This window comes from Bacillus sp. ISO11 (genome assembly GCF_003458115.1).
GTDB lineage: Bacteria > Bacillota > Bacilli > Bacillales > Bacillaceae_G > Bacillus_A > Bacillus_A cereus.
Window position 1 is genome coordinate 1 of sequence record NZ_QXCO01000032.1, and the last position, 56,216, is coordinate 56,216.

Here is a 56,216-nt window from a genome sequence, read left to right on the forward strand (position 1 = left end):
CCTTCATAGTTTGGTGATGATGGCAGAGAGGTCACACCCGTTCCCATACCGAACACGGAAGTTAAGCTCTCTAGCGCCGATGGTAGTTGGGACCTTGTCCCTGTGAGAGTAGGACGTCGCCAAGCAACTTTAAGACGAGTCAGAATGACTCGTCTTTTTTGTGTTTTCTTTTATAATCCATAGTAATTAAAAAAATGTGCTTAAATAATTACTATTTTGATTAAATGCAGGGGAATGTGGCTAGGATAGTGAATAAGCAAAAGAGTTGCAAATTTTATTAATACGTATATAATTAAAGTCAAAGATAGTCAAAGTCAATAAAGGTGGCGGATAAATGAGAAATATATCTGATATCATTGAGCAATATCTAAAGCAAGTTATTGACTTAAGTAATAATAATGTGATTGAAATCAAAAGAAATGAGATTGCGGATCGATTCGAGTGCGTACCATCTCAAATCAATTATGTAATCAATACCCGTTTTACATTAGAAAGAGGATTTGTAGTAGAAAGTAAACGTGGTGGAGGAGGTTACATTCGCATTATAAAAGTCAAACTGCATGATGATATAGACATTATTGATCAAATGCTTCATATGATTGATCATAGCGTTGCACAAGGGAATGCAGAGAGTATGATTATACGTTTATTAGAAGAGGGAATCATAACAGGCCGTGAAGCAAAACTAATGTTAAGTGTACTAGATCGTTCTGTATTATCAATGGATATTCCTTCTCGAGATGAACTTAGGGCTCGAATATTATGCGCAATGTTAAGAACACTGAAATATAAATAAATACAGCTTTTGTAAAAGAATGATAATTAAGATAGGGCAGTTAAATATTGTAGAAGTTTTCAAAAAGAGCATGTACTTTTATCTAAATGGATTAAGGAAAGAGGACAATCTAGTAATGTATGAAAAGTATCATGAGGTAGATCGTTCCTGTTGTAAAGGTGGGGATATTGATGACTTGTCAAAACTGTAATATAAGACCAGCAACTTTACATTATACAAAAGTAATCAACGAGAAGAAGGCGGAAGTTCATCTTTGTGAGCAATGTGCAGAGCAAAGTGGCTATACGTCTTTCTTTCAATCATCACAGTCTAACTTTTCATTTCATGATGTATTTGCTGGTTTATTACACGGTGAATCAACAATGTTTGGAGAAGGAAAAAACGGGTTTTCAAATACAAATACAATAAGATGTCCAGGTTGTAAGATGACATACGAACATTTTACAAAGGTGGGACGCCTTGGTTGTGCTTCTTGTTACGATACATTTAAAGGACACTTAAACCCATTGTTAAAACGACTTCATGGTGGACATACAGAACATTGTGGAAAAATTCCGGAACGAATGGAAGGAAATATCCACTTAAAGAAAGAATTAGATGAACTAAAACTTATTCTGAAACAATATGTACAGAATGAGGAGTTTGAGAAAGCTGCTGAGGTAAGAGATGAAATTCGAGGGCTTGAAACTCAGCTTAGTGAGCATAGAGAGGGGGAGTAGTTCTATGTCACTGGACAAAATTATGAATGAAGCGATTAGTCCATGGATGAAGGGGGATGGCCCTGATTCTGATATTGTTTTAAGTAGTCGAATTCGTTTGGCTCGTAATTTTAAGCAATATCAATTTTCTACTATGCAAAACGAAGAGGAAGCTCAAAAGGTTCAAGAATTATTTAAAAAGAAATTTATAAATAAAGCGGTAGAGCCCTTTGGGAAGTTTGGACTATTAAAAATGAATGAATTAACGCCTCTTCAAAGGAGAGTTTTAGTCGAAAAGCATTTAATTAGTCCAAATCTAGCAGGGACTGAATATGGAGCATGTCTGTTATCAGAAAGCGAACACATTAGTGTGATGCTTAATGAGGAAGACCACATTAGGATTCAGTGCCTATTTCCAGGACTACAGTTATCAAAGGCGCTTCAAAGCGCCAATCAAATAGATAATTGGATTGAGAAAGAGGTTGAATATGCTTTTGATGAATCACTTGGATATATTACGAGTTGTCCTACTAACGTTGGTACAGGATTAAGAGCTTCTGTAATGATTCATTTACCAGGGCTGGTTTTAACAAAAAGAATTAGCCGTATTATACAAGTAATTCAAAAATTAGGTTTAGTAGTAAGAGGAATATACGGTGAAGGTAGCGAAGCGTTAGGTAATATATTTCAAGTATCAAATCAAATGACGCTAGGGAAATCCGAAGAAGATATTATTGCAGATTTAAAGAGTGTCATGCAGCAAATTATACAACAAGAAAAATTGGCCAGAGAATTAATTGTACAAAATTCGAGTATTGAGCTTGAAGATAAGGTTTATCGTTCTTACGGTATACTAGCAAATAGTCGTTTAATTCAATCTGCAGAAGCGGCAACTTGCTTATCGGATGTACGACTTGGTATTGATCTAGGATATATAAAAGGTATATCGAGAAATATTTTGACTGAGCTAATGGTTCTTACGCAACCTGGTATTTTACAACAATACGCAGGAGGACCTTTAGGACCAGAAGAAAGAGATTATCGAAGAGCAACCTTAATCCGTGAGCGATTACGTATTGAAAAAAACTAAGCGCAAGTAGGAGGCGATTTCTATGATGTTTGGAAGATTTACAGAAAGAGCACAGAAAGTATTAGCTTTATCTCAAGAGGAAGCAATTCGCATTGGGCATAATAACATTGGAACAGAACATATTTTACTTGGGCTTGTACGCGAAGGTGAAGGAATTGCAGCAAAAGCGTTAATTGCTCTTGGATTGAGCCCGGAGAAAGTGCAAAAAGAGGTAGAAGCGTTAATTGGACGTGGAACAGAAGCTTCTCAAACTGTACATTATACACCTCGTGCTAAAAAAGTTATTGAATTGTCTATGGATGAAGCGCGTAAGCTAGGACATTCTTACGTTGGAACAGAACATATTTTACTTGGCTTAATCCGTGAAGGTGAAGGTGTAGCGGCACGTGTTTTAAATAATTTAGGCGTAAGCCTCAACAAAGCAAGACAACAAGTGTTACAACTTCTTGGAAGTAACGAAGCAAGTTCAGGTCACCAAGGTGGTTCATCGACAAATGCAAATACACCGACACTAGACAGTTTAGCGCGCGACTTAACAGTTGTTGCACGTGAGAATCGTTTGGATCCTGTTATTGGACGTAGTAAAGAAATTCAACGTGTAATTGAAGTGTTAAGCCGTAGAACAAAAAACAATCCAGTGTTAATTGGAGAGCCTGGTGTAGGTAAAACAGCAATTGCTGAAGGGTTAGCACAGCAAATCGTAAATAATGAAGTTCCTGAAACGTTAAGAGATAAGCGTGTTATGACACTAGATATGGGAACAGTGGTAGCTGGGACGAAATATCGTGGTGAGTTTGAAGATCGTTTAAAGAAAGTAATGGATGAAATACGTCAAGCAGGGAATATTATTCTATTTATTGATGAACTTCATACATTAATCGGTGCAGGTGGAGCAGAAGGTGCAATCGATGCATCAAATATTTTAAAACCATCTTTAGCACGCGGAGAATTACAATGTATTGGTGCGACAACTTTAGATGAGTATCGTAAATATATTGAAAAGGATGCAGCTTTAGAGAGACGTTTCCAGCCAATTCATGTTGATGAGCCGAGTCTAGAAGAATCAACTCAAATCTTGAAAGGTTTACGCGATCGTTATGAGGCCCATCACCGTGTGTCTATTACAGATGATGCAATTGATGCAGCTGTGAAACTTTCAGATCGTTATATTACAGATCGTTTCTTACCAGATAAAGCAATTGATTTAATTGATGAAGCTGCTTCAAAGGTTCGCTTACGTTCTTATACAACACCACCAAACTTAAAAGAGCTTGAAGTGAAGCTTGAGGAAATTCGAAAAGAAAAAGATGCGGCTGTACAAAGTCAAGAGTTTGAAAAGGCTGCTTCCTTACGTGATATGGAACAACGCTTACGTGAGAAATTGGAAGATACAAAGCGTCAGTGGAAAGAACAACAAGGAAAAGAAAATTCAGAGGTTACGGTAGAAGATATTGCAAATGTCGTTTCTACATGGACACGTATCCCTGTTTCTAAACTTGCACAAACAGAGACTGATAAATTATTAAACTTAGAATCCATTCTTCATGATCGTGTCATCGGCCAGGATGAAGCGGTAGTGGCTGTAGCGAAAGCTGTTCGTCGTGCAAGAGCAGGACTGAAAGATCCGAAACGTCCAATTGGTTCATTTATTTTCTTAGGACCAACAGGTGTAGGTAAAACAGAATTAGCAAGAGCGTTGGCAGAATCTATGTTCGGTGATGAGGATGCAATGATTCGCATTGATATGTCTGAGTATATGGAGAAACATTCAACTTCTCGCTTAGTTGGTTCTCCTCCAGGATATGTTGGGTATGAAGAAGGCGGACAATTAACAGAGAAGGTTCGTCGTAAGCCGTATTCAGTTGTCCTATTAGATGAAGTAGAGAAGGCGCATCCTGATGTATTTAATATTTTACTACAGGTATTGGAAGATGGTCGTTTAACTGATTCTAAAGGACGTACAGTTGACTTCCGTAATACGATTGTTATTATGACGTCTAACGTTGGTGCTGAGGCGTTAAAACGTAACAAACATCTTGGATTTAACGTACAAGATGAAAGCCGTGATTATTCGGATATGAAAGGTAAAGTAATGGATGAGCTGAAAAAGGCATTTCGTCCAGAATTCTTAAACCGTATTGATGAAATTATCGTATTCCATATGCTTGAGAAAAAACATATTCAAGAAATTGTGACTCTTATGGTAAATCAGTTAGTGAATCGCTTAAAAGAACAAGAAATTGAATTGCAATTAACAGAAGGGGCGATTGCAGCTATTGCTGATAAAGGGTTTGATCGTGAATATGGTGCTCGTCCACTACGTAGAGCAATTCAGAAGCATGTAGAAGATAGACTATCGGAAGAACTTTTAAAAGGTGCTATTGAGAAAGGACAAAAAGTTATCTTTGATGTAGAAGGGGAAACATTTGTCATTCATAGTGCTGAAAAGGTAAAATAAGTATAGACAAACTAAGAGGGCTACGAGATAGCCCTCTTTCTTGTACGAGAAGGTCAAATGTTTATAGATGAAAGCGAAGTGAAATATAAAAAGATATGGCTAAAAAGAAAACAAAATTCACATGTCAAGAGTGTGGTTATCAATCACCAAAATATATGGGTAAATGTCCAGGGTGTGGTCAATGGAATTCGCTTGTTGAAGAGATGGAACCCGTTGTATCATCCAGACGCCTAAATTATGCAAATGCAATTCAAACAGAAGTAACAAAACCAAGACGTCTTACAGAAGTAGAAACAAAGTCTGAGGCACGTATTGAAACAAAATTTCAGGAGTTTAACCGTGTACTAGGTGGCGGAATTGTAGATGGATCTTTAGTACTTATTGGTGGGGACCCTGGGATTGGAAAATCAACGTTATTATTACAGATTTCCTCGCAATTAGCAGATGCTTCATATGATGTATTGTATATATCAGGTGAGGAGTCAGCAAAGCAGATTAAACTTCGTGCAGATCGTTTACATGTAAATGGTAGTAATCTATTTGTTGTATCAGAGACAGATTTACAGCGTATTGCAGCACATATTGAAGAGATGAATCCTGCTTTTGTTGTTATTGATTCTATTCAAACGATACATTTACCTGAAGTGACATCAGCTCCTGGTAGTGTGGCGCAAGTACGTGAATGTACAGCAGAATTAATGAAACTTGCAAAAACAAAGGGAATCCCAATTTTCATCGTAGGACATGTGACAAAAGAAGGTGCAATTGCGGGGCCGCGTATGTTAGAACATATGGTCGATGCAGTTCTTTACTTTGAAGGAGATCGACACCATACATATCGTATTTTACGAGCTGTAAAGAATCGTTTTGGTTCTACGAATGAAATGGGTATCTTTGAAATGAAAGAACTTGGCCTTGCGGAAGTCTTAAATCCTTCTGAAATTTTCCTTGAGGAAAGACCAGTTGGAGTTGCAGGTTCAACAGTAGTTGCCTCAATGGAAGGAACAAGACCAGTTTTAGTAGAAATACAGGCATTAATTTCCCCTACTAGTTTTGGAAATCCTCGAAGAATGGCGACAGGAATTGATCATAATCGTGTCTCGCTTATTATGGCGGTACTAGAGAAAAGAACAGGTTTACTATTACAAAATCAAGATGCGTATTTAAAAGTAGCTGGTGGTTTGAAATTAGATGAACCGGCAATTGATTTAGCTGTTGCCTTAAGTATAGCTTCAAGTTTTAGAGATAAATCTACGGCACCAACTGATGCGGTAATAGGAGAAGTTGGATTAACTGGAGAAATAAGAAGAGTATCAAGAATCGAACAACGTGTACAAGAAGCAGCTAAATTAGGATTTCAACGTGCTATCATTCCTAGAAAAAATTTAGGGGGGTGGACAATTCCAGAGGGGATTGAGGTTGTAGGTGTTTCTAATTTAGGAGAAGCGCTTCGTTTGACATTAGGAGGCTAGGCTATGGAAGAAAATAAGCAACGTGTCAAAAGTATAATTAATATTTTACAGCTCGTGGCCCCGGGAACACCACTGCGCGAAGGGATAGATAATGTACTTCGTGCACAAACAGGGGGACTAATTGTTCTTGGGTATAATGAGCAGATTAAAAGCATTGTTGATGGTGGTTTTCATATTAATTGCGCATTCTCTCCTGCTAGTTTATATGAATTAGCAAAAATGGATGGAGCACTTATTTTAAATGAAACTGGAAGTAAAATTTTAATTGCAAACGCACAGTTAGTTCCGGATTCATCTATTGATTCTATTGAAACAGGTATGCGTCACCGAACAGCAGAGCGTGTAGCAAAGCAGACGGGCAGCCTTGTTGTGGCCATTTCACAAAGACGTAATGTAATTACGCTATATCAAGGGAACTTACGTTATACACTAAAAGATATAGGTGTCATTTTAACGAAGGCAAATCAAGCAATTCAAACGCTAGAAAAATATAAGGCTGTATGGAATGACGGCATTACGAATTTGGGTATTCTAGAATTTGAAGAGGTCGTTACAATGTCCGAGGTGGTTCACGTTTTACATAGTGTTGAAATGGTGCTGCGTATAAAAAATGAAATATTGAGCTATATTCATGAGCTAGGAACAGAAGGTAGGTTAATTCGTTTACAGCTTACAGAATTACTAGCTGATTTAGAGGCAGAGGCAGCATTGTTAATTAAAGATTATCACCAGGAGAAAACACAAGACCATCATCAAATCTTGAAAAAGTTACAAGATCTTGCAAATACACAACTTTTAGAGGATAGTGATTTAGTTAAATTACTTGGGTATCCAGGACAAACAAGTTTAGAAGAAAGTGTGACACCTAGAGGGTACCGAATCACAAGCAAGATTTCTCGTGTTCCGCCACTTATTATCGAGAATTTAATTAATCGATTTAAAACATTGCAAGGTGTTTGCCGAGCAACTATTAATGAATTGGATGATGTGGAAGGAATTGGAGAAGTGAGAGCGAAGAAAATACGAGAAGGTCTAAAAAGAATTCAAGAGCATCTCTATATGAGTAGACACAATTAAGAATATTACATTGATTCTATAATATAACGACACTAGAACATTTTTGGTATATGATATGATATATTGGTAAATAAAACTATTTACAAAAAAACACGTCCGCTTTTGCATTCGGCGTTTTGATTAGCGAAACAATGGTTAATAATGAGTAGGAGGTGGTTGGATGTTAAAACGGATTGTACAGCTCTTCTTTTTAGTGATCGGGGGAGCGTTAGGGATTTACTTAATCCCTAAAATTATTAATGTATTAGATATCGGTGCGGTTCCTTTGTTGGAAGGATCGTATGTTCGTGCAATTATTGGTGCAATTATTTTATTTTTAACAACATTTTGGCTTGTAGATTATATTGTTCAACTTATTAAGCATATTGAAGAGGCTCTTGTAAAGGCGCCTGTAGCAGATGTTTTATTTGGTACATTAGGATTAATCTCTGGTCTTATTGTTGCATATTTAATTTTGATACCAATTCGTGAATTTACAATTCCAGTTATTAGTACGGTGTTGCAAGTGTTCTTCACCCTTTTACTTGGATATTTAGGATTCCAAGTAGGATTTAAAAAGAGGAATGAATTGCTAGGATTATTTACATTACCCCAACGCGGAGGTAAAAAGAAAAACAATAGTGAGAATGAAGAGGTAGAGGTCGAAGCGGAAAAATCTACGACTCATTGGAAAATTCTCGATACGAGTGTAATTATTGATGGACGTATTGCAGATATTTGCCAAACAAAGTTTTTAGAAGGAACAATCGTCATTCCACAATTCGTATTAGAAGAGCTTCAGCATATTGCCGATTCTTCAGATGCTTTAAAGCGTAATCGTGGCCGCAGAGGGCTAGACATTTTAAATCGTATTCAAAAGGAGATGCCAATTCCGGTAGAAATTTATGAAGGCGATTTCGATGATATCCAAGAAGTAGATAGCAAGCTTGTAAAGTTGGCAAAAATCACTGGTGGAACTGTAGTAACAAACGATTTCAATTTAAACAAAGTTTCTGAATTACAAGGGGTTACGGTGTTAAACATTAATGATTTAGCTAATGCGATTAAACCAGTCGTACTCCCTGGTGAAGAATTAAGTGTTTATGTTGTGAAAGATGGTAAAGAACAGAATCAAGGTGTTGCATACTTAGATGATGGTACGATGATTGTAGTAGAAGATGGTAGAGAGTATGTGGGTTCACAACTTGACGTACTTGTTACTAGCGTATTACAAACATCGGCTGGTCGTATGATTTTCGCAAAACGTAAATTGCTAGAAAAAGCATTATAAGTAGAGGATTATTAATATGTATACATTAATTATTCCGGCAGCGGGCCAAGGGAAACGAATGGGTGCTGGTAAAAATAAGTTATTTTTACTTATAGATGAAGTACCAATTATTGTGCACACATTGCGTGCTTTTGAAAAAGATAAAGCGTGCAAAAGTATTATTATGGCAATTAACGAAGAAGAACGCCCGTATTTTGAAGAGTTGATGCAGAAGTACCAGATTGAAAAGCAGGTACAATTTATTCAGGGTGGAGCCGAAAGACAAGATAGCGTATATAACGCACTTCAGTATGCGAGTGGTGTCGAATATGTTCTTGTTCATGACGGGGCGCGCCCGTTCGTAACGAATAAAGTGATTCGCGATGTATTAACTGCAGCAGAAAAATATGGAGCTTCCATTTGTGCAGTGCCAGTAAAAGATACTGTTAAGAAAGTAGAGCAGGGTGTTGTTGTAGAAACGGTAGAGCGGTCTCAACTTAACGCTGTACAAACACCACAAGGATTCTCTGTTTCTCTTTTGCTAGAAGCTCATAGAAGCGCAAAGCAAAGTTGTTTTCTTGGCACAGATGATGCAAGTCTCGTAGAACGCGTTGGGAAGCAAGTTGGTGTAGTGGAGGGGAGTTACTATAATATTAAAGTGACGACTCCGGAAGATCTACTAATTGCTGAAAGTTTCCTTCGTGTTCAGAAGAAATAACGTTGATGATGTGTTAATAAAGAAAAGCTCGGCAACAGCCGGGCTTTTCTTTATAAGGATAGCGATATAATATAGAGTCATAAAGCTCAGTAGTTTAGCTTAAGGAGGAAGTAAGGATGTTTCGAATTGGACAAGGTTTTGATGTACATGAATTTGCGGAAGGGCGTCCGTTGATTATCGGTGGAATTACAATTCCACACGAGAAAGGATTAATTGGTCATTCAGATGCAGATGTATTGTTACATACGATTGCTGATGCATGTTTAGGTGCGATTGCAGCAGGAGATATCGGAAAGCATTTTCCTGATACAGACCCAGCTTTTAAAGATGCAGATTCAGCTGTATTGTTACAAAAAGTTTGGGAATTTGTGCGTGAACAAGGTTACGAGTTAGGAAATTTAGATTGTACAATTATTGCTCAAAAACCAAAAATGGCACCACATATTGAGAGCATGCGTAAGCGCATTAGTGAACTGTTAGAAACGTCTATCAATAACATTAATGTAAAGGCAACAACAACAGAAAAATTAGGATTTACAGGTAGAGAAGAAGGGATTGCTTCTCAAGCGGTTGTTTTATTACAGAAAAAATAATGGTTTTTAATTCGTAAGATGGATAATCACATTTTTTTGGTGTACAATTATAGAATGTGTTGACATTAAGAATGGAAGGTGTACCAATTATGGAAAAGCAAGTGAGAGTGCGCTACGCGCCAAGTCCAACAGGACACTTACATATCGGAAATGCGCGTACGGCATTATTTAATTATTTATTTGCTCGTCATTTAGATGGCAAATTTATTATTCGTATTGAAGATACTGATGTAAAACGTAACGTGGCTGGTGGAGAAGAAAGCCAATTAAAATACTTGAAATGGCTCGGTATGGACTGGGATGAAGGTGTTGATGTTGGTGGTGAATTTGGACCATATCGCCAAACAGAGCGTTTAGATATTTATAAAAAATTATATGAAGATTTATTAGAGCGTGGTCTAGCTTATAAATGTTATATGACAGAAGAAGAGCTAGAAGCAGAGCGTGAAGGACAAATCGCTCGCGGTGAAACACCTCGTTACGCAGGTAACCACCGTGAATTAACTGAAGAACAAGTGAAAGAATTTGAAGCTGAGGGACGTATTCCAAGTATTCGTTTCCGTGTACCAGCTGATCGTGACTACACATTCAAAGATATTGTAAAAGATGAAGTTGCGTTCCATTCAAATGATTTCGGTGATTTTGTTATTGTGAAAAAAGATGGAATTCCAACTTATAACTTTGCAGTAGCAGTAGATGATCATCTAATGGAAATTACACATGTACTTCGTGGTGATGATCATATTTCAAATACACCGAAACAAATGATGATTTATGAAGCTTTCGGCTGGGATATTCCACAATTCGGTCATATGACTCTAATTGTTAATGAAAGTCGTAAAAAGTTAAGTAAGCGTGATGAATCTATTATTCAATTTATTGAGCAATATAAAGAGCTTGGGTATCTTCCAGAAGCAATCTTTAACTTTATTGCACTACTAGGTTGGTCTCCGGTAGGAGAAGAAGAAATCTTCTCTAAAGATGAGTTTATCAAAATGTTCGATGCAGCTCGTTTATCAAAATCACCTGCATTATTTGATTCTCAAAAACTAAAATGGATGAACAACCAGTATATGAAAAAGCAAGATTTAGATACGGTTGTAGAGTTAAGCTTACCGCATTTAGTGAAAGCTGGACGTGTGGGAGAAACTTTAAGCGAACAAGACCAAGCTTGGATTCGTGATGTAATTGCTTTATACCATGAACAAATGAGTTTTGGAGCTGAAATTGTAGAGCTTTCTGAAATGTTCTTTAAAGATCATGTTGATTATGAAGAAGAAGGACAAGAAGTATTAAATGGTGAACAAGTACCTGAAGTACTTCGTGCATTTGCTGGTCAAATAGAAGCTCTAGAAGCAATGGAGCCAGCAGCAATTAAGGCAGCGATTAAAGCAGTTCAAAAGGAAACAGGACATAAAGGTAAAAATTTATTTATGCCAATCCGTGTTGCAACTACAGGACAAACGCATGGTCCAGAGCTTCCGAATGCTATTGCACTTCTTGGAAAAGAAAAAGTTTTAAATCGTCTTCAAAAAGTAATTGGTTAACATTTTCTAGGTTTAGAAATATAATAAGTATACCTAAAACCTAATAAGGAAAAGCGACGAGAAGGAGAAGTAGAAAATCAGGCTTTTTACAGAGAGAACCACCTTTAGGCTGGGAGTGGTTTATAAGCGGATTTTTGAAATGCCCCTTCGAGTCTTCTGCTGAACAGCGAATTGCTTCGTGGGATGTCTTAGGCCGCAAAGTAAGCAGGAGCGGTGTACACCGTTATCATGGATGAGTTTGAGGCTTTTTTAAGCCTAAACAGAGTGGAACCGCGCTTAAAAGGCGTCTCTGTCAATATGACAGAGACGCCTTTTTTTTATACCGTGTAAATAGGTATGAATATAGAATTTATCTCCTTATATAAAGAATTAGGGGAGAAGTGATGAGTTAGGGGAGTTAGTTCGTTCGACAAAAAAGCAGCCCATAAAGGGGAGGGAACACCGATGTTTAAGAGGCTTCGGGAAGATATTGAAGTCGTTTTTGAACAGGATCCAGCGGCAAGAGGTTATTTCGAAGTCATTTTAACTTACTCTGGATTACATGCAGTTTGGGCCCATCGAATTGCACATGCTTTTTATAAAAGAAATTTTTTCTTTCTTGCACGTTTTGTTTCACAAGTGAGCCGCTTTTTTACTGGCATTGAGATCCATCCAGGAGCAACTATTGGTCGACGCTTTTTTATAGATCATGGAATGGGAGTTGTAATTGGAGAAACTTGTGAAATTGGTGATAATGTAACGATTTATCAAGGGGTTACATTAGGTGGTACAGGAAAAGAAAAAGGGAAGAGGCACCCAACAATTCAGGATAATGTATTAATTGCGACGGGTGCTAAAGTTCTTGGGTCTATTACTGTGGGAGAGAATTCTAAAATCGGAGCAGGGTCTGTCGTATTAAAAGAAGTTCCTGCACATTCTACAGTTGTAGGTATACCTGGCCGTGTCGTTATTCAAAATGGAGTAAAGATTGGTCAAGAATTAAATCACTCTGACCTTCCAGATCCGATTTTTGATAAATTAAAGGCTATGGAAGTAGAACTTGATAAATTGAAGAAACAATTGGAATTAAAGGTAGAAAGGAAGGATAAAAATGACTATTCACATTTATAATACGTTAACACGTCAAAAAGAAGAGTTTGTTCCATTAGAAGAAAATAAGGTAAAGATGTATGTATGCGGACCTACAGTTTATAACTACATTCATATTGGGAATGCAAGACCTCCTATGGTATTCGATACAGTGCGTCGTTATTTAGAATACAAAGGATACGATGTGCAATATGTATCTAACTTTACGGACGTAGATGATAAATTAATTAAAGCGGCAAATGAATTAGGTGAAGATGTACCAACGATTGCTGATCGTTTTGTTGAAGCGTACTTTGAAGATGTAACAGCACTAGGTTGCAAACACGCAACAGTTCATCCTCGTGTAACAGAAAATATGGATATCATTATTGAATTTATTCAAGAACTTGTGAATAAAGGGTATGCATATGAATCAGAGGGTGATGTGTACTTTAAGACGAAGGAATTCGAAGGTTACGGTAAATTATCACATCAACCAATCGCAGATTTACGTCACGGTGCTCGTATTGAGGTAGGGGAAAAGAAACAAGACCCTCTTGATTTTGCTTTATGGAAAGCTGCGAAAGAAGGAGAAATCTTCTGGGAAAGCCCTTGGGGGCAAGGACGTCCAGGATGGCATATTGAATGCTCAGCAATGGCGCGTAAGTACTTAGGGGATACAATTGACATTCATGCTGGTGGGCAAGACTTGGCGTTCCCGCATCATGAAAATGAAATTGCGCAGTCAGAGGCATTGACTGGAAAAACGTTTGCACGTTACTGGATGCATAATGGATATATTAATATTAACAATGAGAAGATGTCTAAATCGCTGGGTAACTTTATTTTAGTTCACGATATTATTAAGCAATACGACCCGCAGTTAATTAGATTCTTTATGTTATCAGTACACTATCGTCACCCGATTAACTTTAGTGAAGAGTTATTACAAAGTACGAATAATGGACTGGAAAGAATTAAAACAGCTTATGGAAACTTAAAGCATCGTATGGAGAGTAGTACGGATTTAACGGACCATAATGAGAAATGGTTAGCTGAAATAGAGAAATTCCAGACTGCATTTGAAGAGGCAATGAATGATGACTTTAACACTGCAAATGCAATTACCGAATTATACAACGTAGCAAATCATGCAAATCAATATTTACTTGAAGAACATACATCTAAAGTTGTGATTGAAGCATACGTAAAACAACTGGAAACGTTATTTGATATTTTAGGATTAGAATTATCAAAAGAAGAATTACTGGATGAAGAAATTGAAGAGCTTATCCAAAAGCGCATTGAAGCTCGTAAAAATCGCGATTTCGCATTGTCTGATCAAATTCGTGACGATTTAAAAGAACGTAATATTATTTTAGAAGATACCGCTCAAGGTACAAGATGGAAAAGAGGATAAGGATGATTGATGCAAAGCAATTAAACAGCTTGGCGTTAGCGTATATGGGTGATGCGGTATATGAACAATATATCCGCTATCACCTCCTTCAAAAAGGAAAAGTTCGCCCTAATCAATTACATCGCTTAGGGACGAGCTTTGTTTCAGCAAAAGCACAGGCGAAAGTTGTTTATCATTTATTAGAGACGGCATTTTTGACAGAGGAAGAAGAGGCGGTATTAAGAAGAGGGCGTAATGCAAATTCAGGTACAGTTCCGAAAAATACGGATGTACAAACATATCGACATAGTACAGCCTTTGAAGCACTAATTGGTTATCATCATTTATTAAATAATCGTGAAAGATTAGACGAAATTGTATATAAGGCAATTGCAGTTTTAGAAGAAAAGGAAGGGGGCACATCATCATGACTAGTGAATATATTATCGGACGTAACCCTGTAATTGAAGCGTTAAGATCAGGGAGAGATATTAATAAAATTTGGATCGCAGAAGGTGCTGCCAAAGGACAAGTACAAATTGTACTAGCGTTAGCGAAAGAAAATAAGATTATTTTACAACATGCACCAAAGAAAAAGTTAGATCAATTAGTTGAGGGTAATCATCAAGGTGTAATTGCTCAAGTAGCTGCATATCAGTATGCAGAGTTAGAAGATTTATTCAAAGTGGCAGAAAAACGTAATGAAGATCCGTTCTTCTTGATTTTAGATGAGATTGAAGATCCGCATAACCTAGGTTCTATTATGCGTACTGCTGATGCAACAGGAGCTCATGGAATTATTATTCCGAAGAGAAGAGCTGTGGGACTTACCGCATCAGTTGCGAAAGCATCAACAGGAGCGATTGAATACATTCCTGTTGCGCGCGTAACAAACTTATCTCGTACAATTGATGAATTAAAAGAGCGTGGACTTTGGATTGCTGGTACAGATGCCAAAGGGAAAACGGATTACCGTAATTTAGATGGTACAATGCCGATTGGATTAGTAATTGGTAGTGAAGGAAAAGGTATGAGTCGTATTATTGGTGAAAAGTGTGATTTCTTAATCACTCTACCGATGGTTGGTAAAGTTACATCCTTAAATGCTTCAGTAGCCGCAAGTTTGTTAATGTATGAGGTATATCGTAAACGTCACGAAATTGGTAAATAAAAAATGAACGATATTTTAATCGTTGACGGCTACAACATTATCGGAGCTTGGGGAGATTTGAAGAAACTGCGGGATGTAGATTTACAATCATCAAGAGATGCGCTTATTGATAAGATGGCGGATTATCAAGGTTATACAGGCACAAAAGTGATGATAGTCTTTGATGCCTATACAGTCCATGGTATTGAAAAAAAGATGAAACAATCTCGTGTAGAAGTAATATTCACACGAAAGAATCAAACTGCAGACGAAAAGATAGAGCAACTTGCGATAGAGCTTAGAAATATAAATACACAAATATATGTTGCGACTTCTGATTATACAGAACAATGGGTTATATTTGCGCAAGGTGCCCTTCGAAAATCTGCGCGTGAATTAGAGTTGGAAGTACAAGCAATGGAACAACAAGTAAGAAGGCGTACAAAAGACGCGAAAGAACAGCAGCCCGCCATGCGAAAGATATTTAGTAAGGATATTACAGAAAAATTAGAAAAATTAAGAAGAGGAGAGCGTTGAAGCATTGACGCTCTTTATCTTTTTACTGTATAATATTGCTAAATAAATAGCGGTCGGAGGGATCAAGGTGGAAGCAGGCTTCGTAAGTATAGGCGACGTTACATTTCGTGATTTAGAGGATGAGGCAATCGTTGAGTTAGTTCGAAAAGGTAATACTGACGCTCTAGAATATTTAATTCACAAGTATAAGAACTTTGTTCGTGCGAAATCAAGATCTTACTTTTTAGTGGGTGCCGATCGAGAAGACATTGTTCAAGAAGGTATGATAGGGTTGTTTAAAGCAATTCGTGATTATAAAGAGGACAAGCTGTCTTCATTCAAAGCATTTGCTGAACTATGTATCACTCGACAAATTATTACCGCTATTAAAACGGCAACAAGACAAAAACATATTCCTTTAAATTCGTATGTGTCTTTAGATAAGCCGATTTACGATGAGGAATCTGATCGAACGTTATTGGATGTTATTTCTGAAGCGAAGGTGACTGATCCTGAAGAGATGATCATTAGCCAGGAAGAATATACAGACATAGAATCAAAAATATCTGAATTATTAAGCGATTTAGAAAGAAAAGTGCTTTCTTTATATTTAGATGGTCGTTCTTATCAAGAGATTTCAGAACAGTTAAACAGGCATGTGAAATCTATTGATAACGCTTTACAAAGAGTAAAGAGGAAATTGGAACGATATATGGAAATGAGAGAAAGTACAACTTTAAATTCATAAGAAGTAACAAGTGCTGCAGGTGTAAAATAAATCACCTGTTTTCTTTTGTAGAGAGTACAAAATGCATGTCATTGACATTGTCTTTTATTGTATGATACATTTTTAGGGACATAATGTTACAAGGTTGGTGTAACTAATGAGGAAAAAAGTTGTACTCTCATGTGAAGAGTGTAAAAATCGAAACTACTCTACTATGAAAGATACGAGCTCAATAGAGCGACTTGAAATAAAAAAGTTTTGTAAAACATGCAATCAGCATACAGTTCACAAGGAAACAAAATAAATAATTGAAATAATACACTGGAGGTCCCGCAGATGCGTTTAACGAACTTTTTCGGCGATGTAGGTCGCGAAATGAAAAAAGTAAGTTGGCCTAAAAAAGATGAATTACTCCGCTCAACAGCGACTGTTGTTGCTACAGTTGTGTTCTTTGCGATTTTCTTCGCAGTAGTTGATATGGGCATTTCTTCTTTAATTCGGTTAATTCTTGGTTAATTCTTGAATAAGAAGCACTTATCCATGATATAATGTTATTTATAAGAACTGTGTAAAAGCCCGGTGAACGGGTTTTTTCATTTGCGCAAAAAAATGTACGTCAGGGAGGGAAGGACGCTCGTCCTAAATGAATGGAAAAAAGTTGGTATGTTGTCCATACTTATTCTGGATATGAAAATAAAGTAAAAGCAAACCTAGAGAAACGTGTAGAATCAATGGGTATGCAAGATAAAATTTTCCGTGTTGTTGTCCCGGAAGAAGTAGAAGTAGAAATGAAAAACGGAAAAGAAAAATTAATGAAAAGAAAAGTGTTCCCAGGTTATGTATTAGTAGAATTAATCATGACTGATGACTCTTGGTATGTTGTACGTAACACGCCGGGTGTAACTGGGTTCGTTGGTTCTTCTGGTTCTGGATCTAAACCATCACCTCTATTAGAAGAGGAAGTTGTTACCATTATGAAACATATGGGAATGGACAACGAAGTGGTTGATTTCGACTTTGAACTTCATGAGACAGTACGTGTAAATGAGGGGCCATTCGCAGATTATACAGGTGCTATTGAAGAAATTGATGTGGAGAAGAAAAAGGTTAGCGTGCTTGTGGATATGTTTGGTCGCGAGACTCCAGTTGAACTTGACTTCCATCAAATTGAAAAATTATAAAATGAAACTTGAAATGAATTGTAAAAAGTGATAATATCTTTTAAGTCAGTACGTCTTCGTTATCGGAGACGTTTTTTGAAAGATTTTATCCTTACAGATAAAATATGACGTGGGAGGGCAAATCACTGTCCAATTGACCACATCACGGACTTAAGGAGGTGTGTCTCGTGGCTAAAAAGGTAATTAAAATGGTAAAGCTTCAAATTCCTGCAGGTAAAGCTAACCCAGCTCCACCAGTTGGTCCAGCATTAGGACAAGCAGGTGTTAACATCATGGGCTTCTGTAAAGAGTTTAACGCTCGTACAGCAGATCAAGCTGGTCTTATCATCCCTGTTGAAATTACGGTATTTGAGGACCGTTCATTCACTTTCATTACTAAAACTCCTCCTGCTGCTGTTCTTCTTAAGAAAGTAGCTGGTATTGAGTCTGGTTCTGGTGAACCAAACCGTAATAAAGTGGCAACTGTTAAGCGTGATAAAGTACGCGAAATCGCTGAAACTAAAATGCCTGACCTAAACGCTGCTAGCGTAGAAGCTGCAATGCGTATGGTTGAAGGTACTGCACGCAGTATGGGCATCGTTATCGAAGACTAATTCGATTTGTTTTTAAAAAAGGTTGCGGGTCTGGAATTCCAATTCGCAACCTTTATTATCGTAAATGATTATCGTTTTTAAATAAATGGATGGCGCTCATCCTCAGGTTATACCTGAAAACAGGCGTAAACGTGGGAGGTTATTCCGCTAAAACCACATTCGAGGAGGAAATAAAAATGGCTAAAAGAGGTAAAAAGTACGTAGAAGCTGCAAAGCTTGTTGATCGTGCAGCTGCTTACTCTGCAACAGAAGCAGTAGAATTAGTAAAGAAAACAAACACAGCTAAATTTGATGCAACTGTAGAAGCTGCATTCCGTTTAGGTGTTGACCCTAAGAAAGCTGACCAACAAATCCGTGGTGCAGTTGTTCTTCCACACGGTACTGGTAAAGTACAACGTGTATTAGTATTTGCTAAAGGTGAAAAAGCTAAAGAAGCTGAAGCTGCTGGAGCTGACTTCGTAGGCGATACTGATTACATCGGTAAAATCCAACAAGGTTGGTTCGATTTCGATGTAGTAGTAGCAACTCCTGACATGATGGGTGAAGTTGGTAAACTTGGTCGCGTATTAGGACCTAAAGGTTTAATGCCAAACCCTAAAACTGGAACAGTTACTTTCGATGTAACTAAAGCTGTTAACGAAATCAAAGCTGGTAAAGTTGAATACCGCGTTGATAAAGCTGGTAACATCCACGTTCCAATCGGTAAAGTATCTTTCGAAGATGCTAAATTAGTAGAAAACTTCAAAACAATTGCTGACACTTTACAAAAAGTTAAGCCAGCTGCTGCAAAAGGTACTTACATGAAGAACGTAACAGTTGCTTCTACAATGGGACCTGGCGTACGTGTAGACGTTTCTACATTAGCGTAAATTTTGGAAGTTGACTTCATAAAGAAGTTTTAATATAATCATTTATGTTGTGAATTTAATTAGTGTACCGTAGACAGTAGGTGTCAATAGACTTAATTTCCTACCTAGGTGTTAATATACGAAGCGGAATCTTTTTTCTGTGACTATATGCCTCCATGTCTACAAGTTGGGCATGGAGGTTTTTAGTGCACTTTCGGTACATCTTCTATATAATCTACAGGAGGTGTAATAACATGAGCAAAGTAATCGAAACTAAACAACAAGTTGTAACTGAAATCGCGGACAAACTTCGCGCTAGTAAATCTACAATCGTTGTTGACTACCGTGGTTTAACAGTTTCTGAAGCAACAGAATTACGTAAGCAATTACGTGAAGCTGGCGTTGAGTTCAAAGTTTACAAAAACTCTCTAACTCGTCGTGCTGCAGAATCTGCTGAAATGGCTGAGTTAAATGAATTCTTAACAGGACCAAACGCAATCGCGTTCAGTAACGAGGATGTAGTTGCTCCTGCGAAAGTATTAAACGACTTCGCTAAAGATCATGAAGCTTTAGAAATTAAAGCGGGCGTAATCGAAGGTAAACTTGTAACACTTGATGAGGTTAAAGCAATCGCTACTCTTCCATCACGTGAAGGCTTACTTTCTATGCTTCTTAGCGTTCTTCAAGCTCCAATCCGTAACCTTGCACTTGCTACTAAAGCAGTTGCAGACCAAAAGGAAGAGCAAGGCGCTTAATTTTTTAAAAGATAATTACGTATTATCGATAAAACAATACAAACCTATTTAAGGGAGGATATTTACAATGACTAAAGAACAAATCATTGAAGCAGTTAAATCTATGACTGTATTAGAACTTAACGACTTAGTAAAAGCTATCGAGGAAGAATTCGGCGTAACTGCTGCTGCTCCTGTAGCTGTTGCTGGTGGCGCTGGAGAAGCTGCTGCTGAGAAAACTGAATTTGATGTGGAACTAACTAGCGCTGGTGCACAAAAAATCAAAGTTATCAAAGTTGTTCGTGAAATCACTGGTCTTGGCTTAAAAGAAGCTAAAGAATTAGTTGACAACACTCCAAAAGTAATCAAAGAAGCTGCTGCTAAAGAAGAAGCTGAAGAAATCAAAGCTAAACTTGAAGAAGTTGGCGCTGCTGTAGAAGTTAAGTAATTAACTTTTGATGCTTTAAAAAAAGCTCGCTCTCATGCGAGCTTTTTTTTTAACTGTAAAGAAAAGAGGTGGCCATATGGCAGACCATTATTTTTCTAACGACCCTTCTAGTAAAAGTGATCGTAAGCGATGGGAGTTTGCCCTTCGTGGATCTCGATTCACTTTCTTATCTGACCATGGGGTGTTCTCGAAAAACGAAGTGGACTTTGGTTCCCGTCTTTTAATTGAAGCGTTTCAAATGCCAGATATTAAAGGTGATATATTAGACGTAGGTTGCGGATACGGTCCTATTGGTTTGTCGTTAGCGAAAGAGTTTCAAGGTCGTGAAGTTCACATGGTGGATGTGAACGAGAGGGCACTTGGGCTTGCGAAAGAAAACGCCGCTAATAACAAAATCGAGAATATACGTATTTTTCAAAGTAGCGTCTATGAAAATGTAGATGGTAAGTATGCTGCTATTCTATCTAACCCTCCAATTCGTGCGGGTAAAGATATCGTACATGAGATTTTAGAAAAAGCTGTGGAGTATTTAGTTCCAGATGGAGAGCTTTGGATTGTTATTCAAAAGAAACAAGGTGCACCGTCTGCGCTAAAAAAACTAGAAGAAGTATTTTTTGAAGTTGAGGTTGTAGAAAAGAAAAAAGGATATTATATCATAAAATCAAAAAAACGTTGACGGTTATTTTTGGCTATGTTAACATTATACAATGCCAATATATGATTTTCTGCGTTGAGAAAGATGTATATTTTTGTTTCTCTTGGAAAAGATAGTAAAATCAGCAGATTATGAAACAGAATGATGGTTTTCTTATAGAAGCCATTTTTCTTTTTTGAGCAGGTAGAAAGACTCAACGTATTTATCTTTAAGAGAAAGAGACTACGCTAATAGCAGTAGTTGTATTTATTTGTGATTTTGCACAAATTTTTTTGTGCATTTATAATACTCATGATTTGAGGGGTGAAGCAGTTGACAGGTCAACTAGTTCAATACGGACGCCACCGCCAACGAAGAAGTTATGCCCGTATTAGTGAAGTATTAGAGTTACCAAATCTTATCGAAATTCAAACCTCTTCTTATCAGTGGTTTCTTGATGAGGGTTTGCGAGAAATGTTCCAAGACATTTCTCCGATTGAAGACTTTACGGGAAATCTATCGCTTGAATTTATCGACTACAGCTTAGGTGAACCTAAATACTCTGTAGACGAATGCAAAGAGCGTGATGTGACGTATGCAGCACCACTTCGTGTAAAAGTGCGTCTAATCAACAAGGAAACTGGTGAAGTAAAAGAACAAGATGTGTTCATGGGAGATTTCCCACTCATGACAGAGACTGGAACATTCGTAATTAACGGTGCAGAACGTGTTATCGTTTCCCAGTTAGTTCGCTCTCCAAGCGTATACTATAGTGGCAAAGTGGATAAAAACGGAAAACGTGGTTTTACTGCTACTGTAATTCCAAACCGCGGAGCTTGGTTAGAGTATGAGACAGATGCTAAGGATGTTGTATATGTGCGTATTGACCGTACGCGTAAACTTCCTGTAACTGTTTTGTTACGCGCATTAGGGTTTGGCTCTGATCAAGAAATCACCGAGCTTTTAGGTGATAACGAATACTTAAGCAACACATTAGAAAAAGACAACACAGATAGCACAGAAAAAGCATTGCTTGAAATTTATGAGCGTCTACGTCCTGGTGAACCACCAACAGTAGAAAATGCTAAGAGCTTACTTGTGTCTCGTTTCTTCGATCCAAAGCGCTATGATTTAGCAAATGTAGGTCGCTATAAGATCAACAAGAAGTTACACATTAAAAACAGATTGTTTAATCAACGTTTAGCTGAAACATTAGTGGATCCAGAAACTGGTGAAATTTTAGCGGCAGAAGGAACAATCTTAGATCGTCGTACACTTGATCGCATTTTACCTTACTTAGAGAAAAACATTGGATTCAAAACAGCGAAACCAATGGGTGGAGTGGTAGAAGGCGATGTTGAGCTGCAATCTATTAAGATTTATGCTCCTGAGTCGGAAGGCGAACGCGTAATTAATGTAATTGGTAATGCAAACATTACTCGTGATGTGAAACACATCACACCAGGTGATATCCTTGCTTCTATCAGTTACTTCTTCAACCTACTATACAAAGTAGGGGATACAGATGATATTGACCATTTAGGAAACCGTCGTCTGCGTTCTGTTGGAGAACTATTACAAAATCAATTCCGTATCGGTCTTTCTCGTATGGAACGTGTTGTTCGTGAGAGAATGTCGATCCAAGATACAAATGCGATTACACCACAGGCACTAATTAATATTCGTCCTGTTATTGCATCTATTAAAGAGTTCTTCGGAAGTTCTCAGTTATCTCAGTTTATGGACCAAACAAACCCATTAGCAGAGTTAACTCACAAACGAAGACTATCTGCATTAGGACCTGGTGGTTTAACGCGTGAGCGCGCAGGCTTTGAAGTGCGTGACGTTCATTACTCTCACTACGGTCGTATGTGTCCGATTGAAACACCAGAGGGACCAAACATCGGTTTGATTAACTCATTATCTTCGTTCGCGAAAGTAAATGAGTTTGGTTTCATTGAAACACCATACCGTCGTGTTGACCCAGAAACTGGTCTTGTAACAGGGCATGTTGATTACTTAACAGCAGATGAAGAAGATAATTATGTTGTAGCCCAAGCGAATATGAAATTATCTGACGAAGGTGAATTCCTAAGTGAAGATATCGTAGCTCGTTTCCGTGGTGAAAACATTGTCACAAATAGAGAACGCATCGACTACATGGATGTATCTCCAAAACAAGTAGTGTCGGCAGCGACAGCTTGTATTCCGTTCTTAGAAAACGATGACTCTAACCGCGCACTTATGGGAGCGAACATGCAACGTCAGGCGGTTCCGTTAATGAATCCGGAATCTCCGATTGTAGGTACAGGTATGGAGTACGTATCAGCAAAAGACTCAGGTGCTGCAGTAATCTGTAAACATCCTGGTGTTGTTGAGCGCGTAGAAGCACGTGAAGTTTGGGTACGTCGCTATGTAGAAGTTGACGGTCAAACAGTAAAAGGCGACTTAGATCGCTACAAAATGCAAAAATTCATTCGTTCTAACCAAGGAACTTGTTACAACCAACGTCCAATCGTAAGTGTTGGAAATGAAGTTGTAAAAGGTGAAATCCTTGCGGATGGTCCTTCTATGGAATTAGGTGAACTAGCACTTGGACGTAACGTGCTTGTTGGCTTCATGACTTGGGACGGTTATAACTACGAGGATGCGATCATCATGAGTGAGCGCCTTGTAAAAGATGATGTGTACACTTCTATTCATATTGAAGAATATGAATCAGAAGCTCGTGATACGAAGCTTGGACCAGAAGAAATTACACGTGACATTCCAAACGTTGGGGAAGACGCATTACGTAACCTTGACGAGCGCGGTATCATTCGCGTTGGTGCTGAAGTAAAAGATGGAGATTTACTTGTTGGTAAAGTAACACCTAAAGGTGTAACAGAATTAACAGCTGAAGAACGTCTATTACATGCTATCTTTGGAGAAAAAGCGCGTGAAGTACGTGATACATCACTACGTGTACCACACGGTGGTGGCGGTATTATCTTAGACGTAAAAGTATTCAACCGTGAAGATGGCGATGAATTGCCACCAGGCGTGAATCAACTTGTACGTGCATATATCGTTCAAAAACGTAAAATTTCTGAAGGTGACAAGATGGCCGGACGTCACGGTAACAAAGGTGTTATTTCTCGTATTTTACCAGAAGAAGATATGCCTTACTTACCAGACGGTACGCCAATCGATATCATGTTAAACCCATTAGGGGTACCATCTCGTATGAATATCGGTCAGGTATTAGAGCTTCATCTTGGTATGGCAGCAAGATACCTTGGCATTCACATTGCAACACCAGTATTCGATGGTGCTCGTGAGGAAGATGTTTGGGGCACAATTGAAGAAGCTGGTATGGCAAATGACGCGAAAACAATCCTGTATGACGGACGTACTGGTGAACCATTCGATAACCGCGTATCTGTTGGTGTCATGTATATGATCAAACTTGCGCACATGGTTGACGATAAACTTCATGCCCGTTCTACTGGACCATACTCACTTGTAACGCAGCAACCTCTTGGAGGTAAAGCTCAGTTCGGTGGACAGCGTTTTGGTGAGATGGAGGTTTGGGCACTTGAAGCTTACGGTGCTGCTTATACTCTTCAAGAAATCTTAACAGTGAAGTCTGATGATGTTGTTGGACGTGTTAAGACTTATGAAGCAATTGTTAAAGGCGAAAATGTTCCAGAACCAGGCGTTCCTGAATCATTCAAAGTATTGATTAAAGAGCTGCAAAGTTTAGGTATGGACGTTAAAATGATGTCTAGCGACGATACAGAAATTGAAATGCGTGATACAGAAGATGACGATGATCATCAATCAGCAGATAAATTGAATGTCGAAGTTGAGACAACTAAGGAATAATTGGGATAACCTGTAGACTAAAAGGGAGGTAGGCCCCTTGATAGATGTAAATAACTTTGAATATATGAAGATTGGACTTGCTTCACCTGACAAGATTCGTTCTTGGTCATACGGTGAAGTTAAGAAACCAGAAACTATTAACTATCGTACGTTAAAGCCTGAAAAAGATGGCTTGTTCTGTGAGCGTATTTTCGGACCACAAAAGGACTGGGAATGTCATTGCGGAAAATACAAACGTGTACGTTATAAAGGTGTAGTTTGTGATCGATGTGGCGTTGAAGTAACGCGTGCAAAAGTACGTCGTGAACGTATGGGTCATATCGAATTAGCTGCTCCTGTATCTCATATTTGGTATTTCAAAGGTATCCCGAGCCGCATGGGACTTGTCTTAGACATGTCCCCTCGCGCGCTTGAAGAAGTAATTTATTTCGCTTCTTATGTTGTAACAGAAAGTGGAGATACACCACTTGATAAGAAGCAATTACTTTCTGAAAAAGAATACCGTGCATATCGTGATCGATATGGTAGCACATTCCAAGCTGCTATGGGTGCAGAAGCAATTAAAAAGCTACTACAAGACATCGATTTAGATAAAGAAGTAGACTTCTTAAAAGAAGAATTAAAAACAGCACAAGGACAACGCCGTACTCGTGCTATTAAACGTCTAGAAGTATTAGAAGCATTCCGTAACTCTGGAAATGAACCGTCTTGGATGATCTTAGATGTTCTACCAGTAATTCCACCAGAACTACGCCCAATGGTACAGTTAGACGGTGGACGTTTTGCTACTTCTGACTTAAACGACTTATACCGTCGTGTAATTAACCGTAACAATCGTTTAAAACGTCTATTGGACTTAGGTGCACCAAGCATCATCGTCCAAAACGAAAAACGTATGTTACAAGAAGCTGTAGACGCATTAATCGATAATGGTCGTCGTGGCCGTCCAGTTACTGGACCAGGTAACCGTCCATTAAAATCACTATCTCACATGCTTAAAGGTAAACAAGGACGTTTCCGTCAAAACTTATTAGGTAAACGTGTTGACTACTCTGGTCGTTCTGTAATCGTTGTAGGACCGAACTTAAAGATGTATCAATGTGGATTACCAAAAGAAATGGCGCTTGAACTGTTCAAACCTTTCGTAATGAAAGAGTTAGTTGAAAAAGGATTAGCACATAACATTAAGAGTGCGAAACGTAAAATCGAGCGTGTACAACCTGAAGTTTGGGACGTTTTAGAGTCTGTGATTAAAGAACATCCAGTACTTCTAAACCGCGCACCAACACTTCACCGTCTTGGTATCCAGGCGTTTGAACCTACATTAGTAGAAGGTCGCGCAATCCGTCTTCACCCACTTGTATGTACTGCATACAACGCGGACTTTGACGGTGACCAAATGGCCGTTCACGTACCTTTATCATCAGAAGCTCAAGCTGAAGCTCGTCTTCTTATGTTAGCGGCACAAAACATCTTGAACCCGAAAGACGGTAAACCAGTTGTTACTCCATCTCAGGATATGGTATTAGGTAACTATTACTTAACACTTGAGCGTGAAGGTGCAATCGGTGAAGGTATGGTCTTCAAAGATGCAAACGAAGCATTGCTTGCATATCAAAATGGATATGTTCATCTTCATACACGTGTTGCAGTAGCTGCAAGTGCAGTAAACAACGCAACATTTACTGAAGAGCAAAAGAGTATGCTTCTATTAACAACAGTTGGTAAATTAATATTTAACGAAATCTTACCAGAGTCGTTCCCTTATATTAATGAACCAACAAATTCAAACCTTGAAAAAGAAACACCAGCGAAATATTTCGTTGAAAAAGGTGCGAACATTAAAGAAATTATTGCTAGTCGCGAAGAAGTGGCGCCATTTAGCAAGAAAATCCTTGGTAACATCATTGCGGAAGTATTCAAACGTTTCCAAATTACAGAAACGTCTCGCATGCTTGACCGTATGAAAAACTTAGGATTCAAGTACTCTACAAAAGCTGGTATTACAGTTGGGGTATCTGACATTCTTGTATTAGGCGAAAAAGATGAAATTCTCCACGAAGCACAAGCAAAAGTAGATAATGTAATTAAACAATTCCGTCGCGGTTTAATCACGGAAGAAGAACGTTACGATCGCGTTATCTCTATTTGGAGTAATGCAAAAGATGTTATCCAAGGAAAACTGATGAAATCCTTGAATAAACGCAACCCAATCTTCATGATGAGTGACTCAGGTGCCCGTGGTAACGCATCTAACTTTACTCAGCTTGCTGGTATGCGTGGTCTTATGGCCAATCCATCTGGTCGTATCATCGAACTTCCAATCAAATCGAGTTTCCGTGAAGGTTTAACAGTACTTGAGTACTTCATCTCTACGCACGGTGCGCGTAAAGGTCTTGCTGATACAGCACTTAAAACTGCCGATTCTGGTTACTTAACACGTCGTCTTGTTGACGTTGCACAAGATGTAATCGTTCGTGAAGATGATTGTGGAACAGATCGCGGTTTATTAATCGGTGCGATTAAAGAGGGTAATGAAGTTATCGAGTCATTATATGATCGTCTTGTTGGACGTTTTGCAAGAAAAACTGTAAAACATCCTGAAACAGGTGAAGTATTAGTTGCTGAAAATCAATTAATTACTGAAGATATCGCTCATATCGTTGAAAATTCGGGTGTTGAAACTGTAAACATTCGTTCAGCGTTTACGTGTAACACTCGCCACGGTGTATGTAAGAAGTGTTACGGTCGTAACTTAGCAACTGGAACAGACGTAGAAGTAGGAGAAGCGGTAGGTATTATCGCAGCTCAATCTATCGGTGAGCCAGGTACACAGTTAACGATGCGTACATTCCATACAGGTGGGGTTGCCGGAGATGATATCACTCAAGGTTTACCTCGTATCCAAGAGATCTTCGAAGCTCGTAATCCGAAAGGTCAGGCAGTTATCAGTGAAATCGACGGTGTTATCGCAGCGATCAACGACGTTAAAGATCGCCAAGAAGTAGTTGTACAGGGTGAAGTTGAAGCTCGTACGTATGCTATTCCTTACGGTGCTCGTCTGAAAGTAACTCCAGGACAGCCAATTAGCCACGGTAAAGAGTTAACAGAAGGTTCTATTGATCCGAAAGAATTACTAAAAGTAACGGACATTACGGCGGTTCAAGAATACTTATTACGTGAAGTTCAAAAAGTATACCGTATGCAAGGGGTAGAAATTGGTGACAAACACGTAGAAGTAATGGTACGTCAAATGTTACGTAAAGTTCGTGTAAGTGATGCAGGTGAAACAGATGTATTACCAGGAACATTACTAGATATCCATCAGTTCACTGATGCGAATGCTAAGGTCTTACTGCAAGGTAAGCAACCAGCAACAGCTAGACCTGTTCTACTTGGTATTACAAAAGCTTCACTTGAAACAGATTCATTCTTATCTGCAGCATCGTTCCAAGAAACAACTCGTGTCTTAACTGATGCAGCAATTAAGGGTAAACGCGATGAACTTCTAGGATTAAAAGAAAATGTTATTATCGGTAAACTTGTTCCTGCTGGAACAGGTATGAATCGTTATCGCAAAGTGGATCTTGTAAAAACAACACAAGATGATATGAATGTAGAAAACGATGAGGTTTATGTGGAACAGTAAAATTTTCCGGCATAAATTTTGTATAAAAACAATTAATCTTAGTTGACATTGTATGAGTCAAAATGTTACTATAATCAAGGTTGCTCCTGAACGATGCTTTGGAGGATATTTATATGTCTTATCAAAAAGTATCAACTGCTGAAAATGTAGTCGTTGGTCATAAACGCACATTGAAGGCAATCAAAAATGGTACAGTTAAAGAAGTTGTCATCGCAGAGGATGCTGACATGCGGTTAACCCATGCTATCATTCGTGTTGCAATGCAATATAACGTGCCCATAACAAAAGTTGAATCAGTTCGTAAGCTTGGTAAAGCTTCGGGGATTCAAGTGGGAGCTTCAGCAATAGGAATAATAAGTTAAAACTGTTTTTGTGAGGAGAGAGCATTTGCTCTTCCTTGCAAAAACTTTGTTTTCAACTAATAATGAACCACCTGGATATGTGGTCATACAAACATGCGAAGGGAGGATAATCAAATGCCTACTATTAACCAATTAGTGAGAAATGGTCGTACTGATAAAGTATGGAAATCTAAATCACCTGCGTTAAACAAAGGTTTTAACTCTTTAAAGAAAAAATCAACTGATATCTCTGCACCTCAAAAACGTGGTGTATGTACTCGTGTTGGTACAATGACTCCAAAGAAACCTAACTCAGCGTTACGTAAATACGCTCGTGTACGTTTAACAAACGGTATCGAGGTTACAGCTTACATCCCAGGTATCGGTCATAACCTACAAGAGCATAGCGTAGTATTAATTCGCGGTGGTCGTGTAAAGGATTTACCGGGGGTACGTTACCACATCGTTCGTGGTGCGCTTGACACAGCTGGTGTTGACAAACGTATGCAAGGACGTTCTAAATATGGTACTAAGAGACCAAAACCTGCTAAAAAATAATAACTTTAAAATGAAAGGAGGAACTCAATATGCCTCGTAAAGGACCTGTTGCGAAACGTGACGTGTTACCAGATCCAATGTACAATTCGAAGCTAGTAACACGCCTTATCAACAAAATGATGGTTGACGGTAAAAAAGGTAAATCTCAAACAATTCTTTATAATGCGTTCGATATCGTAAACGAACGTACTGGTAAAGAGCCAATGGAAGTATTCGAGCAAGCTCTTAAGAACATCATGCCTGTTCTTGAAGTACGCGCTCGTCGTGTTGGTGGTGCTAACTACCAAGTTCCAGTTGAGGTTCGTCCAGAACGCCGTACAACTTTAGGTCTTCGTTGGTTAGTAAACTACGCTCGTCTTCGTGGTGAAAAAACTATGGAAGAGCGTCTTGCTAACGAAATCTTAGATGCAGCTAACAACGCTGGTGCATCTGTTAAGAAACGTGAAGACACTCATAAAATGGCAGAAGCTAACAAAGCATTTGCTCATTACCGTTGGTAGGATTCAACGTAAAATAAATGTAAGCATAAACCGCTTTATTTGTCGCTTATGGAAGTGTGGAGAGGGAGAATGCCTCTCCCTTTCATCGGGCGCTCGTTTTACATAATGAGAGTACTGGACATACTGACATGTGTAACAATATAAAGTGGCTTTTTTGCTACTTAAAATAAAAAAATCCAATCCATATATGGAAGGAGCAAGACACCAAATGGCAAGAGAGTTCTCTTTAGAAAACACTCGTAATATTGGTATCATGGCTCACATCGATGCTGGTAAAACAACAGCAACTGAGCGTATTCTGTACTACACAGGACGTATTCATAAAATCGGTGAAACTCACGAAGGTGCATCTCAGATGGACTGGATGGAGCAAGAGCAAGAGCGTGGTATCACAATTACTTCTGCTGCAACTACAGCACAATGGAAAGGTCATCGTGTAAACATCATTGATACTCCAGGACACGTAGATTTCACAGTAGAAGTAGAACGTTCTTTACGCGTACTTGATGGTGCTGTAGCAGTACTTGATGCGCAATCTGGTGTAGAACCACAAACAGAAACTGTTTGGCGTCAGGCTACTACTTACGGCGTACCTCGTATCGTATTCGTTAACAAAATGGATAAGATCGGTGCAGATTTCTTATACTCTGTAGGAACAATCCACGATCGTTTACAAGCAAACGCACATCCAATTCAGTTACCAATCGGTGCTGAAGATGAGTTCAATGGTATCATTGACCTTGTTGAAGAGTGTGCTTACATGTACGGTAACGATTTAGGAACAGACATTCAACGTGTTGAAATTCCTGAAGAGCACAAAGAATTAGCTGAAGAATACCGTGGAAAACTTATTGAAGCGGTAGCTGAGCTTGATGAAGAAATGATGATGAAGTACCTAGAAGGTGAAGAAATCACTGTAGAAGAGCTTAAAGCTGGTATCCGTAAGGCTACAACTTCTGTAGAATTCTTCCCAGTAATCTGTGGTTCTGCATTCAAAAACAAAGGTGTTCAAATTCTGTTAGACGCAGTTATCGACTACCTTCCATCTCCACTAGATGTACCTGCTATTAAAGGTACTCTACCGGATACAGATGAAGAAGTAGAACGTAAGTCTAGCGATGAAGAACCATTCGCAGCTTTAGCATTCAAAATCATGACTGACCCTTATGTTGGTAAGTTAACGTTCTTCCGTGTGTACTCTGGTGTGTTAAACTCTGGATCATACGTGAAAAACTCAACTAAAGGTAAGCGTGAGCGTGTAGGTCGTATCCTACAAATGCACGCTAACAGCCGTGAAGAGATTTCAACAGTTTACGCTGGTGATATCGCTGCTGCTGTAGGTTTAAAAGATACTACTACTGGTGATACTCTTTGTGACGAGAAGAGCCTTGTTATCCTTGAGTCTATGGAATTCCCAGAGCCAGTTATCTCTGTAGCTATCGAACCAAAATCTAAAGCTGACCAAGATAAAATGGGTACAGCATTATCTAAGCTTTCTGAAGAAGATCCAACATTCCGTGCTCACACTGACCAAGAAACTGGCCAAACTATCATCGCTGGTATGGGTGAACTTCACCTTGATATCATCGTTGACCGTATGCGTCGTGAATTCAAAGTGGAAGCAAACGTTGGTGCTCCTCAGGTAGCATACCGTGAGACTTTCCGCGCTGCTGCGAAAGTTGAAGGTAAGTTCGCTCGTCAATCTGGTGGTCGTGGACAATTCGGTCACGTTTGGATTGAGTTTGAACCTAACGAAGAAGGTAAAGGATTCGAATTCGAAAACAAGATCGTCGGTGGTGTAGTTCCTCGTGAATACATCCCAGCTGTTGGAGCAGGTCTTGAAGATGCACTTAAAAATGGTGTACTAGCTGGTTATCCACTAGTTGACATTAAAGCTGCATTAGTTGACGGATCTTACCATGATGTCGATTCATCTGAGATGGCGTTCAAAATCGCTGCATCTATGGCACTTAAAGCTGCGGTTTCTAAATGTAGCCCAGTAATTCTTGAGCCAATGATGAAAGTTGAAGTTGTAATTCCTGAAGAGTACATGGGTGACATTATGGGTGACGTAACATCTCGTCGTGGACGTGTAGAAGGTATGGAAGCTCGCGGTAACGCACAAGTTGTTCGCGCTATGGTTCCACTTTCTGAAATGTTCGGTTATGCAACGTCATTACGTTCTAACACTCAAGGACGCGGAACATTCTCTATGGTGTTTGACCACTATGAAGAAGTACCAAAGTCTGTTTCTGAAGAAATTATCAAAAAAAATAAAGGTGAATAATTGATTTTTATCGATTGTTCAAGTATAACTACTTATGTAAGCTTAGAAAGTGGGACGTAAGTTTCACTTTCTAGTCTAAATATAAAATAACCTATATAAACTAAGGAGGAATTTAGAATGGCTAAAGCTAAATTCGAACGTTCTAAACCCCATGTTAACATCGGTACAATCGGCCACGTTGACCATGGTAAAACTACATTAACTGCTGCGATCACTACAGTTCTTGCAAAAGCTGGTGGTGCTGAAGCACGCGGATACGATCAAATCGATGCTGCTCCAGAAGAAAGAGAGCGCGGTATCACAATCTCAACTGCACACGTTGAGTACGAAACTGAAACTCGTCACTATGCACACGTTGACTGCCCAGGTCACGCTGACTATGTTAAAAACATGATCACTGGTGCTGCTCAAATGGACGGCGGTATCTTAGTAGTATCTGCTGCTGATGGCCCAATGCCTCAAACACGTGAGCACATCCTTCTTTCTCGTCAAGTAGGTGTTCCTTACATCGTTGTATTCTTAAACAAATGCGACATGGTAGATGACGAAGAATTATTAGAATTAGTAGAAATGGAAGTTCGCGACCTATTATCTGAATACGGATTCCCAGGCGACGACATTCCTGTAATCAAAGGTTCTGCTCTTAAAGCTCTTCAAGGAGAAGCTGATTGGGAAGCAAAAATCATTGAATTAATGGCTGAAGTTGATGCTTACATCCCAACTCCAGAACGTGAAACTGACAAACCATTCTTAATGCCTGTAGAGGACGTATTCTCTATCACAGGTCGTGGTACAGTTGCTACTGGTCGTGTTGAGCGCGGTATCGTTAAAGTTGGTGACGTAGTAGAAATCATCGGTCTTGCTGAAGAAAATGCTTCTACAACTGTAACTGGTGTAGAGATGTTCCGTAAACTTCTTGACCAAGCTCAAGCTGGAGACAACATCGGTGCTTTACTTCGTGGGGTTGCTCGTGAAGACATCCAACGTGGACAAGTACTTGCAAAAAGCGGTTCTGTAAAAGCTCACGCTAAATTCAAAGCTGAAGTTTTCGTATTATCTAAAGAAGAAGGTGGACGTCACACTCCATTCTTCGCTAACTACCGTCCTCAGTTCTACTTCCGTACAACTGACGTAACTGGTATCATCCAATTACCAGAAGGTACTGAAATGGTAATGCCTGGTGACAACATCGAAATGACTATCGAACTTATCGCTCCAATCGCTATCGAAGAGGGAACTAAATTCTCTATTCGTGAAGGTGGACGTACAGTAGGTTACGGTGTAGTTGCTACTATCGTTGAGTAATCTTAACTGATATAAAAAAACCTAAGGGATTTTCCCTTAGGTTTTTTGTTTGCGTTTATATAAGGGAGAAGAGAGTGTTTTTTGTTTTGACGAGTTTCTTCTATAGTAATATAAAAACAACAAAAGATAATCCAGAAACTGTAAAATGAATTCTGTTAGATGAAAACTTGAAATTCTTTAAAGTGCCATGTATAATAGCAAAAGTAGAGAAAAGCAGATGTAAACAAAAAGATGCTTGCATCTAGACGAATAACATTGTATAATAGACAATGTTGGTCTTTGACTGCGATGAAGTGGAAGGTTGCTGACACACCCGGCCGCTTTGCCATGGCATGGTGTGGGGAAATTTCCATGGAGAAGGTCTATTTTAGAAATAGGCGAACGAAGGAGGGAAAATAATGGCAAAAGAAAAAATTCGTATCCGTTTAAAAGCTTACGATCACCGTATTCTTGATCAGTCAGCTGAGAAAATTGTAGAAACAGCTAAGCGTTCTGGGGCAACAGTTTCTGGTCCGATCCCATTACCAACTGAAAAAACTGTTTACACAATTCTTCGTGCTGTTCATAAGTACAAAGATTCTCGTGAGCAATTCGAAATGCGCACGCACAAACGTCTAATCGACATCGTGAGTCCTACTCCACAAACAGTAGATTCATTAATGCGTTTAGACTTACCATCTGGTGTAGATATCGAAATCAAACTATAATTTATATAACTTAAAAATGTAGGAGGTGTAACTCATGACCAAAGGAATCTTAGGAAGAAAGATCGGTATGACTCAAGTATTTGCTGAGAACGGTGAGTTAATCCCAGTAACAGTTATCGCTGCTAATCCAAACGTTGTTCTTCAAAAGAAAACAACTGAAACTGATGGCTACAATGCAATCCAGTTAGGATTTGAAGATAAACGTGAAAAGTTAACTAACAAACCTGAACAAGGCCACACTGCTAAAGCATCTACAACTCCTAAGCGCTTCATTCGCGAAATCCGCGATGCAGACGTGGACGGATTAGAGGTTGGTCAAGAGGTAAAAGTTGACGTATTCGCTACAGGTGAAATCGTTGATGTAACAGGAATTTCTAAAGGTAAAGGTTTCCAAGGTGTTATCAAACGCCACGGACAATCTCGCGGACCTATGTCTCATGGTTCTCGCTATCACCGTCGTCCAGGTTCAATGGGCCCAGTTGCTCCGAACCGTGTATTCAAAGGCAAAAAACTTGCTGGACGTATGGGTGGAGACCAAGTTACTATCCAAAACTTAGAAATCGTTCAAGTTGACACTGAGCGCAACTTATTACTAGTAAAAGGTAACGTTCCAGGTGCTAAGAAATCTCTTGTAGTTGTTCAAGGCGCTGTGAAGGTTAGCAAATAATTCACAATAGGAAGGAGGAATTCCAATGCCAAAAGTTACTGTATATAACCAAACTGGTTCACAGGTTGGTGAAATCGAATTAGCTGAAGCTATTTTCGGTATCGAACCAAATGAAGCTGTACTTTTCGAAGCTGTAATGATGCAACGTGCATCTTTACGTCAAGGTACACACAAAGTAAAAACTCGCTCTGAAGTTCGCGGTGGTGGTCGTAAACCATGGCGTCAAAAAGGAACTGGACGTGCTCGTCAAGGGTCTATCCGCTCTCCTCAATGGCGTGGTGGTGGTACGGTATTCGGACCTACACCAAGAAGCTATGCGTACAAACTTCCTAAGAAAGTTCGTCGTTTAGCAATCAAATCTGCATTAGCTACTAAAGTAGTTGAGAACAACATTGTAGTTCTTGAAGACCTAGTGTTAAATGCACCAAAAACAAAAGATATGCTAGCAGTACTTAAAGGATTAACTGTTGAGAAGAAAGCTCTTATCGTAACTGCTGATGCAAACGAATCTGTAGAGTTATCTGCTCGCAATATCCCTGGAGTAACAGTAATCACTGCTGATGGCGTAAACGTTTTAGACGTGCTTCATCATGATAAGCTAATCATGACAAAAGCGGCAGTGGAAAAAGTAGAGGAGGTGCTTGCATAATGAGAGATCCTCGTGATATCATTAAGCGCCCAGTTATCACTGAACGTTCTATGGAAATGATGGCTGAAAAAAAATACACGTTCGATGTGGACGTTAAATCTAATAAAACAGAAGTTAAAGATGCTCTTGAAGCGATCTTTGGTGTTAAAGTAGAAAAAGTGAACATCATGAACTACAAGCCGAAAGCAAAACGCGTTGGTCGTCACGCTGGTTTTACTAGCCGTCGTCGTAAAGCAATCGTTAAGCTAACTGCTGACAGCAAAGAAATCGAAATCTTCCAAGGCGTTTAATTCTTACTAAAGAAGGAGGGAAATTGAGATGGGAATCAAAAAGTATAATCCAACTACTAACGGTCGTCGTAATATGACTACGAATGATTTCGCTGAAATCACGACTGATAGACCCGAAAAGTCATTACTTGCTCCTTTAAGCAAGAAGGCTGGTCGTAATAACCAAGGTAAAATCACTGTACGTCATCAAGGTGGCGGACATAAGCGTCAATACCGTATCATCGACTTTAAGCGTAACAAAGATGGAATTCCAGGACGCGTTGCTACGATCGAATACGATCCAAACCGCTCTGCGAATATCGCATTAATTAACTACGTTGACGGTGAAAAACGTTACATTCTTGCTCCTAAATCTTTAGAAGTAGGTATGGAAGTTATGTCTGGCCCAGAAGCTGACATTAAAATCGGTAACGCATTACCATTAATCAACATTCCAGTAGGTACTGTTGTTCATAACATCGAGCTTAAGCCTGGTCGTGGCGGACAATTAGTTCGTTCTGCTGGTACATCTGCTCAAGTACTTGGTAAAGAAGGTAAATACGTACTTGTACGTTTAACTTCTGGTGAAGTACGTCTTGTATTATCTGCTTGTCGCGCTTCAATCGGTCAAGTAGGTAACGAACAACACGAACTTATCAAAATCGGTAAAGCAGGTCGCTCTCGCTGGTTAGGTAAACGCCCAACAGTTCGTGGTTCTGTAATGAACCCGGTTGATCACCCACACGGTGGTGGTGAAGGACGTTCTCCAATCGGACGTAAGTCTCCAATGTCTCCATGGGGTAAACCAACTCTTGGATTCAAGACTCGTAAGAAAAACAAAGCGTCTGACAAATTCATCGTTCGTCGTCGTAAAAAATAATGGGATTGTAGTACGGTTCATTTCTAGAACCGTACGCCAATCACGAAGGGAGGCACCAAAATGGCTCGTAGCTTAAAAAAAGGACCATTTGTCGATGATCACTTAATGAGCAAAATGGAAAAATTAGTTGCATCTGAGCAAAAACAAGTTGTTAAAACTTGGTCTCGCCGTTCAACAATCTTCCCTCAGTTCATCGGACACACAATCGCTGTATATGATGGTCGTAAACACGTACCTGTGTACATCACTGAGGATATGGTTGGCCATAAGTTAGGTGAATTCGCACCAACTCGTACGTACAAAGGTCACCTTGCTGACGATAAGAAAACTAGAAGATAATGAGAGGAGGCACTTCAATGCAAGCTAAAGCAGTAGCGAGAACAGTTCGTATTGCTCCTCGTAAAGTTCGTTTAGTAGTAGACTTAATCCGAGGTAAGCAAGTGGGTGAAGCGATTGCTATCCTTAACCACACACCAAAAACTGCTTCTCCAGTTGTAGAAAAAGTTTTAAAATCTGCAATCGCAAATGCAGAGCACAATTATGAGATGGACATTAACAACCTAGTTGTTGAAAAAGTTTTCGTTGACGAAGGTCCAACGTTAAAACGTTTCCGTCCACGTGCAATGGGTCGTGCAAGCCAAATTAACAAACGCACAAGCCACATCACAGTTGTGGTATCAGAAAAGAAGGAGGGATAATCGATGGGTCAAAAGGTTAATCCAATTGGTCTTCGTGTCGGCGTTATCCGTGACTGGGAATCTCGTTGGTTCGCTGAGAAAGATTACGCTACATTATTACATGAAGACATCAAAATCCGTGAGTACATTAATGTACGCTTAAAAGATTCTGCTGTTGCTAAAGTAGAAATCGAACGTGCAGCAAATCGTGTAAATGTTACAATTCACACTGCAAAACCTGGTATGGTAATTGGTAAAGGTGGTACTGAAGTTGAAGCACTTCGTAAAGCTCTTAACCAATTAACAGGCAAGCGTGTACACATCAACATTTTAGAAGTTAAGAGAGCTGATCTTAACGCTAAATTAGTAGGCGAAAACATCGCTCGTCAATTAGAAAACCGTGTATCATTCCGTCGTGCACAAAAGCAAGTTATTCAACGTGCTATGCGTGCAGGTGCTAAAGGTATTAAAACACAGGTTTCTGGTCGTCTTGGCGGAGCTGATATCGCTCGTGCAGAATCTTACAGTGAAGGAACTGTTCCACTTCATACACTTCGCGCTGATATTGACTATGCAGCAGTTGAAGCTGATACAACATACGGTAAATTAGGCGTAAAAGTATGGATCTACCGTGGAGAAGTCCTTCCTACAAAAAAGAAAGCTTCTGAGGAAGGAGGAAAATAATATGTTAATGCCAAAACGCGTAAAATATCGTAGAGAGCATCGTGGTAAAATGCGTGGTCGTGCTAAAGGTGGAACTGAAATTGCTTTCGGTGAATTCGGTTTACAAGCACAAGCTGCTTCATGGATTACAAACCGTCAAATCGAAGCTGCTCGTCGTGCAATGACTCGTTACATGAAACGTGGCGGTAAAGTATGGATTAAAATTTTCCCTTCTAAACCTTACACTGCAAAACCTCTAGAAGTACGTATGGGTTCCGGTAAAGGGGCACCAGAAGGCTGGGTAGCAGTAGTAAAACCTGGGAAAATTATGTTCGAAATCGCGGGTGTATCTGAAGAGGTAGCACGCGAAGCATTACGTCTTGCAGCTCACAAGTTACCTGTGAAATGTAAATTCGTAAAACGTGAAGAAAATGGTGGTGAATCTAATGAAAACTAATGATATTCGTGAATTAACCACTGCCGAAATCGAAACAAAAGTTAAAGCTTTAAAGGAAGAGTTGTTTAATCTTCGCTTCCAACTTGCTACAGGACAATTAGAGAATCCAACTCGCATTCGTGAAGTGCGTAAAGCAATTGCTCGTATGAAAACTGTAGTTCGTGAAAGAGAGATCGGAATTAATCGATAAATTGAGGGGAGGTTTGCATAGTGAGCGAACGTAACCAACGCAAAGTTTATACTGGTCGTGTAGTGTCTGACAAAATGGACAAAACGATTACAGTTTTAGTTGAAACTTACAAAACTCATTCCTTGTACGGAAAACGTGTTAAGTATTCTAAGAAGTACAAAGCCCATGATGAGCAAAACCAAGCGAAACTTGGCGATATCGTTAAAATCATGGAAACTCGCCCGCTTTCTGCTACTAAGCGTTTCCGTTTAGTTGAAATCGTTGAAGAAGCGGTTATTATCTAAATAGACGAATCGGAATTTTTAGTCCGAAGGGAGGTTTCATAACATGATCCAACAAGAATCTCGTTTGAAAGTTGCTGACAACTCTGGTGCACGTGAACTTTTAACAATTAAAGTATTAGGCGGCTCTGGTCGTAAATATGCTAACATTGGTGACATTATCGTTGCTACGGTAAAACAAGCAACACCAGGTGGCGTTGTTAAAAAAGGTGACGTTGTTAAAGCAGTAGTGGTACGTACGAAGAGCGGAGCTCGTCGTCCGGACGGTTCTTACATCAAATTTGATGAAAACGCAGCGGTTATCATTAAAGACGATAAGAGCCCACGTGGTACTCGTATCTTCGGACCAGTAGCTCGTGAATTACGTGATAGCAACTTCATGAAGATCGTTTCTTTAGCTCCAGAAGTTCTATAATTTAAGGTATTGCCTTGCTAAGGAGGTGCAGAATTAAGATGCATGTAAAAAAAGGTGATAAAGTACAGGTAATCACTGGTAAAGACAAAGGAAAACAAGGCGTTATCCTTGTGGCTTTCCCAAAGCAAAACCGTGTTATCGTTGAGGGTGTCAATATCGTTAAGAAGCACTCTAAGCCATCTCAATTAAATCCACAAGGTGGAATTATTACTAAAGAAGCACCTATTCACGTTTCTAACGTTATGATTTTAGATCCGAAAACAGGTGAACCTACTCGTGTAGGCTTCAAAGTAGAAGATGGTAAAAAAGTTCGTATTGCAAAAAAATCTGGTGAATTATTAGATAAATAATTTTCTTAAGAAAGGAGGTCACTTCATTGAATCGCCTTAAAGAGAAGTTCCAAAAGGAAATTACTCCTGCTCTAGTGAGCAAGTTTAACTATAAATCTGTAATGCAGGTACCAAAAATCGAAAAGATCGTAATCAACACTGGTGTTGGTGACGCGGTATCTAACTCAAAAGCGTTAGACAACGCAGTAGAAGAATTAACACAAATCACAGGTCAAAAACCTGTTGTAACTCGTGCTAAAAAATCAATCGCTGGTTTCCGTCTTCGTGAAGGTATGCCAATCGGTGCGAAAGTAACTTTACGCGGCGAGCAAATGTATGAGTTCTTCGACAAATTAGTATCAGTTTCTTTACCACGTGTACGTGATTTCCGTGGTGTTTCTAAGAAATCATTCGATGGTCGTGGAAACTATACATTAGGTGTTAAAGAGCAACTTATTTTCCCTGAGATTGATTATGATAAAGTAAGCAAAGTCCGCGGTATGGACATCGTAATCGTTACTACAGCGAAAACTGATGAAGAAGCTCGTGAACTTTTAACACAATTCGGTATGCCATTCCAAAAATAATGGAAGCCAACGCTAAGTAGAGGAGGCGAAAACGTGGCTAAAAAATCTATGATAGCGAAACAAAAGCGTACTCCTAAGTTTAAAGTACAAGAGTATACACGTTGCGAACGCTGCGGTCGTCCGCATTCTGTATACCGCAAATTTAAACTTTGCCGTATTTGTTTCCGTGAACTTGCATATAAAGGTCAAATTCCTGGTGTTAAAAAAGCTAGTTGGTAAAACCCACAAATGGGAAGGAGGTAAAACACATGGTGATGACAGATCCAATTGCAGACATGCTTACTCGCATCCGTAATGCGAACATGGTACGTCATGAGAAATTAGAGGTTCCTGCTTCTAAAATCAAAAAAGAGATCGCTGAACTTTTAAAACGTGAAGGTTTCATTCGTGATGTAGAATACATCGAGGATAACAAACAAGGTATCCTTCGTATTTTCCTGAAATATGGTGCAAACAATGAACGTGTAATCACTGGATTAAAACGTATCAGTAAACCTGGCTTACGCGTTTACGCTAAAGCTGACGAAGTACCACGTGTACTTAACGGATTAGGTATCGCTCTTGTTTCTACATCTAAGGGAGTAATGACAGACAAAGACGCTCGTCAATTACAAACTGGTGGAGAAGTAGTAGCATACGTTTGGTAATATATATTTAAAACGAACGGAGGTGTGACCACATGTCTCGTATTGGTAAAAAGATTCTTGAAATCCCTGCAGGTGTTACTATTACAGTTGCAGAAGACAATACTGTAACAGTAAAAGGCCCTAAAGGTGAATTAACTCGTACTTTCAATGCTGATATGCTTATCAAAATTGAAGAGAATACATTAACAGTTGAGCGTCCATCTGAACAGAAGGAACACCGTGCATTACACGGTACAACTCGTGCTTTAATCGGAAACATGGTTGAAGGTGTAACTGAAGGTTTCGCACGCGGACTTGAATTAGTCGGTGTTGGTTACCGTGCTCAAAAACAAGGTGATAAACTTGTATTAAGCGTAGGTTATTCTCATCCAGTAGAAATGACTCCGGAAGCAGGTCTTGAAGTTGAAGTACCTGCACCAACTAAGATCGTAATTAAAGGTATCGACAAGCAACGTGTTGGCGAATTCGCTGCTAACATCCGTGCTGTACGTGCTCCTGAGCCTTACAAAGGTAAAGGTATTCGTTACGAAGGCGAAGTTGTTCGTCGTAAAGAAGGTAAAACTGCTAAGTAAACCCGTTAGGTGAGAGAAAGGAGTGACAAGAATGATCACTAAAGCTGATAAAAATGCGACTCGTAAGAAAAGACATGCACGTGTACGTGCTAAACTTACTGGTACTGCAGAGCGTCCACGTTTAAACGTGTTCCGTTCTAACCAACATATTTACGCTCAAGTTATTGATGATGTGAATGGTGTAACGTTAGTAAGTGCATCTACTCTTGATAAAGACCTTGCTCTTAACGGTACTAGCAATATTGAAGCTGCTACGAAAGTTGGAGAATCAGTTGCTAAGCGTGCTGTAGAGAAAGGCGTTAAAGAAGTAGTATTTGATCGCGGTGGTTACTTATACCATGGCCGTGTTAAAGCTCTAGCTGAAGCTGCTCGTGAGGCTGGATTACAATTTTAATGGTCAAAGGAGGGAAAATTGATGCATCGCATTGACCCAAGTAAATTAGAACTTGAAGAACGTGTAGTTACGATAAATCGTGTCGCGAAAGTTGTTAAGGGTGGTCGTCGTTTCCGCTTTGCTGCACTAGTTGTAGTTGGCGATAAAAACGGTCATGTTGGATTCGGTACTGGTAAAGCACAAGAGGTACCAGACGCAATCCGTAAAGCTATCGAAGACGCTAAGAAAAACTTAATCGCTGTACCATTAGTTGGTACAACAATTCCACACACAATCAACGGTCATTTTGGCGCTGGTGAAGTATTCTTAAAACCTGCTGCTGAGGGTACTGGTGTTATTGCTGGTGGACCTGTTCGTGCGGTCCTTGAATTAGCTGGTGTACAAGATATTCTTTCGAAATCTCTTGGTTCTAACACACCAATCAACATGATTCGCGCTACTGTGAACGGATTAAGCGAACTTAAGCGCGCTGAAGATGTTGCAAAATTACGCGGTAAATCTGTAGAAGAGCTACTAGGTTAAGGAGGGAAAACAAATGGCGAAAAAGTTAGAAATTACCCTCACTCGTAGTGTAATTGGTCGTCCACAAGATCAACGTGCGACGGTAGAAGCTTTAGGTCTTAAAAAGTTGAATTCAACTGTAGTTAAGGAAGAAACTCCTGCTATTCTTGGTATGATCAACAAAGTTTCTCACCTTGTAACTGTAAAAGAAGCTTAAGGATAACTCATTAATATAAGGAGGTGCCTGGGAATGAAACTTCATGAATTAAAACCTGCAGAAGGTTCTCGTAAAGTACGTAACCGTGTCGGTCGTGGTATCGGTTCTGGTAACGGTAAAACTGCTGGTAAAGGTCATAAAGGACAAAACGCACGTTCTGGCGGCGGTGTTCGTCTTGGCTTCGAAGGTGGTCAAACTCCATTATTCCGTCGTTTACCAAAACGCGGCTTCACAAACATTAACCGTAAAGAGTTTGCTATTGTAAACTTATCAACGTTAAATCGTTTTGAAGATGGTACAGAAGTAACACCTGAATTATTGCTGGAAACTGGCGTTATCAGCAAGTTAAACGACGGTGTTAAAGTTCTTGCAAGCGGAGCAGTAGAGAAAAAACTAACTGTTAAAGCGCACAAGTTCTCTTCAAGTGCTAAAGAAGCAATTGAAGCAGCTGGCGGATCAGTTGAGGTGATCTAATGTTTCGTACAATCTCCAACTTTATGCGCGTTGCTGAGATAAGACGTAAAATATTATTCACTTTAGCGATGTTAATCGTATTCAGGATTGGCACGTTTATCCCCGTGCCATTTACAAATGGAGACGTACTGAAGGCACAAGATCAATTAAATGCTTTAGGTATTCTAAATACATTTGGCGGTGGAGCCTTGAAAAACTTCTCCATCTTTGCGATGGGAATCATGCCGTATATTACAGCATCCATCATCGTGCAATTATTGCAGATGGATGTTGTTCCTAAATTTTCGGAATGGTCGAAGCAAGGTGAAATGGGCCGTCGTAAATTAACGCAATTCACGCGTTACTTTACAATTGTTCTTGCGTTTATTCAGGGGTTTGGTATGTCAATCGGTTTTAACGGTATGGTAGGTGGACAATTAATTTTGAATCCAGGTTGGAGCACTTATTTATACATTGCTACGGTACTGACTGCTGGTACTGCATTTTTAATGTGGTTAGGTGAACAGATTACAGCTAAAGGTGTAGGTAATGGTATTTCCATCCTTATCTTTGGCGGTATTGCCGCAGCGATCCCAAGTGTTATATCTCAAGTGTATCAGCAACAGTTTCAAAATATCGGAGATCAATTGTTCATGAGTATCGTTAAAGTTGCATTGATTTTACTAGCTGTGCTAGCAGTTATTGTGGGTGTTATTTTCATTCAACAGGCTGTTAGAAAGATTCCAATTCAATATGCGAAGCGTGTAACAGGAGGAAATGGTGGTTATGCTGGAGCACAAAACACACATTTACCGCTTAAGGTAAATAGTGCTGGTGTTATTCCAGTAATTTTTGCTGTTTCATTCTTAATTACGCCTCCGACTATTGCACAGTTCTTCCCGAAACATGATGTATCGCAGTGGATTATTGCAAACTTTAACTATTCTCACCCAGTGGGAATGATCATATATGTTGCGCTCATTGTAGCCTTCACATATTTCTATGCATTTGTTCAGGTTAATCCAGAGCAAATGTCAGAGAATCTAAACAAGCAAGGTGGATATGTTCCAGGTATTCGTCCGGGTAAGAATACGGAACAATATCTAACAAAAATCTTGTATCGTTTGACCTTTGTAGGATCAATTTTCCTAGCAGCGATTGCAATCTTACCAGTTATCTTTACGAAATTGGGAAATCTTCCTCCATCTGCACAGATCGGTGGAACGAGTATGTTAATCGTTGTCGGCGTTGCTTTAGAAACAATGAAGCAGCTAGAAAGCCAACTGGTAAAACGCCATTACAAAGGGTTTATCAAGCAGTGAGTAAGTGGGAAGAATTGTCTTCCCTACATGCTCATGTACTCTGAGGGGGAACAAGGATGAACTTAATTTTAATGGGGCTTCCTGGTGCTGGTAAAGGTACACAAGCCGAACAGATTGTTGCCAAGTATAACATCCCTCACATTTCAACAGGAGACATGTTCCGTGCAGCTATGAAGGCTGAAACTGAAATGGGTCTACAAGCAAAATCTTTTATTGATAAAGGTGCACTTGTTCCAGATGAAGTTACGATCGGAATCGTTCGTGAACGTTTAAGTCAAGACGACTGCGTAAGAGGTTTCTTACTAGACGGTTTCCCACGAACTGTTGCACAAGCATCAGCTCTTGAAGAAATTATGAAAGATCTTGGCAAAAAAATCGACTATGTTTTAAACATTAATGTGGATTCAGGGTTGTTATTAAAACGCCTTACAGGCCGTCGCATTTGTAAAGAGTGCGGTGCGACTTACCACTTAGAATTCAATCCACCAGCAAAAGCTGATGTGTGCGATAAATGTGGTGGCGAATTATATCAACGCTCTGATGACAATGAAGAAACTGTAGCAAATCGTTTAGATGTAAATATTAAGCAAACAAAACCTTTGCTTGATTTCTACGAAGAGCTTGGTTACTTACAAAGCATTAATGGTGAGCAAGATATCAATAAAGTATTTGCTGATATCGATGTTCTCATCGGAGGCTTAGCGTAATGATAATCTGCAAAACTCCTCGCGAGATAGAAATCATGCGAGAAGCTGGCAGGATCGTTGCTTTGACTCATCAAGAGTTGAAACAGCACATTACTCCAGGAATTACAACGAAAGAGCTCGATCAAATAGCGGAAAAGACGATTCAAAAATATGGTGCTACGCCATCTTTTAAAGGATACAACGGATTTCCGGGGAGCATATGTGCTTCTGTAAATGAAGAGCTTGTACACGGAATTCCAGGGAAGCGCAAGCTCAAAGAGGGCGATATCATCAGTATCGATATTGGTGCGAAATACAATGGGTACCATGGAGATTCTGCATGGACGTATCCAGTTGGAAACATTTCTGAATCTGTTCAAAAGCTACTTGATGTCACAGAAAAATCGTTGTATCTTGGTCTAGAACAAGTAAAACCAGGCGAGAGATTATCAAATATCTCACATGCGGTTCAAACCCATGCTGAAGAGAATGGATTCTCGATCGTTAGGGAGTATGTTGGTCACGGAATCGGGCAAGACTTACATGAGGACCCTCAAATCCCGCACTATGGTCCACCAAATAGAGGCCCTAGATTAAAGCCGGGAATGGTCATCTGTGTTGAGCCGATGGTGAATCAAGGAAGACGATATGTAAAAACACTATCTGATGACTGGACAGTGGTAACGGTAGATGGTAAATGGTGTGCCCATTTTGAGCACACGATTGCTCTTACAGAAGCAGGATACGAAATCCTTACCACTTTATAAGTAGCTGGCTCTCCGGGATTTCAGAGCAGTGTAAAATGTTACTGATTTGAAGAAGGGAGAACTATTGAATGGCTAAAGATGATGTAATTGAAGTCGAAGGTACCGTTCTTGAAACGTTGCCAAATGCTATGTTCAAAGTAGAATTAGAGAATGGGCATGTCGTATTGGCTCACGTTTCTGGTAAAATCCGTATGAACTTCATTCGTATTTTACCAGGAGACAAAGTTACGGTAGAATTATCTCCGTACGATTTAAATCGTGGTCGTATTACGTACCGTTTTAAATAATATAGCACTCCGTAATCTTTAAGGAGGTTCGAGACATGAAAGTAAGACCGTCAGTTAAACCAATCTGCGAAAAATGTAAAGTTATTCGTAGACGTGGAAAAGTAATGGTTATTTGTGAAAACCCTAAACATAAACAAAAACAAGGTTAATCAGAAGGAGGTGCATTCGTAATGGCACGTATCGCAGGTGTAGATATTCCTCGAGACAAACGCGTTGTTATTTCTTTAACTTACGTATTCGGCATTGGTCGCACAACTGCTGAAAAAATTCTTGCTGAAGCAGGTATTTCTGAAGAAACACGAGTTCGTGATTTAACGGAAGACGAATTAGGACGTATCCGTGATATCATCGATCGTATTAAAGTTGAGGGAGACCTTCGTCGTGAAGTATCTCTTAACATCAAACGTCTAATGGAGATCGGTTCTTACCGTGGTCTTCGTCACCGTCGTGGTTTACCAGTTCGTGGTCAAAACTCTAAAAACAATGCTCGTACACGTAAAGGTCCACGTCGTACAGTAGCAAATAAAAAGAAATAATAAGTAAAGGAGGTTGAACTAACAATGGCACGTAAAACAAACACTCGTAAAAAACGTGTGAAAAAGAATATTGAAGCTGGTATAGCTCATATTCGTTCTACTTTCAACAACACAATCGTAACACTTACAGATACTCACGGTAACGCACTTTCTTGGTCTAGTGCTGGTGCACTTGGTTTCCGTGGATCTCGTAAATCTACTCCATTCGCTGCGCAAATGGCTGCTGAAACTGCTGCTAAAGCTGCAATGGAACACGGTTTAAAAACTTTAGAGGTTACTGTTAAAGGTCCTGGTGCTGGTCGTGAAGCTGCAATTCGTGCTCTTCAAGCTGCAGGTCTAGAAGTAACAGCAATTAGAGATGTTACTCCAGTTCCTCATAATGGATGTCGTCCACCAAAACGTCGTCGTGTGTAATTTTTCTGTATAGAATTTTCCCTTTTGTCTATAATGGATATGATGCATTATCGAGAAATTTCGTACAGAAACATCGCTTGTTGTGCACAATCGGGAACTGCCTAAGGGGGACTTTCGGTTAGACAGGGGTTATACCTTTGTTTAACCGGGGTTTCGACGTTTTGAAGGAGGGTTTAGTTAATGATTGAAATCGAAAAGCCGAAAATCGAAACGGTTGAACTTAACGAAGATGCTAAATATGGTAAATTCGTAATTGAACCGCTTGAGCGTGGATATGGTACTACTTTGGGTAACTCCTTACGTCGTATTCTTTTATCCTCACTCCCTGGTGCCGCTGTTACTGCTATCCAAATCGATGGCGTATTACATGAATTTTCAACAGTTGAGGGCGTAGTAGAAGACGTTACGACGATCATCTTAAACTTGAAAAAGTTAGCTCTTAAAATCTACTCTGAAGAAGAGAAGACGTTGGAAATTGATGTACAGGGCGAAGGTATTGTCACAGCTGCTGATATTACTCACGATAGTGATGTAGAAATCTTAAATCCAGATTTACACATTGCAACGTTAGCAAAAGATGCGCATTTCCGCGTGCGTTTAACTGCAAAGCGTGGCCGTGGGTATACGCCAGCTGATGCAAATAAAAGCGAAGATCAACCAATAGGAGTAATTCCTATTGATTCTATTTATACTCCAGTATCACGTGTGACTTACCAAGTGGAAAAGACACGTGTCGGACAAGTGGCTAATTATGATAAGCTTACGCTTGATGTATGGACGGATGGAAGCATCGGGCCAAAAGAAGCTATCTCTTTAGGTGCCAAAATCTTAACTGAGCATTTAAATATCTTTGTTGGTTTAACTGATGAAGCACAAAATGCTGAGATTATGGTCGAGAAGGAAGAAGATCAAAAAGAGAAAGTTCTTGAGATGACTATCGAAGAACTAGACCTTTCTGTTCGTTCTTATAATTGCCTAAAACGTGCAGGAATTAATACTGTACAAGAGCTTGCGAACAAAACAGAAGAAGATATGATGAAAGTTCGTAACTTAGGACGTAAATCCTTAGAAGAAGTTAAACATAAACTTGAGGAATTAGGTTTAGGTTTACGTAAAGACGACTGAGGATTTAAACCCATCAACAAAGGAGGGAACTACGAATGGCATACAGAAAATTAGGCCGTACAAGTGCGCAACGTAAAGCTATGTTACGTGATTTAGCTACTGATTTAATTATCAACGAGCGCATCCAAACGACAGAAACTCGTGCAAAAGAACTTCGTTCTGTAGTGGAAAAAATGATCACTTTAGGTAAACGCGGAGATCTTCATGCTCGTCGTCAAGCAGCAGCTTTCATTCGCAATGAAGTAGCTAACGCTGAGACTGGTCAAGATGCACTTCAAAAACTATTCGCTGATGTAGCTCCACGCTATGCTGAGCGCCAAGGCGGATACACTCGTATTGCAAAAATTGGTCCACGTCGCGGAGACGCAGCACCAATGGTAATTATCGAGTTAGTATAATGATAATTAAAAGGGCAGGACAGTTCTTTTCAAGAAACTGGTCATGGCCCTTTTTTTTAAATATAAAAATAGGCTAACTGTGCGAAGGAAAGGGTGCCTTCTATTGAAAAAAGAGAAACTTCGGATAGAAAATATATCATTTCAATATCCTGGGGCAGCCACTTATGCATTAAAAGATGTTTCATTTTCCTTATATGAGGGAGAATGGGTATCTATTATTGGACAAAACGGTTCAGGAAAGTCTACACTTGCAAAATTATTGAATGGTTTGTTTTTGCCAGAAGCAGGGACTATTACAGTAAATGATACAATGGTTTTATCAGAGGAAACGGTATGGGATGTTCGAAAACAAATTGGAATGGTATTTCAAAATCCAGATAATCAATTTGTTGGAACAACAGTGCAAGATGATGTTGTATTTGGCTTAGAGAATATCGGAATGCCAAGAGAACAAATGATTGAAAGATTAGAACAGGCCTTGCGACTTGTCCGTATGGAAGATTTTCTTAATGATGAGCCTCATTCCTTATCTGGTGGGCAAAAGCAGCGAGTGGCAATAGCAGGCGTTTTAGCACTTCAACCATCTATTTTAATATTAGATGAAGCAACGTCAATGTTAGACCCTCAAGGGAGACGTGAAGTAGTAGAAACGGTTAGACAACTTGTTACTCAAAAAGGTATTACCGTGTTATCGATTACGCACGATTTAGAAGAAGCGGCACAGTCAGATCGTGTCATTATTTTAAATAAGGGAGAAATATTAGAGGAAGGGACTCCAGAAAAAATTTTCAAATCCTCTCATATGCTCCAAGAAATTGGCTTAGATGTACCGTTTTCAGTGAAAATAGCAGAATTATTAAAAAGAAATGAAATTCTCTTGCAAAATACGCATCTTACAATGGAAAGCTTGGTGAACGAACTTTGGAGATTACATTCCAAAAAGTAGAGCATCGTTATCAATATAAAACTCCATTTGAAAGACGCGCACTTTATGATGTAGATGTGTCGTTTCCAAGTGGGGGCTATTATGCCATTATTGGTCATACTGGTTCAGGTAAGTCAACGATGATTCAACATTTAAATGGTTTATTGCAGCCGACAAATGGTACAGTTCAAATTGGTGAACATTTGATTTCGGCAGGAAAGAAAGAAAAAAAGTTAAAGCCACTACGTAAAAAAGTAGGGGTTGTCTTTCAATTCCCAGAACATCAGTTGTTTGAAGAGACTGTGGAGAAAGATATTTGTTTCGGCCCTACTAATTTTGGAGTATCTGTAGACGAAGCAAGGCAAAAGGCTAGAAAGGCAATTGAACTTGTAGGGCTAGAACCGGAACTGTTAACACGTTCTCCGTTCGAATTAAGTGGTGGACAAATGAGACGTGTTGCTATAGCGGGTGTACTGGCGATGGAACCTGAAGTGCTTGTATTAGATGAACCTACAGCAGGACTAGATCCAAAAGGGCAGAACGAACTTATGGAGATGTTTTATAAGCTGCACAAGGAAAAGGGGCTTACAGTTATCCTTGTAACGCATAATATGGAGGATGCTGCTCAGTATGCGGAGCAGATTGTAGTTATGCATAAAGGAACGGTCTTTTTGCAAGGAAGTGCAGAGGAAGTATTTTCACATGCCGATGAACTAGAGAAAATTGGTGTGGATCTTCCTATGTCATTAAAGTATAAACGTGCAATTGAAGAGAAGTTTGGTATTTCAATTCCAAAGGCTACCTTATCTTTAGAGGATCTTACTCATGAAGTTGTGCAGGTGTTACGAAAAGGTGGTCATGAATCATGCAGCAGTTGATTATTGGGAGATATATCCCGGGGAATTCACTTATTCATCAACTTGATCCACGTACGAAGCTGCTGATTGTCTTTTTATATGTATTTGTTGTTTTCTTAGCAAATAATGCGATTTCATATGGATTTTTATTTTTATATGCACTCATTGCTTTATTTTTTGCAAAAGTGCCGATTCGTTATGTACTTTCGGGCTTAAAACCAATTTTATGGATTTTTCTTTTTACATTTTTCCTGCATATTTTTACAAATAAGGAGGGGGATGTACTATTCCACCTTGGTTGGTTTTCGATATATGAAAAAGGATTAGAGCAAGGGATATACATTTCTGTACGATTCTTCGTTATTATTTTAATGACGACATTATTAACGTTAACGACGACACCTATTGAAATTACAGATGGTTTGGAGACGTTATTAAAGCCGTTGAAGCGTATAAAGGTTCCTGTTCATGAAATCGCATTAATGATGTCAATTTCTCTTCGTTTTATCCCGACATTAATGGATGAAACGAGTAAAATAATGAAAGCACAAGCGTCACGTGGTATTGATTTTGCCGGGGGACCGATAAAAGATAGAATGAAAGCTATTATTTCACTGCTCGTTCCTCTGTTTATCAGTGCTTTTAAGCGTGCAGAGGACTTAGCCATTGCGATGGAAGCTCGTGGATATCAAAGTGGTGAAGGACGTACTAAATTTAGGCAACTACGCTGGAAAACAAGCGATACAGTAACGATTGTCAGCTTATTTTGTTTAGCTTGTATTTTGGCATGGGTGCGATCGTAATGGAGAATAGAGAAATGGATAGAATAAAATGTACGGTTGCATATGATGGCATGCATTTTTGTGGTTATCAAATTCAGCCGAACCATCGTACTGTTCAACAGGAGATAGAAAAAGCATTGCAGAAATTGCATAAGGGAGAACTTGTTCGTGTTCAGGCATCTGGTAGAACAGATTCTACAGTTCATGCAAAAGGACAAGTAATACACTTTGATACTCCTTTGTCTCTTGAAGAGTGGCAATGGATTAATGCTTTAAACACAATGTTGCCAGATGATATTGTTATTAGGCAAGTAGAGAAAAAAACAGAAGAATTTCATGCACGTTACGGTGTTGAGAAAAAAGAATATCGTTATCGTGTATTATTATCAAAGACTGCGGATGTATTCCGTAGAAATTACGTATATCAATATCCATATCCGCTCGAAATCAACTCTATAAGAAAAGCAATTCCTTATTTTATTGGAACACATGATTTCACTTCTTTTTGTTCGGCAAAAACTGACAAAAAAGATAAAGTGCGAACAATTTATGAAATCGAGTTAATTGAACAAAATGATGAAATAATTTTTCGTTTTGTAGGTAATGGATTTTTATATAATATGGTCAGAATTATTGTTGGTACGTTACTTAGCGTAGGGCAAGGAAAGCTTGATCCTGATAGCATTCCAGAGATTTTAGCGAAACAAAATCGTCAGTTTGCTGGAAAGATGGCTCCAGGTCATGGGCTTTACTTATGGGAGGTAAACTATAACAACTAATCCTGGTGTAACATTTGCTTGACATTAGAAACTCAAAAGTATATCATAACATATGGTATTGTTTCTAAAACCACGATTAGCCCCGGAAGGAAATCGTGTTTAAGATAAACAATAGATTTTTTCTATGGAAAAGATAACGAGGAGGGAAACACATGCGTACGACTTTTATGGCAAAAGCTAACGAAGTTGAGCGTAAATGGTATGTGGTTGATGCTGAAGGTCAAACTTTAGGTCGCCTTGCTAGTGAAGTAGCATCCATTTTACGTGGTAAAAACAAACCTACATTTACACCACACGTTGACACGGGTGATCATGTAATTATTATTAACGCTGAGAAAATTCATTTAACAGGTAATAAATTAAACGATAAAATTTACTACCGTCACACTAACCACCCAGGTGGACTTAAGCAAAGAACAGCTCTTGAAATGCGTACAAACTACCCTGTACAAATGTTAGAGCTTGCAATTAAAGGCATGCTTCCAAAAGGACGCTTAGGCCGTCAAGTTTCTAAGAAACTTAACGTGTATGCTGGAGCAGAGCATCCACACCAAGCACAAAAACCAGAAGTTTACGAACTTCGCGGATAATTAATTAAAGGAGGGCTTACTTTGGCACAGGTTCAATACTATGGCACTGGACGTCGTAAGAGTTCAGTAGCGCGCGTACGCCTAGTTCCAGGCGAAGGACGCGTTATCATTAACGGTCGTGATTTTGAAAACTATATCCCATTTGCTGCATTACGTGAAGTAGTGAAACAACCTCTAGTTGCAACAGAAACTTTAGGTAACTACGATGTACTTGTAAACGTAAATGGTGGTGGATACACTGGTCAAGCTGGTGCTATTCGTCACGGTATTTCTCGCGCTTTATTAAAAGCTGATCCAGAATACCGTCTAACACTAAAACGTGCAGGTCTATTAACTCGTGACGCACGTATGAAAGAGCGTAAAAAATACGGTCTTAAAGGCGCACGTCGTGCACCTCAGTTCTCAAAACGTTAATTTTTGCGAACTACAAACCCCAACCATTTTGGTTGGGGTTTTTTTATGTTTCATTCCTCTTTTGCAATTTTTATAGCTTGGAATATTTTAGTGCTACCGCCACGCGTATGCTTCTTCTTTAGAAGTTTAGACTAATACGTATTAGGGAGGTTTATAAGTACTATGAATGTCATTGTCAGCTTACAAGAAAAACAAAAAGAAAAGCAGTTAAAATACGAGCGGAAGATGTTGCGGGAATTATCATTAAAAACATTGCGTTCAAATATTCGTGATGCCTTTCAAATGCAAGAGCTTCATCGTCAGTATGAAGATTACTGTATTGAATTAGGGATAGAATCTTATTTATTAGGAGCGAGATACAGTAAATTTGGTTATTATGGTGAATCGTTTTTTGATGTGAAATATAGAGCTTTAGAAGAAGAACAACAATTAACTGAAACGCTATTTCAATTTTTAACGAGTATGACTATGCGAGAAATAAAGTTGAAAGATGAGGAATTACTTTTTGAATCTTGTCAGCAGTTTATAGGATTGTGGTGGCAAGAAGGGTATGAAAAAGGTGAAAGAAGATATCGATTAAAGCTTCATTAAGACAAGCATAAACTTTCCTCTTGTCCCATATAAGTAATTAGAGGGACTAGCTGGAGGAGGAAAGGTATGAAGAGAATTCGAATTATCTCTTTTGCACTCGCTGCGGTTGTATTGTTTTTTTTAGTTAAACAAGAATTTCAAATTACAAAATCGTGGCGAGCTTGGAATTTACCCTTATCAGGGAAAGTAATTGTATTAGATGCTGGGCATGGTGGACCAGATGGAGGGGCTGTTGGTGGAAAGGATATTATAGAAAAGGATATTACGCTTGAAATTACAAAAAAGGTACAAGACTATTTACAAGAACAAGGTGCACTAGTTATTTTAACGCGTGAGGGAGATTATGATTTAGCTAACAAAGATACAAAGTCATATAGTAGACGTAAAGCAGAGGATTTAAAAAAACGTGTAGAAATCATCAATAAACCTGATGTAGACTTTTTTGCAAGTATTCATTTAAATGCTTTAACTAGTAGTGGATCGAAAGGCGCACAAACGTTCTATTACCGCTCTTCGATTGAAAATGAACGTGCTGCAAAATTTATACAGGCTGAATTGAGAACAAGTTTAGAAAACACGAATCGTTCTGCTAAGACAATTTCGCATGTATATTTATTAAAGTATTCTAAAACACCAGGTGCTTTAATTGAAGCTGGCTTTTTATCGAATGTGAACGAAAGGTATATGTTAAATTCGGAGAAATATCAGCAAAAGGTAGCAGCTGCAATATACCGTGGTATATTACGTTATTTCACGGAAAAAGGAAATCCTCCAGAATAAGGAGGATTTTTTTGAGCTTCTCTCGTTAACGAAGTTTTCGGAAAATATGTTATACTGGAAATGTAAACGCATTTATTTCAAGGATAAGCAGAGATAAATTCAATTAACATTACGTTATTTTTCATACAGGGGGCTGGGCTAATTATGATAACGAAAGAGCAAGTGGTTGAAGCGTTAGAAGGGATTGTAGATCCGTTTTTACATAAAACATTAAAAGAAACAAGTGCAATTAAAGAGGTAACAGTCAAGCCAGAGAAGGAACATGTGAGTGTCAAAATTGCAATCGTAAAAACCGGTACAGCGGAACAAATGCAGTTGCAGTCTGGAATTGTAAAGTTAGTAAAAGAACTTGGGGCAGCAACAGTTGGACTTCGTTTTGCAGAATTTACAGAAGAGGAATTAGCTCAGTTTGCACCGGAACAAGAAGAAGAGCAAAGTGAATCTTTATTGTCACCTAATTCAAAAACAACATTCTTAGCAGTAGCGAGTGGAAAAGGTGGCGTGGGAAAATCAACTGTTTCCGTTAACCTTGCAGTTGCTTTAGCTCGTTTAGGAAAAAAAGTTGGTATTATTGATGCGGACATTTACGGTTTTAGTGTGCCAGACATGATGGGGATAGAAAAACGTCCTATCGTAAGAGGTGACAAGATAATTCCGGTGGAACGTTTAGGTGTAAAGGTAATCTCAATGGGCTTCTTTGTAGAGGATAATGCACCAGTTATTTGGAGAGGACCTATGCTTGGGAAAATGTTAAACCACTTCTTCACAGAAGTAGAATGGGGCGATTTAGATTATTTAGTACTAGATTTGCCACCAGGCACAGGTGATGTTGCGTTAGATGTGCACTCAATGTTGCCATCTTGCAAAGAGATTATTGTAACGACGCCTCATCCAACAGCTGCGTTTGTAGCAGCGCGTGCTGGAGCGATGGCATTGCGCACTGAACATAGTATTCTTGGTGTTGTTGAGAATATGGCATATTTTGAAAGTAAGGTAACTGGTGAGAAAGAATATGTATTTGGAAAAGGCGGGGGAGATAAGTTAGCTACCGAATTACAAACGAATGTTCTTGGTCGCATTCCGCTACAACAACCCGATTGGAATAAAGAAGACTTTGCTCCTTCAGTATATGAAGATACACATACAACGGGCATTATTTATAGTAAAATAGCTGAAACAGTAATTGATAGAACAGCTGTTACACAAAAATAAAGTGAAACTTTAATCAGTGGGGTTCACCTGTTACTGACAACAATAAGGCTTTTGTTGCTAGTAAACCTTTCGCTTAACTAGAGGGGGCCATTTCGTCTGTTAATAGCAAGATAAAGTAATAACGAGTGAACAATGTATAAATTGTCCACTCGTTATTATAGTTATTATTTTTTACTATTCTTCCTTCTTCCCGCCTTGAGAACCACCGTCACCGCCTGCTTCTTTCTTACCAGATCCGCCTTTTTCAGCTTTTTGCACACCTTTACTAATGATATCAATCATCTTGGCTTGGAAGAGTGGACTTTCAGCAGTTTCTGTTAGTACTTGTTGTAGATATTGACGGTATTCTTTACTCTTCATTGTTTGTAACATCATTTTTTCTACTTCAGGATTTTTCATAATTTCTATAACGCCTGCTTGGTATTCAGGGTCTTTTAATAAGGTTTTCATTAATTGGGTTTGTTCTTTCCCCATACTTTTAGCGAACTTCGATGAGAACTCAGGATCTTTAAAGAGCTTTTCCCAGAATTGTTGCCCTTTATCGGATACCATGGCATCTTCAATCGTTTTCTTTACTACTGTTTCATCTAGTATGAGTGCTTGTTTCATTTTTTCATCAGTTAATACATCTTGAATAGCTTTCTTACCTTGATCTGTTTTTAAAATATCAACAATCATTTTCTTTGTTTGATC

The 56,216-nt window shown here is 39.1% G+C and carries 71 protein-coding genes, 1 rRNA gene and 2 other annotated features (1 of these 74 running past the window's edge); of the genes, 71 read left to right on the forward strand and 1 reads right to left on the reverse strand.

Annotated elements, in window-relative coordinates; translation table 11 throughout:
- The first annotated feature begins 9 nt into the window (after positions 1-9).
- The 71 genes from rrf (at position 10) to D1166_RS25350 (ending at position 55,523) form a co-directional block, all read left to right on the forward strand.
- Positions 10-125: ribosomal RNA gene (gene rrf / locus D1166_RS24995) — 5S ribosomal RNA — on the forward strand.
- Between the two features lie 209 nt (positions 126-334).
- On the forward strand, positions 335-796 hold the full coding sequence (gene ctsR, locus D1166_RS25000; RefSeq protein WP_001244565.1) for a transcriptional regulator CtsR: 462 nt from the start codon (positions 335-337) through the stop codon (positions 794-796).
- Positions 797-966: 170 nt separating this feature from the next.
- On the forward strand, positions 967-1,515 hold the full coding sequence (gene mcsA, locus D1166_RS25005; protein ID WP_000128398.1) for a protein-arginine kinase activator protein McsA: 549 nt from the start codon (positions 967-969) through the stop codon (positions 1,513-1,515).
- 4 nt (positions 1,516-1,519) lie between these two features.
- Positions 1,520-2,584: a protein-arginine kinase McsB gene (gene mcsB, locus D1166_RS25010; RefSeq protein WP_000050842.1), complete on the forward strand. Its 1,065-nt coding sequence runs from the start codon at positions 1,520-1,522 to the stop codon at positions 2,582-2,584.
- 22 nt (positions 2,585-2,606) lie between these two features.
- The gene (clpC, locus tag D1166_RS25015; protein ID WP_000971184.1) at positions 2,607-5,042 is read left to right on the forward strand and encodes an ATP-dependent protease ATP-binding subunit ClpC; all 2,436 of its coding nucleotides are present in this window, start codon (positions 2,607-2,609) and stop codon (positions 5,040-5,042) included.
- Between the two features lie 95 nt (positions 5,043-5,137).
- Positions 5,138-6,514 (forward strand): DNA repair protein RadA, encoded by a 1,377-nt coding sequence (gene radA / locus D1166_RS25020; RefSeq protein ID WP_001085202.1) that lies wholly within the window; start codon positions 5,138-5,140, stop codon positions 6,512-6,514.
- A gap of 3 nt (positions 6,515-6,517) precedes the next feature.
- A complete protein-coding gene (disA, locus tag D1166_RS25025) occupies positions 6,518-7,591 on the forward strand; it encodes a DNA integrity scanning diadenylate cyclase DisA (RefSeq protein ID WP_000392158.1) in 1,074 nt (357 codons plus the stop codon).
- A gap of 160 nt (positions 7,592-7,751) precedes the next feature.
- Positions 7,752-8,861: a PIN/TRAM domain-containing protein gene (locus D1166_RS25030; RefSeq protein ID WP_000919677.1), complete on the forward strand. Its 1,110-nt coding sequence runs from the start codon at positions 7,752-7,754 to the stop codon at positions 8,859-8,861.
- Positions 8,862-8,877: 16 nt separating this feature from the next.
- A complete protein-coding gene (gene ispD / locus D1166_RS25035; protein WP_000288286.1) occupies positions 8,878-9,558 on the forward strand; it encodes a 2-C-methyl-D-erythritol 4-phosphate cytidylyltransferase in 681 nt (226 codons plus the stop codon).
- 116 nt (positions 9,559-9,674) lie between these two features.
- Entirely contained in the window at positions 9,675-10,151 is a 477-nt protein-coding gene (gene ispF / locus D1166_RS25040; RefSeq protein WP_000488388.1) for a 2-C-methyl-D-erythritol 2,4-cyclodiphosphate synthase, read from the forward strand.
- Between the two features lie 89 nt (positions 10,152-10,240).
- Positions 10,241-11,698: a glutamate--tRNA ligase gene (gene gltX, locus D1166_RS25045; RefSeq protein ID WP_000415143.1), complete on the forward strand. Its 1,458-nt coding sequence runs from the start codon at positions 10,241-10,243 to the stop codon at positions 11,696-11,698.
- Positions 11,699-11,745: 47 nt separating this feature from the next.
- Positions 11,746-11,992: a binding site (T-box leader), on the forward strand.
- 150 nt (positions 11,993-12,142) lie between these two features.
- Positions 12,143-12,808 carry a serine O-acetyltransferase gene (cysE, locus tag D1166_RS25050; RefSeq protein WP_000476497.1) on the forward strand — a complete coding sequence of 222 codons (666 nt, stop codon included), beginning with the start codon at positions 12,143-12,145 and terminating at the stop codon, positions 12,806-12,808.
- Positions 12,789-14,186 (forward strand): cysteine--tRNA ligase, encoded by a 1,398-nt coding sequence (gene cysS, locus D1166_RS25055; RefSeq protein WP_000152276.1) that lies wholly within the window; start codon positions 12,789-12,791, stop codon positions 14,184-14,186. Before cysE ends, cysS begins: the two co-directional genes overlap by 20 nt.
- Before the next feature lie 2 nt (positions 14,187-14,188).
- Entirely contained in the window at positions 14,189-14,596 is a 408-nt protein-coding gene (locus tag D1166_RS25060; RefSeq protein WP_000564261.1) for a Mini-ribonuclease 3, read from the forward strand.
- Positions 14,593-15,336 carry a 23S rRNA (guanosine(2251)-2'-O)-methyltransferase RlmB gene (gene rlmB, locus D1166_RS25065; protein WP_000200237.1) on the forward strand — a complete coding sequence of 248 codons (744 nt, stop codon included), beginning with the start codon at positions 14,593-14,595 and terminating at the stop codon, positions 15,334-15,336. Before D1166_RS25060 ends, rlmB begins: the two co-directional genes overlap by 4 nt.
- A 3-nt stretch (positions 15,337-15,339) precedes the next feature.
- Entirely contained in the window at positions 15,340-15,852 is a 513-nt protein-coding gene (locus tag D1166_RS25070) for an NYN domain-containing protein (RefSeq protein ID WP_000997880.1), read from the forward strand.
- A gap of 67 nt (positions 15,853-15,919) precedes the next feature.
- On the forward strand, positions 15,920-16,579 hold the full coding sequence (locus D1166_RS25075; RefSeq protein WP_000387193.1) for an RNA polymerase factor sigma-70: 660 nt from the start codon (positions 15,920-15,922) through the stop codon (positions 16,577-16,579).
- A 136-nt stretch (positions 16,580-16,715) separates the two neighbouring features.
- Positions 16,716-16,862 (forward strand): 50S ribosomal protein L33, encoded by a 147-nt coding sequence (gene rpmG / locus D1166_RS25080; protein ID WP_014481927.1) that lies wholly within the window; start codon positions 16,716-16,718, stop codon positions 16,860-16,862.
- A gap of 32 nt (positions 16,863-16,894) precedes the next feature.
- Complete coding sequence (gene secE, locus D1166_RS25085) at positions 16,895-17,074, forward strand: preprotein translocase subunit SecE (protein WP_001241323.1); 180 nt, start codon at positions 16,895-16,897, stop codon at positions 17,072-17,074.
- Between the two features lie 131 nt (positions 17,075-17,205).
- Positions 17,206-17,739 (forward strand): transcription termination/antitermination protein NusG, encoded by a 534-nt coding sequence (gene nusG / locus D1166_RS25090; RefSeq protein ID WP_000415794.1) that lies wholly within the window; start codon positions 17,206-17,208, stop codon positions 17,737-17,739.
- 167 nt (positions 17,740-17,906) lie between these two features.
- Positions 17,907-18,332 carry a 50S ribosomal protein L11 gene (gene rplK / locus D1166_RS25095; protein ID WP_001085872.1) on the forward strand — a complete coding sequence of 142 codons (426 nt, stop codon included), beginning with the start codon at positions 17,907-17,909 and terminating at the stop codon, positions 18,330-18,332.
- Between the two features lie 176 nt (positions 18,333-18,508).
- Positions 18,509-19,201: a 50S ribosomal protein L1 gene (gene rplA, locus D1166_RS25100; RefSeq protein ID WP_001987630.1), complete on the forward strand. Its 693-nt coding sequence runs from the start codon at positions 18,509-18,511 to the stop codon at positions 19,199-19,201.
- 49 nt (positions 19,202-19,250) lie between these two features.
- Positions 19,251-19,395: a sequence feature (ribosomal protein L10 leader region), on the forward strand.
- Between the two features lie 39 nt (positions 19,396-19,434).
- The gene (gene rplJ / locus D1166_RS25105) at positions 19,435-19,935 is read left to right on the forward strand and encodes a 50S ribosomal protein L10 (RefSeq protein ID WP_000048716.1); all 501 of its coding nucleotides are present in this window, start codon (positions 19,435-19,437) and stop codon (positions 19,933-19,935) included.
- Positions 19,936-20,002: 67 nt separating this feature from the next.
- Positions 20,003-20,362, forward strand: a complete 360-nt coding sequence (gene rplL / locus D1166_RS25110; RefSeq protein WP_000159736.1) for a 50S ribosomal protein L7/L12 — start codon at positions 20,003-20,005, stop codon at positions 20,360-20,362.
- A 76-nt stretch (positions 20,363-20,438) separates the two neighbouring features.
- Complete coding sequence (locus D1166_RS25115; RefSeq protein WP_097856692.1) at positions 20,439-21,038, forward strand: class I SAM-dependent methyltransferase; 600 nt, start codon at positions 20,439-20,441, stop codon at positions 21,036-21,038.
- Between the two features lie 291 nt (positions 21,039-21,329).
- The gene (gene rpoB, locus D1166_RS25120; RefSeq protein WP_000147553.1) at positions 21,330-24,863 is read left to right on the forward strand and encodes a DNA-directed RNA polymerase subunit beta; all 3,534 of its coding nucleotides are present in this window, start codon (positions 21,330-21,332) and stop codon (positions 24,861-24,863) included.
- Positions 24,864-24,900: 37 nt separating this feature from the next.
- Positions 24,901-28,512: a DNA-directed RNA polymerase subunit beta' gene (gene rpoC, locus D1166_RS25125; RefSeq protein WP_000567939.1), complete on the forward strand. Its 3,612-nt coding sequence runs from the start codon at positions 24,901-24,903 to the stop codon at positions 28,510-28,512.
- A 113-nt stretch (positions 28,513-28,625) separates the two neighbouring features.
- Entirely contained in the window at positions 28,626-28,874 is a 249-nt protein-coding gene (locus D1166_RS25130; protein WP_097856691.1) for a ribosomal L7Ae/L30e/S12e/Gadd45 family protein, read from the forward strand.
- 114 nt (positions 28,875-28,988) lie between these two features.
- Positions 28,989-29,411, forward strand: a complete 423-nt coding sequence (gene rpsL / locus D1166_RS25135) for a 30S ribosomal protein S12 (protein WP_001142341.1) — start codon at positions 28,989-28,991, stop codon at positions 29,409-29,411.
- Between the two features lie 29 nt (positions 29,412-29,440).
- A complete protein-coding gene (gene rpsG / locus D1166_RS25140; protein WP_001137491.1) occupies positions 29,441-29,911 on the forward strand; it encodes a 30S ribosomal protein S7 in 471 nt (156 codons plus the stop codon).
- A gap of 208 nt (positions 29,912-30,119) precedes the next feature.
- Positions 30,120-32,198 (forward strand): elongation factor G, encoded by a 2,079-nt coding sequence (fusA, locus tag D1166_RS25145; RefSeq protein ID WP_000090370.1) that lies wholly within the window; start codon positions 30,120-30,122, stop codon positions 32,196-32,198.
- A 117-nt stretch (positions 32,199-32,315) separates the two neighbouring features.
- The gene (gene tuf, locus D1166_RS25150) at positions 32,316-33,503 is read left to right on the forward strand and encodes an elongation factor Tu (protein WP_001029614.1); all 1,188 of its coding nucleotides are present in this window, start codon (positions 32,316-32,318) and stop codon (positions 33,501-33,503) included.
- Between the two features lie 398 nt (positions 33,504-33,901).
- Positions 33,902-34,210 carry a 30S ribosomal protein S10 gene (gene rpsJ / locus D1166_RS25160; protein ID WP_001040596.1) on the forward strand — a complete coding sequence of 103 codons (309 nt, stop codon included), beginning with the start codon at positions 33,902-33,904 and terminating at the stop codon, positions 34,208-34,210.
- Positions 34,211-34,244: 34 nt separating this feature from the next.
- Positions 34,245-34,877, forward strand: coding sequence for a 50S ribosomal protein L3 (gene rplC / locus D1166_RS25165; RefSeq protein ID WP_000160207.1), 633 nt, complete (start codon positions 34,245-34,247; stop codon positions 34,875-34,877).
- A gap of 25 nt (positions 34,878-34,902) precedes the next feature.
- The gene (rplD, locus tag D1166_RS25170) at positions 34,903-35,526 is read left to right on the forward strand and encodes a 50S ribosomal protein L4 (protein ID WP_001127258.1); all 624 of its coding nucleotides are present in this window, start codon (positions 34,903-34,905) and stop codon (positions 35,524-35,526) included.
- Complete coding sequence (gene rplW, locus D1166_RS25175; RefSeq protein WP_001205558.1) at positions 35,526-35,816, forward strand: 50S ribosomal protein L23; 291 nt, start codon at positions 35,526-35,528, stop codon at positions 35,814-35,816. Before rplD ends, rplW begins: the two co-directional genes overlap by 1 nt.
- Positions 35,817-35,844: 28 nt before the next feature.
- Entirely contained in the window at positions 35,845-36,675 is an 831-nt protein-coding gene (gene rplB / locus D1166_RS25180) for a 50S ribosomal protein L2 (RefSeq protein WP_000511583.1), read from the forward strand.
- Positions 36,676-36,735: 60 nt separating this feature from the next.
- On the forward strand, positions 36,736-37,014 hold the full coding sequence (gene rpsS / locus D1166_RS25185; RefSeq protein WP_000124454.1) for a 30S ribosomal protein S19: 279 nt from the start codon (positions 36,736-36,738) through the stop codon (positions 37,012-37,014).
- 17 nt (positions 37,015-37,031) lie between these two features.
- Positions 37,032-37,373, forward strand: coding sequence for a 50S ribosomal protein L22 (gene rplV, locus D1166_RS25190; protein ID WP_001148024.1), 342 nt, complete (start codon positions 37,032-37,034; stop codon positions 37,371-37,373).
- Positions 37,374-37,376: 3 nt separating this feature from the next.
- Entirely contained in the window at positions 37,377-38,036 is a 660-nt protein-coding gene (rpsC, locus tag D1166_RS25195) for a 30S ribosomal protein S3 (RefSeq protein WP_000529956.1), read from the forward strand.
- A gap of 1 nt (position 38,037) precedes the next feature.
- Positions 38,038-38,472: a 50S ribosomal protein L16 gene (rplP, locus tag D1166_RS25200; protein WP_000928969.1), complete on the forward strand. Its 435-nt coding sequence runs from the start codon at positions 38,038-38,040 to the stop codon at positions 38,470-38,472.
- Positions 38,462-38,662 carry a 50S ribosomal protein L29 gene (gene rpmC / locus D1166_RS25205; protein ID WP_000855718.1) on the forward strand — a complete coding sequence of 67 codons (201 nt, stop codon included), beginning with the start codon at positions 38,462-38,464 and terminating at the stop codon, positions 38,660-38,662. Before rplP ends, rpmC begins: the two co-directional genes overlap by 11 nt.
- Positions 38,663-38,682: 20 nt before the next feature.
- Positions 38,683-38,946 (forward strand): 30S ribosomal protein S17, encoded by a 264-nt coding sequence (gene rpsQ / locus D1166_RS25210; protein WP_000004106.1) that lies wholly within the window; start codon positions 38,683-38,685, stop codon positions 38,944-38,946.
- Between the two features lie 43 nt (positions 38,947-38,989).
- The gene (gene rplN / locus D1166_RS25215; protein ID WP_000615912.1) at positions 38,990-39,358 is read left to right on the forward strand and encodes a 50S ribosomal protein L14; all 369 of its coding nucleotides are present in this window, start codon (positions 38,990-38,992) and stop codon (positions 39,356-39,358) included.
- 38 nt (positions 39,359-39,396) lie between these two features.
- Positions 39,397-39,708: a 50S ribosomal protein L24 gene (gene rplX / locus D1166_RS25220; RefSeq protein ID WP_000558200.1), complete on the forward strand. Its 312-nt coding sequence runs from the start codon at positions 39,397-39,399 to the stop codon at positions 39,706-39,708.
- A 26-nt stretch (positions 39,709-39,734) separates the two neighbouring features.
- Positions 39,735-40,274 carry a 50S ribosomal protein L5 gene (gene rplE, locus D1166_RS25225; RefSeq protein ID WP_001080831.1) on the forward strand — a complete coding sequence of 180 codons (540 nt, stop codon included), beginning with the start codon at positions 39,735-39,737 and terminating at the stop codon, positions 40,272-40,274.
- Between the two features lie 33 nt (positions 40,275-40,307).
- Entirely contained in the window at positions 40,308-40,493 is a 186-nt protein-coding gene (gene rpsN / locus D1166_RS25230) for a 30S ribosomal protein S14 (protein ID WP_001085700.1), read from the forward strand.
- 29 nt (positions 40,494-40,522) lie between these two features.
- Positions 40,523-40,921, forward strand: a complete 399-nt coding sequence (rpsH, locus tag D1166_RS25235) for a 30S ribosomal protein S8 (RefSeq protein ID WP_000245511.1) — start codon at positions 40,523-40,525, stop codon at positions 40,919-40,921.
- Positions 40,922-40,953: 32 nt separating this feature from the next.
- A complete protein-coding gene (rplF, locus tag D1166_RS25240) occupies positions 40,954-41,493 on the forward strand; it encodes a 50S ribosomal protein L6 (protein WP_000086558.1) in 540 nt (179 codons plus the stop codon).
- Between the two features lie 31 nt (positions 41,494-41,524).
- Positions 41,525-41,887: a 50S ribosomal protein L18 gene (gene rplR / locus D1166_RS25245; RefSeq protein ID WP_000628816.1), complete on the forward strand. Its 363-nt coding sequence runs from the start codon at positions 41,525-41,527 to the stop codon at positions 41,885-41,887.
- Positions 41,888-41,908: 21 nt separating this feature from the next.
- Complete coding sequence (gene rpsE, locus D1166_RS25250) at positions 41,909-42,409, forward strand: 30S ribosomal protein S5 (protein ID WP_000554646.1); 501 nt, start codon at positions 41,909-41,911, stop codon at positions 42,407-42,409.
- A 13-nt stretch (positions 42,410-42,422) separates the two neighbouring features.
- Positions 42,423-42,605, forward strand: coding sequence for a 50S ribosomal protein L30 (gene rpmD / locus D1166_RS25255; protein ID WP_001085234.1), 183 nt, complete (start codon positions 42,423-42,425; stop codon positions 42,603-42,605).
- Positions 42,606-42,638: 33 nt separating this feature from the next.
- On the forward strand, positions 42,639-43,079 hold the full coding sequence (gene rplO / locus D1166_RS25260) for a 50S ribosomal protein L15 (protein ID WP_000766081.1): 441 nt from the start codon (positions 42,639-42,641) through the stop codon (positions 43,077-43,079).
- Positions 43,079-44,380 carry a preprotein translocase subunit SecY gene (gene secY, locus D1166_RS25265; RefSeq protein ID WP_000490117.1) on the forward strand — a complete coding sequence of 434 codons (1,302 nt, stop codon included), beginning with the start codon at positions 43,079-43,081 and terminating at the stop codon, positions 44,378-44,380. Before rplO ends, secY begins: the two co-directional genes overlap by 1 nt.
- A 56-nt stretch (positions 44,381-44,436) precedes the next feature.
- Complete coding sequence (locus D1166_RS25270; RefSeq protein WP_001048989.1) at positions 44,437-45,087, forward strand: adenylate kinase; 651 nt, start codon at positions 44,437-44,439, stop codon at positions 45,085-45,087.
- A complete protein-coding gene (gene map / locus D1166_RS25275; protein ID WP_000582539.1) occupies positions 45,087-45,833 on the forward strand; it encodes a type I methionyl aminopeptidase in 747 nt (248 codons plus the stop codon). Before D1166_RS25270 ends, map begins: the two co-directional genes overlap by 1 nt.
- Positions 45,834-45,901: 68 nt before the next feature.
- A complete protein-coding gene (gene infA / locus D1166_RS25280; RefSeq protein WP_001029884.1) occupies positions 45,902-46,120 on the forward strand; it encodes a translation initiation factor IF-1 in 219 nt (72 codons plus the stop codon).
- Positions 46,121-46,155: 35 nt separating this feature from the next.
- Entirely contained in the window at positions 46,156-46,269 is a 114-nt protein-coding gene (gene rpmJ / locus D1166_RS25285; RefSeq protein WP_000868344.1) for a 50S ribosomal protein L36, read from the forward strand.
- A 21-nt stretch (positions 46,270-46,290) separates the two neighbouring features.
- Entirely contained in the window at positions 46,291-46,656 is a 366-nt protein-coding gene (gene rpsM / locus D1166_RS25290) for a 30S ribosomal protein S13 (RefSeq protein ID WP_000090788.1), read from the forward strand.
- A gap of 24 nt (positions 46,657-46,680) precedes the next feature.
- Complete coding sequence (gene rpsK / locus D1166_RS25295; protein WP_000101798.1) at positions 46,681-47,070, forward strand: 30S ribosomal protein S11; 390 nt, start codon at positions 46,681-46,683, stop codon at positions 47,068-47,070.
- A 180-nt stretch (positions 47,071-47,250) separates the two neighbouring features.
- Positions 47,251-48,195: a DNA-directed RNA polymerase subunit alpha gene (locus tag D1166_RS25300; protein WP_000569643.1), complete on the forward strand. Its 945-nt coding sequence runs from the start codon at positions 47,251-47,253 to the stop codon at positions 48,193-48,195.
- A gap of 35 nt (positions 48,196-48,230) precedes the next feature.
- Positions 48,231-48,593 (forward strand): 50S ribosomal protein L17, encoded by a 363-nt coding sequence (gene rplQ, locus D1166_RS25305; protein WP_000331490.1) that lies wholly within the window; start codon positions 48,231-48,233, stop codon positions 48,591-48,593.
- Positions 48,594-48,696: 103 nt separating this feature from the next.
- Positions 48,697-49,539: an energy-coupling factor ABC transporter ATP-binding protein gene (locus tag D1166_RS25310; RefSeq protein ID WP_000711759.1), complete on the forward strand. Its 843-nt coding sequence runs from the start codon at positions 48,697-48,699 to the stop codon at positions 49,537-49,539.
- Positions 49,515-50,396, forward strand: a complete 882-nt coding sequence (locus D1166_RS25315; RefSeq protein ID WP_000406535.1) for an energy-coupling factor ABC transporter ATP-binding protein — start codon at positions 49,515-49,517, stop codon at positions 50,394-50,396. The genes D1166_RS25310 and D1166_RS25315 overlap by 25 nt, the downstream gene beginning before the upstream one ends.
- Positions 50,384-51,178, forward strand: a complete 795-nt coding sequence (locus D1166_RS25320) for an energy-coupling factor transporter transmembrane component T family protein (protein WP_097856690.1) — start codon at positions 50,384-50,386, stop codon at positions 51,176-51,178. Before D1166_RS25315 ends, D1166_RS25320 begins: the two co-directional genes overlap by 13 nt.
- Positions 51,179-51,192: 14 nt before the next feature.
- Entirely contained in the window at positions 51,193-51,936 is a 744-nt protein-coding gene (gene truA, locus D1166_RS25325) for a tRNA pseudouridine(38-40) synthase TruA (RefSeq protein WP_002098927.1), read from the forward strand.
- 152 nt (positions 51,937-52,088) lie between these two features.
- Positions 52,089-52,526, forward strand: coding sequence for a 50S ribosomal protein L13 (gene rplM / locus D1166_RS25330; protein ID WP_001260793.1), 438 nt, complete (start codon positions 52,089-52,091; stop codon positions 52,524-52,526).
- A 21-nt stretch (positions 52,527-52,547) separates the two neighbouring features.
- A complete protein-coding gene (gene rpsI, locus D1166_RS25335) occupies positions 52,548-52,940 on the forward strand; it encodes a 30S ribosomal protein S9 (RefSeq protein WP_000079986.1) in 393 nt (130 codons plus the stop codon).
- A gap of 162 nt (positions 52,941-53,102) precedes the next feature.
- Positions 53,103-53,531, forward strand: coding sequence for a DUF2521 family protein (locus D1166_RS25340; RefSeq protein WP_001101005.1), 429 nt, complete (start codon positions 53,103-53,105; stop codon positions 53,529-53,531).
- 66 nt (positions 53,532-53,597) lie between these two features.
- Positions 53,598-54,311: an N-acetylmuramoyl-L-alanine amidase CwlD gene (cwlD, locus tag D1166_RS25345; protein WP_000822439.1), complete on the forward strand. Its 714-nt coding sequence runs from the start codon at positions 53,598-53,600 to the stop codon at positions 54,309-54,311.
- Between the two features lie 144 nt (positions 54,312-54,455).
- Entirely contained in the window at positions 54,456-55,523 is a 1,068-nt protein-coding gene (locus tag D1166_RS25350; protein WP_000628846.1) for an Mrp/NBP35 family ATP-binding protein, read from the forward strand.
- A gap of 174 nt (positions 55,524-55,697) precedes the next feature.
- Here the strand turns inward: D1166_RS25350 and gerD are convergent, their stop codons facing one another.
- Positions 55,698-56,216, reverse strand: partial view of a spore germination lipoprotein GerD gene (gene gerD, locus D1166_RS25355; RefSeq protein ID WP_087876009.1) — the 3' portion only. The gene runs 96 nt beyond the window's last position; only the last 519 of its 615 coding nucleotides appear in the window; the start codon falls outside the window, past its right edge — the gene reads right to left on this strand; its stop codon occupies positions 55,698-55,700.

Coding starts and splice junctions, on each gene's coding strand:
- ctsR (WP_001244565.1), top strand. CDS start 335: ATGAGAAATATATCTGATATCATTGAGCAATATCTAAAGCAAGTTATT.
- mcsA (WP_000128398.1), top strand. CDS start 967: ATGACTTGTCAAAACTGTAATATAAGACCAGCAACTTTACATTATACA.
- mcsB (WP_000050842.1), top strand. CDS start 1,520: ATGTCACTGGACAAAATTATGAATGAAGCGATTAGTCCATGGATGAAG.
- clpC (WP_000971184.1), top strand. CDS start 2,607: ATGATGTTTGGAAGATTTACAGAAAGAGCACAGAAAGTATTAGCTTTA.
- radA (WP_001085202.1), top strand. CDS start 5,138: ATGGCTAAAAAGAAAACAAAATTCACATGTCAAGAGTGTGGTTATCAA.
- disA (WP_000392158.1), top strand. CDS start 6,518: ATGGAAGAAAATAAGCAACGTGTCAAAAGTATAATTAATATTTTACAG.
- D1166_RS25030 (WP_000919677.1), top strand. CDS start 7,752: ATGTTAAAACGGATTGTACAGCTCTTCTTTTTAGTGATCGGGGGAGCG.
- ispD (WP_000288286.1), top strand. CDS start 8,878: ATGTATACATTAATTATTCCGGCAGCGGGCCAAGGGAAACGAATGGGT.
- ispF (WP_000488388.1), top strand. CDS start 9,675: ATGTTTCGAATTGGACAAGGTTTTGATGTACATGAATTTGCGGAAGGG.
- gltX (WP_000415143.1), top strand. CDS start 10,241: ATGGAAAAGCAAGTGAGAGTGCGCTACGCGCCAAGTCCAACAGGACAC.
- cysE (WP_000476497.1), top strand. CDS start 12,143: ATGTTTAAGAGGCTTCGGGAAGATATTGAAGTCGTTTTTGAACAGGAT.
- cysS (WP_000152276.1), top strand. CDS start 12,789: ATGACTATTCACATTTATAATACGTTAACACGTCAAAAAGAAGAGTTT.
- D1166_RS25060 (WP_000564261.1), top strand. CDS start 14,189: ATGATTGATGCAAAGCAATTAAACAGCTTGGCGTTAGCGTATATGGGT.
- rlmB (WP_000200237.1), top strand. CDS start 14,593: ATGACTAGTGAATATATTATCGGACGTAACCCTGTAATTGAAGCGTTA.
- D1166_RS25070 (WP_000997880.1), top strand. CDS start 15,340: ATGAACGATATTTTAATCGTTGACGGCTACAACATTATCGGAGCTTGG.
- rpmG (WP_014481927.1), top strand. CDS start 16,716: ATGAGGAAAAAAGTTGTACTCTCATGTGAAGAGTGTAAAAATCGAAAC.
- secE (WP_001241323.1), top strand. CDS start 16,895: ATGCGTTTAACGAACTTTTTCGGCGATGTAGGTCGCGAAATGAAAAAA.
- nusG (WP_000415794.1), top strand. CDS start 17,206: ATGGAAAAAAGTTGGTATGTTGTCCATACTTATTCTGGATATGAAAAT.
- rplA (WP_001987630.1), top strand. CDS start 18,509: ATGGCTAAAAGAGGTAAAAAGTACGTAGAAGCTGCAAAGCTTGTTGAT.
- rplJ (WP_000048716.1), top strand. CDS start 19,435: ATGAGCAAAGTAATCGAAACTAAACAACAAGTTGTAACTGAAATCGCG.
- rplL (WP_000159736.1), top strand. CDS start 20,003: ATGACTAAAGAACAAATCATTGAAGCAGTTAAATCTATGACTGTATTA.
- D1166_RS25115 (WP_097856692.1), top strand. CDS start 20,439: ATGGCAGACCATTATTTTTCTAACGACCCTTCTAGTAAAAGTGATCGT.
- D1166_RS25130 (WP_097856691.1), top strand. CDS start 28,626: ATGTCTTATCAAAAAGTATCAACTGCTGAAAATGTAGTCGTTGGTCAT.
- rpsL (WP_001142341.1), top strand. CDS start 28,989: ATGCCTACTATTAACCAATTAGTGAGAAATGGTCGTACTGATAAAGTA.
- rpsG (WP_001137491.1), top strand. CDS start 29,441: ATGCCTCGTAAAGGACCTGTTGCGAAACGTGACGTGTTACCAGATCCA.
- fusA (WP_000090370.1), top strand. CDS start 30,120: ATGGCAAGAGAGTTCTCTTTAGAAAACACTCGTAATATTGGTATCATG.
- tuf (WP_001029614.1), top strand. CDS start 32,316: ATGGCTAAAGCTAAATTCGAACGTTCTAAACCCCATGTTAACATCGGT.
- rpsJ (WP_001040596.1), top strand. CDS start 33,902: ATGGCAAAAGAAAAAATTCGTATCCGTTTAAAAGCTTACGATCACCGT.
- rplC (WP_000160207.1), top strand. CDS start 34,245: ATGACCAAAGGAATCTTAGGAAGAAAGATCGGTATGACTCAAGTATTT.
- rplD (WP_001127258.1), top strand. CDS start 34,903: ATGCCAAAAGTTACTGTATATAACCAAACTGGTTCACAGGTTGGTGAA.
- rplW (WP_001205558.1), top strand. CDS start 35,526: ATGAGAGATCCTCGTGATATCATTAAGCGCCCAGTTATCACTGAACGT.
- rplB (WP_000511583.1), top strand. CDS start 35,845: ATGGGAATCAAAAAGTATAATCCAACTACTAACGGTCGTCGTAATATG.
- rpsS (WP_000124454.1), top strand. CDS start 36,736: ATGGCTCGTAGCTTAAAAAAAGGACCATTTGTCGATGATCACTTAATG.
- rplV (WP_001148024.1), top strand. CDS start 37,032: ATGCAAGCTAAAGCAGTAGCGAGAACAGTTCGTATTGCTCCTCGTAAA.
- rpsC (WP_000529956.1), top strand. CDS start 37,377: ATGGGTCAAAAGGTTAATCCAATTGGTCTTCGTGTCGGCGTTATCCGT.
- rplP (WP_000928969.1), top strand. CDS start 38,038: ATGTTAATGCCAAAACGCGTAAAATATCGTAGAGAGCATCGTGGTAAA.
- rpmC (WP_000855718.1), top strand. CDS start 38,462: ATGAAAACTAATGATATTCGTGAATTAACCACTGCCGAAATCGAAACA.
- rplN (WP_000615912.1), top strand. CDS start 38,990: ATGATCCAACAAGAATCTCGTTTGAAAGTTGCTGACAACTCTGGTGCA.
- rplX (WP_000558200.1), top strand. CDS start 39,397: ATGCATGTAAAAAAAGGTGATAAAGTACAGGTAATCACTGGTAAAGAC.
- rpsH (WP_000245511.1), top strand. CDS start 40,523: ATGGTGATGACAGATCCAATTGCAGACATGCTTACTCGCATCCGTAAT.
- rplF (WP_000086558.1), top strand. CDS start 40,954: ATGTCTCGTATTGGTAAAAAGATTCTTGAAATCCCTGCAGGTGTTACT.
- rplR (WP_000628816.1), top strand. CDS start 41,525: ATGATCACTAAAGCTGATAAAAATGCGACTCGTAAGAAAAGACATGCA.
- rpsE (WP_000554646.1), top strand. CDS start 41,909: ATGCATCGCATTGACCCAAGTAAATTAGAACTTGAAGAACGTGTAGTT.
- rpmD (WP_001085234.1), top strand. CDS start 42,423: ATGGCGAAAAAGTTAGAAATTACCCTCACTCGTAGTGTAATTGGTCGT.
- rplO (WP_000766081.1), top strand. CDS start 42,639: ATGAAACTTCATGAATTAAAACCTGCAGAAGGTTCTCGTAAAGTACGT.
- secY (WP_000490117.1), top strand. CDS start 43,079: ATGTTTCGTACAATCTCCAACTTTATGCGCGTTGCTGAGATAAGACGT.
- D1166_RS25270 (WP_001048989.1), top strand. CDS start 44,437: ATGAACTTAATTTTAATGGGGCTTCCTGGTGCTGGTAAAGGTACACAA.
- map (WP_000582539.1), top strand. CDS start 45,087: ATGATAATCTGCAAAACTCCTCGCGAGATAGAAATCATGCGAGAAGCT.
- infA (WP_001029884.1), top strand. CDS start 45,902: ATGGCTAAAGATGATGTAATTGAAGTCGAAGGTACCGTTCTTGAAACG.
- rpmJ (WP_000868344.1), top strand. CDS start 46,156: ATGAAAGTAAGACCGTCAGTTAAACCAATCTGCGAAAAATGTAAAGTT.
- rpsM (WP_000090788.1), top strand. CDS start 46,291: ATGGCACGTATCGCAGGTGTAGATATTCCTCGAGACAAACGCGTTGTT.
- rpsK (WP_000101798.1), top strand. CDS start 46,681: ATGGCACGTAAAACAAACACTCGTAAAAAACGTGTGAAAAAGAATATT.
- D1166_RS25300 (WP_000569643.1), top strand. CDS start 47,251: ATGATTGAAATCGAAAAGCCGAAAATCGAAACGGTTGAACTTAACGAA.
- rplQ (WP_000331490.1), top strand. CDS start 48,231: ATGGCATACAGAAAATTAGGCCGTACAAGTGCGCAACGTAAAGCTATG.
- D1166_RS25320 (WP_097856690.1), top strand. CDS start 50,384: ATGCAGCAGTTGATTATTGGGAGATATATCCCGGGGAATTCACTTATT.
- truA (WP_002098927.1), top strand. CDS start 51,193: ATGGATAGAATAAAATGTACGGTTGCATATGATGGCATGCATTTTTGT.
- rplM (WP_001260793.1), top strand. CDS start 52,089: ATGCGTACGACTTTTATGGCAAAAGCTAACGAAGTTGAGCGTAAATGG.
- D1166_RS25340 (WP_001101005.1), top strand. CDS start 53,103: ATGAATGTCATTGTCAGCTTACAAGAAAAACAAAAAGAAAAGCAGTTA.
- cwlD (WP_000822439.1), top strand. CDS start 53,598: ATGAAGAGAATTCGAATTATCTCTTTTGCACTCGCTGCGGTTGTATTG.
- D1166_RS25350 (WP_000628846.1), top strand. CDS start 54,456: ATGATAACGAAAGAGCAAGTGGTTGAAGCGTTAGAAGGGATTGTAGAT.